Below are 44,479 nucleotides of genomic sequence, written 5' to 3'. Positions count from 1 at the left end.
AGTGTGGTGGCGATAGCCTGAAGGATACACCCGTTCCCATGCCGAACACGGAAGTTAAGCTTCAGCACGCCAATAGTAGTTGGGGGATCGCCCCCTGCGAGGATAGGACGTTGCCACGCGTATATGGAGGATTAGCTCAGTTGGGAGAGCGTCTGCCTTACAAGCAGAGGGTCACAGGTTCGAGCCCTGTATCCTCCATTGAGCCCTTAGCTCAGTTGGTAGAGCATCTGACTTTTAATCAGAGGGTCGACAGTTCGAGCCTGTCAGGGCTCATTCACCAAGTGGTGAGTGATATATATAGATTAGAAAGAATGATACTGACTATGCCGACTTAGCTCAGTTGGTAGAGCACCTGTCTTGTAAACAGGGGGTCGGAAGTTCGAATCTTCTAGTCGGCATTATTTTGCGGAAGTAGTTCAGTGGTAGAACATCACCTTGCCATGGTGGGGGTCGCGGGTTCGAATCCCGTCTTCCGCTTGATACCGAAAGGTATTAAGTCGTTACTGTTATTTTGCACCCATAGCGCAACTGGATAGAGTGTCTGACTACGAATCAGAAGGTTGTAGGTTCGACTCCTACTGGGTGCATTTTAACGGGAAGTAGCTCAGCTTGGTAGAGCACCTGGTTTGGGACCAGGGGGTCGCAGGTTCGAATCCTGTCTTCCCGATTAAATAAGAATATTTTATTTAACACTTCGCGGTGTAGCTCAGCTGGCTAGAGCGTTCGGTTCATACCCGAGAGGTCGAGGGTTCGATCCCCCCCGCCGCGATTTGGACTTGGACTGGACCTTTAGCTCAGTTGGTTAGAGCAAACGGCTCATAACCGTTCGGTCGTAGGTTCGAGTCCTACAAGGTCCATCAGGTGGACATTGTTACAGTGCGATATGGAGGATTACCCAAGTCTGGCTGAAGGGAACGGTCTTGAAAACCGTCAGGTGGGTAAAACCACGCGAGAGTTCGAATCTCTCATCCTCCTTTTTCTATTATCGCGGGATAGAGCAGTCTGGTAGCTCGTCGGGCTCATAACCCGGAGGTCGTTGGTTCAAATCCAGCTCCCGCAATTGGTCCGTTGGTCTAGTCGGTTTAGGACGCCTGCCTGTCACGCAGGAGATCGCGAGTTCGAGTCTCGTACGGACCGTTTTAAATGGCTCGGTAGCTCAGTCGGTAGAGCAATGGATTGAAGCTCCATGTGTCGGCGGTTCGATTCCGTCCCGCGCCATTGCTTGAAAACTCATATAAGTTTTGCGGGTATAGTTTAGTGGTAAAACCACAGCCTTCCAAGCTGTTGTCGCGAGTTCGATTCTCGTTACCCGCTTTTATATGGGCCTATAGCTCAGCTGGTTTAGAGCGCACGCCTGATAAGCGTGAGGTCGATGGTTCGAGTCCATTTAGGCCCATATGGAGAAGTACTCAAGTGGCTGAAGAGGTGCCCCTGCTAAGGGTATAGGTCGCGCAAGCGGCGCGAGAGTTCGAATCTCTCCTTCTCCGTTTATATGACCCGTTGGTCAAGTGGTTTAAGACACTGCCCTTTCACGGCAGTAACATGGGTTCGAATCCCGTACGGGTCATTGTGATGATTATCATCGCAATCTTAATTTCATATTTCTATTATCGCGGGATAGAGCAGTCTGGTAGCTCGTCGGGCTCATAACCCGGAGGTCGTTGGTTCAAATCCAGCTCCCGCAATAGTTGGTCCGTTGGTCTAGTCGGTTTAGGACGCCTGCCTGTCACGCAGGAGATCACGAGTTCGAGTCTCGTACGGACCGTCCGATAAAGTCTTCCCGTGAGTGGAAGGCTTTTTTGGTATGGTCTTTTTCGGTGTCTTGTCTTGTCAACCGGTGTTGATGAGGAGGGTTATTGGAATCCAATTCACTGGGGTTCCTTTTCTTGACTGATTTTGAATTCGATTTAAATAATGAATTGGTTTCCCCAGAAAACTCCTCAGCAACAGCCGTTGACAAAGAGTCTTTATTTTCTTCTATAGAAAAAGGGCAGTTTTTAGCCAAACTACTATCTAAGTATTATGGACGTGAAAGTCAATCCTAATCCTTGACTTACAGTCGACTCGAACCCTTATACTAAGGACGTAAAACGATAGGAGTGATTATGGATGGGCATGCAGTACGCCAAGTTAGGTCATACGGACATTAACGTGTCAAAGGTTTGTATCGGGGCGATGAGTTTTGGCAAACCCGGTACGATGCACAAGTGGAGCTTACCTTACGATGAAAGTGAACAGGTGATCCGCCACGCGTTAGATTTAGGCATCAACTTTTTTGATACCGCTAACGGCTATTCGAAGGGAATCAGTGAAGAGTATCTGGGGCGCGCGTTTAAAGCTAACCAGATTCCGCGTGATAAAGTTGTCATTTCTTCGAAGGTATACTTTAACCCGGGTCGGCTCTCTAAGGAAGCCATCCACCGCGAAATTGATGGGTCGTTGAAACGTTTGGGAACCGATTACTTGGATCTTTATATCATTCACCGATTCGATTACGAGACGCCGATTGAAGAAATCATGGAAGCACTAAACGACCTAGTTAAGGCCGGTAAAGTACGGGCCATTGGGGCTTCTGCAATGTACGGTTACCAATTCCAAAACATGCAACAAGTCGCTAAGGACCGCGGTTGGGCCCAGTTCCAGGCCATGGAGAACCATTACAATCTGTTGTACCGTGAAGATGAACGCGAACTGATTCCTATCTGTCAACAAATGGGCGTGTCGTTGATGCCTTATAGTCCCTTAGCGTCTGGTCACTTGAGCCACAAGGATTGGCAAGTCGATACGTTGCGGAGTCAGACCGACCGGGTCGCCATGGGTAAATACGACCGCGCCGAGCAACAAGACTTGGGTATCGTGGACCGGGTCGACGAATTGGCCCAGAAGTACCAAGTTTCAATGTCGCAGATTGCTTTGGCTTGGCAATGGGCTAAGGGTGTCGTGGCACCAATCGTTGGGTCCACGAAGACTCAACATCTGGATGATGCGGCCGCTGCGTTAGCCATTAAGCTGACGCCGGAAGATGTCAACTACCTGGAGGAACTCTACGTGCCGCACGAAATCGTGGGCGCCATCGACCATAATCCTGATACGGGCACTGTTTTGATTGATGAAAAAAAGTAAAGTTAACGATATTAAAAGAGCAGGTTTCCTAAAATCGATTTAGGAGCCTGCCTTTTTAGAGCTAAATTGAGTTTAAGCGCGCTGCGTTAGTAAAAATTGCCGCAATTGGGGGTCGTGAGCGTAAATATACAACCCTTTAACGCCACGTTTCATAAGCACATTGATAGAATTCAAGACTAACTGCTGTTTGGCGGCAGTCAAATCTTGTGGGGCAATGTCATCCCGATGTTTGAAGACCGCGGCGTCAGTTGTCTGGGACAAATCGATGGTGAGTTGTTGGTCGACCAGTTTGACCGGGGGACCTAAAATCACACCGACGTAGTTTAAGTCAAACCCTTGACAAGTGTAGATGGATCCGACTTCGTTGCGGGTCTCGGGCAGTTCTGCCCAGGGCGTTTGGGTATAATTATACTGGTCCCAGGGAAGCCGGAATCGGCCTTCCGTGACGTAGTGTTTGCCGCCGTCGAGAGTTGACGGGTAGCCCGAAGTCGAGACGATGCGGGACAACCCGACAGTTTGATCGCGGGCTACGATGGCTTGGCGCATGGCTTCGGCGTCGTCGAAGATCCGCAATTCGTAGTTGGCCCCGCCGTTCGCAGGTAACGGATGAAGCTGGTGGTGGGTGAACGCATTGATCCAGGCGACCAGTTGATCACTAGCTTGCATCCGAAATTGATGGGTCAGCCGATAACTCGTATGCGGGTAGGGCGCTAGTAAGCGTTCCAAGCGAGCTTCGGTCCAAAAGCTCTTGAACCGTAAGACCTGGGTCTCGTCAAAAACCAAGATGACGACCCGCGCCGATTGGAGTAGGGCCGACAACTGGTTATCGCCGTAGAAATTATTGTAGTGGTCCGCTTGGGACAACAGTAAGTGAGCTTCATCGATGACCAAAACGTCGGCCGTGGTCTGGTGCTTCGCCAGGCGATTAATCAACGTGGTCGGCCGCTGAAAATCCTTCTTGAACAGGTGTGGTTGTCGCCCCGCAATTTGGCGGTAGACCTTCAATAGTTCGGGATGATTGACCAAGAAATAATTGGTCGTTCCTGCCAAGGGGGAAGCTGTTGCGGTCCGGGCTTGGGTCTGTAGCTGGTCGAACAGATGCGCGAGAACGACGCTTTTGCCCGTGCCGGCGTCTCCGTAGAGGGTGAACACCGCGGGTCCGGGAGTCTGCAAGTGCGCCGTCGTGAACGCGAGCAACTGCTTGACCAGGCGGTCTTGGCCGGTAGTCAGGGGCAGCGTAGGTGAAATTTTAGTGGTGGCAGTGTTGGTCACAGCCATGAATGGCGCCTTCTTTCCTAAAATTCCATTGTAACGCAACCGGTTGCGGGACCCAAATCAGGTCAAAAAAGTCCCGGCAGACTGACGATTCAGCTTGCCGGGACCATTGTTCAGGTTGCACCCACCGGTTAGGTTACGATTTGGCCTTGAGGGCGATGCGTTGATAACCGGAGCTGTGGAAGTGGTTGGCACTGGTGGCGTAAATCCCCAGGGGGGCAAACGCTGCTGAGTGGCGCCACAAAGAATAGGCTTGCCCCTCGTCCCAAATGGTGAGGAGAATGTAGTTTCCTGGATCGTTAACCTTGGTTAACACGTAGAGGGCTTGCATGCCTTGCGGGAGCGGATTGGCCGCTAACCGGTTCATCTTCGCGTCGAAGACACTGGCGGTTTCGGCATCGAAACGGAAGTAACTAAAATTGAAGAAACCGTGCCAGGCGGTTGAGCCTTGGTGCAGATTGACCTGGTAGTCTAAGTGCGTAGTGAAAAGACTAGGTTGACCGGAGACATCAAGTAGTTGGAGTCCTTCATCATCGCCCGTCGAACTGCCCAAAAGGACCAGTTGCCGGTCGGGATTTGCGGTAATCAGATGCTTCAGAACGTCCCGGCTACCAAATGTTAATGAAATATTTTGTAACATGATGACTCCCTCCTCGTTGACGCCTTCATTATACCGCAGTCTTGGTGAAAGAATGAAACGTTTACACCTTTTCATTCGCGCGCTACACTGAAGAAAGAAACTTGAAAGGATGATTGGATGGATTTAACGGTTTTGGGGTGCTACGGGGGATACCCCTTTAATGGCATCGGAACCAGTAGTTACTTGATTTCGAGTGGAGATTACCGCTTGCTGCTGGACTGCGGGAGCGGGGCGCTTACGGCGTTACAGCGCTATTTAGACCCCTTACAACTTGATGCAGTCTTACTGACCCACTATCACCACGACCATATTGCGGATGTTGGGGTCCTGCAATACTTATGGCAATTAGCACCAGGAGAAAAGAAGGAAGCTGAACTACCAATCTATGGTCATACGGCTGACCAAACTCATTTTGAAAGCTTGACTTGGCCCCACGCCACGGTGGGCCGGCCCTATGATCCACAACAAACGTTGACCTTGGGGCCGTTGACGGTGACCTTTATGGCGACCCATCACCCAGTTCCGGCTTATGCGCCAATCATCACGGAAACGGCCACGGGCAAACGTTTGGCATTTACGGCCGATACGGCGGCCTTTCCGGAACTGACGACTTGGGCTCAGGGGGCCGATACCTTGTTAGCCGATACCAACTTTTATGCTGACCATCAGGGAACGGCTTGGCATCTCACATCGACACAAGCCGGCGAGTTAGCCCGGCAGGCTCAAGTTCGTCGATTATTACTGACCCATTTGCCACAAACTGGATCGTTGGCGCAGTTACAACGGGAAGCTCAAGCTGCGGCCGGTCCTGATATCCCGGTGGCTGTGGTTCAAGCCGGCGCAACTTATCGCCTTTGAAATTAGGGTTGAGGCTGGACTTTAATTAGAATGATGATATAATGGTTACCATAAAATATTAATTATAAAAGGGGAGGTCCTCAACATGACTGTGATTCTCTATACGACGCCGAGTTGTGCTTCTTGCCGCAAAGCGCGGCACTGGTTAGATACCCATCGCATTGCGTACCGTGAACGGAATATGGTGGCGACCCCCCTTACGGCGAGTGAACTCAAGGCGATTTTACGCTTGACAGAAACGGGGACCGATGAGATTATCTCGACACGGTCTAAGCCGTACCAGCAATTAAAGCTAGCGGTCGACGATTTACCGTTACGGGAGTTATACGCGCTGATTCAACAGAACCCCACCATTCTACGGCGGCCGATTATCCACGACGACCGGCGGCTCCAAGTCGGGTATAATGAAGATGAGATTCGTAGCTTCTTACCCCGGCAAGTACGGGTGTTAGCGCGTAATCAAGCCCAACAGCGGGTAAACTTGGTTAAGTAAGCTAAATTAGTTGCATCTAACTGGATTTGTGAGAGAATACTACTTGCAGTCCGGTTTTTTGGTGACCATTACTTTACAAGCCATTAAAAACGTTTAGAATGAGTATCAAGGACAATACCCAACCCATGAGAAAGGGGTGTTATTCATGGAAATGGAACGGATCAATGAAAATACGATTCGTGTGGTCATTGGGAACGATGACCTAAGCGAACGTGGGATTACCGTCCTGGATCTCTTAGGGAACCATAAGCAGATTGAAAGCTTCTTCTATAGTATTTTGGAGGAAGTGGATGTTGATCACCAATTCCAAGACAATGATGCGGTGACCTTTCAGGTTTTGCCAAATCGCAACGGTCTGGAATTATTCATCAGTAAAAATGTCGATCAAGACGCTGAGACGAACGACGACCAAGGGGATGCCGGTGTCTATACGGATCACCCCGACCAGATTTCGGACCAGCTTAAAGAACATTTACTTGAAAAGGACGAGCGAAAGGATGTCTTCTCGAGCTTGAAATCACGTGCAAGTGAAACGAATGATGTGGCCGATTATCTGAATGATGACGGGCAACCGACGATTTCTCAAGTGGTAAAGTTACACAGCTTTGAGGACATGGTTAGTTTGGCGCGGGTCCTGCACTTAGAAAGTGCCGCGTCGAATCTCTACCGTTATAACGGTGACTATTACTTAGAACTGATCTTCTTTACCAACGAGACGTCGCGGGAAACCATTAAGGATGACTTAGCTGTGGCGTATGAGTATGCTGACCGGTCCCGGTTAGCCGCGGATGTGTTAGCGGAACACGGGGAACTAGTGATGGAGCACAGTGCTTTGGAACTCACCCGATACTACTTCTTAGGGGCTAAATAAGCCAGGGCGATTGACCTTACTTGATTTGGTGTACTGAGGAACCTTAATTTAAAATTTAACCAGAATTTCTAAAGCGGCTGTATTCCATGAGTGATGGGGTACAGCTTTTAGGGTTCTATGATAGTTGGGTCTGGGGCTTATGTTCCAGACTCTTTTATTGTTGTAGAAGTCTATCGGAATGTGAAAAATACCGCCATGGCGGCGTTGACGAGATGAAATACATGGTGTTTTTCCAGCAGTGATGGGACTCCCGTATGGATACCAAAATGGACGCCTCGGTCAGTTGACTGAGACGCCCATTTTAAATGGTTGGCCTATTCTGCTTGGTGGATGTCACCTAAGATGTCGTCTTGGGTGAAGTCGTGGCCCATGTAAGCTGTGTTCGTGGTTGGTAAGTGTTGTTCTAACGTGTCGAACTGCTGAAAACTGACGTCACCGGTCACCTGGTCGAAACCCAGAATATGACCGCCAAAGTCGTGGTCATCGGCCAAGAAGTGACTGTGAAAGCCCGCTACGGCTGCCCCGTCGAAAACTTGCGGGGAATAGTAGCTTAGAAGCGTTCCGGTTACAGTCTCACGGATAAAGTGACTTTGGTTGGCCGCCGTCTTGGCTAGCGACTGATAGGGCTGACCGGATTTCGGTACGGCACGGGTCTCCATGTTGGTAAAGGTGCCCGTGATCTTTAACGAATAAAAGGTGTTGGCACTGGCCACCTTGCTCGTAATCCGGCGTTGAAGGGTGGGTCGCGTAATCTGATCTACGTGCATCAACGGGGTGTAGTCGGCAAAGTGACTATTGGCAAAGGGCATCATGAAATTAGCACTGACTAGGTTGACCCGGCCGTTGCTATCGATTTGATAGGGCGTTCCGTCTAAGATGATGAGTTCCCCATCGAGTCCCTCACCGGTACCAATGCCGGTGTCGCCGTGAGCCAAAAGGTCGGCCATCTTCAAAGTTCCGTCTAATAACCCAGGGACCAATAACGCTAAGGTACCATGTTGGTAAAGGGTTGTCTTGTTGTCTGCCATAAATTGCCTCCTGGAATTAGTTGAGCACGTCCTTGAGCAAGGTGGACGTGAATTTTGAATTGTCGCTGTAATCCACCGGAATATCGATTACGGTCGGTCCGGCGGTGGCAAAGGCCTGCTTCAAGGCCGCGGCGACTTGGTCGGGCGTATCGGCATGAAGCCCAGTTGCGCCAAAGCTTTCAGCGTATTTAGTAAAGTCAACGTGACCGATGTCGATGCCGGCATCGCGCCCGTATTTGGCCTGTTCTTGGAACTCGACCATGTTGTAGTGACCGTCGTTCCAGATGAGTTGAACGATTGGTAGTTGCAAGCGCACGGCCGTCTCGAGCTCCTGACCAGAGAAGAGAAAGCCCCCGTCACCGGAAACGGACACGACGGGTTGCCCCGGTCGTTCTAACGCCGCGGCGATGGCCCAGGGTAACGCGACGCCGAGTGTCTGCATCCCGTTACTGAAGAGCAAGTGGCGTGGTTCGTAACTCCGGAAGTGGCGGGCCATCCAGATGTAATGGCTACCGACGTCGACCGTGACGGTCGTGTCGTCTTGGACCTGGTCTTGGAGCGCCTTGATGATGGCCAGGGGATGTACCTCGCGATCCGACGAGGTGGTCGGAATAGCGTCTTGGGAGACGAAGTTGGTTTGCATGGTGTGCAGGTGGTCAGTCATGGTGTCACTCAACGTTAACTGTGGCAACTGGTCACTTAGGGCCTGCAACGTTTTGGCAATGTCAGCTTGGATGACCAGATCTGGTTGGTAATCGTTAGAAATTTCGGGTGCAATGCTGTCCAGGTTGATGATTTCGCCGGTCCGGTCGGGGTTCCACAAACGGCCTTCGTATTCGACGGGGTCGTAGCCGACCGCGATAACCAGGTCACTTTCCTTAAGAATGGCGTCCCCGATTTGGTTACGGAAGAGGCCTACACGACCAAAGTAGTTCTTTTCCAGGCCCCGTGAAATTACACCGGCGCCCTGGAAGGTTTCCACAACGGGAATTGAAAATTTGTGAAGTAGGGCGTGGATGGCGGCCGTGACGTCGGCACTTGATGACCGCATCCCGGCTAAAATAACGGGGAGCTTGGCCGTTTTTAATTTTGCGATGATTTGGTCCAGCACGTGAGCATCGGCGCTACCCTGTTCCACGGGCGCCAGGGGCTTGATATCCGGCGTGGTCACCGTGTCACCCAACACATCTTTAGGCAGAGAAATGAATGTAGCCCCCGCCTTAGGCGCCACCGCCGTTTGGTAAGCGTTGGCAAACGTTTCGGAGAGATTGTTAGCGTCTTGAACCTCGACGCTGTCTTTAGTGGCTGACGTCATCAGTTCCTTACTGGGGATGCTTTGGTGCGTCAAACGCGCCACATCGTTACGGGGCACCTGGCCGCCTAACGCGATGACGGGATCTCCTTCAGAGGTGGCAGTAATCAAGCCGGTCGCTAAGTTGGAGACCCCGGGACCAGACGTCGTGGCCACGACTCCCGGTTGACCGGTCAACCGACCGATGCCGGAGGCAATGAAGGCTGCGTTTTGTTCGTGATGGGTGATGATCAGGCGTGGCGTACGGGGATCCGTACTGTGTTCTAACAGGTCGAACAATTGGTCGACCTTGGCTCCGGGAAGACCAAAGACATATTTAATGCCCTGGTTGATCATTGCTTGTACTAATGCTTCGGCACCGTTCTTTTTCATCGAGTCGTCTCCTTGTTAAGTCTGAAGTTGCGTGGTATGGTTTAAAGATAAAACGGCTGTGTTGATTTGTCAACACACTTGACTCGAGGGAAATGATCGCATGAAAAATATCGGCTATTTGGCGCAGGATATTTCGATTCTGCACCGGCAATTCTACAAGGAAACCAAAAAACAATTCGAAACGCTAGGGTTGAATCAAACCGCAGCCTGTATCTTGCTGGTGATTGGTGACAACTCACAGCTTACACAAAACCAGGTAGCTCGCTTGCTGGTAATCGATAAGGCGCTTATCACCCGAGAAGTCACTAAAATGGCTGGGTTGGACTACCTCACGAAAACGGCGGGAACCGGCAAAAGCAAGCTCTTAACACTCACAGCGACCGGCATGACGGCCGTCCAAACGATTCAACAGATTCGCATTGCGTGGTGGGAAGAGAAATTTGCCGCGACAGGCATCACGGCAACTAGCCCGCTGGTCCCGGCTATCGAGGCCGTGGTCGAACACGTGGTGGCGGAAAAATCGGATCACTCGGCGTCATAGATGAGAAACGGTGATGACTCAAGATCCCGGTGGCGACAGCGTCCTGGGACTCGTCCACAGTAAAAAAGAAGTCGGTAGAAAGTTCTCAAGGATTGGGAACTTCTACCGGCTTCTTTGCCGCTACAAACGCCTAAATTGTGGTTAAAGTGGTTAGCGGCGTTCAATCGCCAGTAAGTATGGCGGGGTGTGGACCTGGTTGATGAAGCCGTACTGCAGGACTTGGTACGTTTTTTGCGGTAAGGCGGCACAAAAGTCGTGGACGGCCGTGGCCTCGGCTTGCCCGCCGGGATGGCCGGCATAAACCACCAGGATAATACGTCCCCCGCGTGGCAAATGGGGTAAAATGGCCTGAATGGCGGTCAACGTGGTGTTGGCCCGGGTAATCAGCGTTTTGTCACCGCCAGGCAGGTAGCCCAGGTTAAAAATGGCGCCGGCGACTTCGGTTTGGTCATCGAGATAAGTGGCCACGTGTTCGTGGCCCGTCAGGTGTAAGGTCACTCGTGGGGTCAACCCGGTCAGCGTCAACTGGGTACGGGTCTCCTGAAGTGCGGTCGCCTGGACGTCAAAGCCGATGACGTGGCCGGTAGGACCGACTTCTTGGGCCAAGAAGAGCGTGTCATGGCCGTTACCGACTGTAGCGTCGATGACTGTGGCGCCGGGATAGAGGCAGTCTTTGAGTAGGGTATGACTATAAGTTAAGGCGTTGGGTAAATTCATCATTCATTACTTCCTTAGGGTAAATAACCATTGGCTAAGCGTTAAACAACAAAAGCCGAGTAACCAGCCGGCCAAGACGTCGGTGGGGTAGTGCACGCCCACGAAGACGCGTGAGACGCCCATCACGATGATCCAGATGCTAGCCAGACCAATTAGCAGGCGGCGCCAGTGGGGATGGTGCGGTAAGGTCGTAGCCAACAAAATAATGACAGACCCCCACAAGACCATCACAGTGATGGCGTGACCGCTAGGAAAACTGTACGAGGTCTCGTGGACCAATTGATGCACGGCCGGGCGCGCCCGTTGGACCAAGTGTTTGACCAGCGGGTTGCCCAAAACGGCGAACACGACCACGTTGACCACCAAAAAACACGCGCCTTGGTAGCGCCGAAAGATGAGGAGTCCCGCGGCTAAGAGTACAGTGGTCCAGAAGGTGCCATGGGGGTTACCGGTCGTGGTAATGGCCGTCACTAATTTGGTGAGACTGGTCGAGACGGGTTGTCGAATCGCCTGGCTCACGGTCGTGTCGAGGGCGTGGACCCAGGCTTGGTGGGTCACGACGCCCCAGAGATCGAGGCCAAAGAGGAGCGCGGCTAGCCAGGTGAGTTGCCAGCGCAAACGCGAAATTTTGGGCACGGATGAATCGCTCCTTTGCGACAGATTTAGTCCTAGTATAGCATAGGTGGCGAAGAGATTTTTTAGCGAAAAGCCCCGGGGCGTCTTGCTTTTAACTAGGGGGTTTGCTAAGATTAGGACAATCACCGATAAAATAAACGTTGACGGGAAGTAGTAGGAACTTCAAGGCCACAAGAGAGCGGATGGGGCTGGAAATCCGTGACCGGAAGTTGTGAACTTATCTCCGAGTGTATTCTGCCGCAAGGTGGGCGTTTGGCGCCGTTATCCGCTAGTGAGTCCCGGTTACCGGGAAAACGTAGGTGGTACCGCGCTGAAACGCCCTACAGAATTGGTCAAGTGGCCGATTCTGGGGGCTTTTTTTACACACAATGTTTGATGACAGAAAGGAAGAGTTCAGTTTGGCATACAAACACCAAATTATCGAGCGCAAGTGGCAACATTACTGGCGTGTTAACGAGACTTTCAAGGCCGTTGACGAGTCACCGAAACCAAAATACTATGTCTTAGATATGTTCCCTTACCCGTCCGGTCAAGGCCTCCACGTGGGGCACCCGGAAGGTTATACCGCGACCGACATCATGGCCCGTTACAAGCGGATGCAAGGCTTTAACGTTTTACACCCAATGGGCTGGGATGCCTTTGGTCTACCGGCGGAACAGTACGCGTTGAAGACGGGACACAATCCTAAGGACTTTACCGCGCATAACATCAAGAACTTCAAGCGACAGATTCGCTCGTTAGGATTCTCTTACGACTGGAGCCGGGAGGTCAACACCACCGATGAGTCGTACTACAAGTGGACCCAATGGATCTTCGAACAACTCTACAAGAAGGGGTTAGCCTACGAAGACAAAATCATGGTCAACTGGGCGCCCGACTTCATGGGGGGAACTGTCGTGGCCAACGAAGAAGTCGTGGACGGCAAGACCGAACGGGGCGGTTACCCGGTTTACCGAGTGCCAATGCGGCAATGGGTCTTGCGGATCACGGCCTACGCTGACCGCTTGTTGAAAGACCTCGACGATTTGGACTGGCCAGAAAGCATCAAGGAACAACAGCGTCATTGGATTGGCCGTTCCGAAGGGGCCAGCATCTTCTTCCCGGTTGCGGGACAAGAAGACACCAAAATCGAAGTTTACTCGACGCGGCCGGACACCTTGTTTGGCGCGACTTACATGGTCTTAGCGCCCGAACACGAGTTAGTCGACCAAATCACGACGCCGGAACAACACGATGCCGTTCAGGCTTACAAGGACGCCATTGAAAGCAAGTCCGATTTGGAACGGACTGACCTCAATAAGGACAAGTCCGGGGTCTTCACCGGTGCTTACGGCATCAATCCGATCAACGGTAAGAAGTTACCTATTTGGATTGGGGATTACGTCCTCGCGTCTTACGGAACGGGGGCCATCATGGCCGTGCCCGCTCACGACGAACGGGACAACGATTTCGCTAAGAAGTTCAAGTTGCCAATCATCCAAGTCATTGCCCCCGAAGATGGTAGTGAGGTCGATGTTCAGACCGAAGCCTACACGGGCGATGGGCCTCACGTGAACTCTGATTTCTTAAACGGCATGAACAAGGCCGACGCGATGTCTGCTGCCACCGACTGGTTGGAAGCTCACGATGCGGGGCACAAGCAGGTCAACTTCCGGTTACGCGACTGGATCTTCTCCCGGCAACGTTACTGGGGTGAACCGATTCCAGTCATCCACTGGGAAGACGGCGAAACGACGCTGGTCCCAGAAGACGAATTACCATTACGCTTACCCGCGGCTAAGCAACTCGAACCGTCAGGAACTGGGGAAAGTCCTTTGGCCAACCTCGATGACTGGGTCAACGTGGTGGATAAGAACGGGCGCAAAGGAAAGCGCGAAACCAACACCATGCCACAATGGGCAGGGAGTTCGTGGTACTTCTTACGCTTCGTCGATCCCCACAACGACAAGATGATCGCCGATCCCGAGAAGTTGAAGTACTGGATGCCGGTCGACCTCTACATTGGTGGGGCGGAACACGCCGTCTTGCACCTGTTGTACGCCCGGTTCTGGCACAAGTTCCTTTACGACTTAGGCGTTGTGCCGACCAAGGAACCGTTCCAGAAGCTGGTCAACCAGGGGATGATCCTGGGGACCAACCACGAAAAGATGTCCAAGTCCAAGGGCAACGTGATCAACCCCGACGAAATCGTCGACCAATATGGGGCCGACACGTTACGGTTGTACGAAATGTTCATGGGACCGCTGGAAGCCTCGAAGCCGTGGAGTACCGAAGGCATCAACGGGTCACACCGCTGGTTGGATCGAGTCTGGCGTTTGTTGATTGATGAAAACAATCACTTACGCGACCGGGTCACTATGATCAACGACGGTCAGCTGGATAAAATTTACAACCAGACCGTCAAGGTGGTCACCGAAGACATCGAAGCGATGCACTTCAACGTGGCCATCTCGCAACTGATGGTCTTCATCAACGAGGCTTACAAAGCCGACAGCTTGCCATTATTGTACATGGAAGGCTTCGTCAAGTTGATTTCCCCAATCGTGCCGCACATTGCCGAAGAACTTTGGGCCTTGATGGGGCACGACCAGACGTTGGCTTACGCGAAGTGGCCGACGTATGATCCCAAGCAACTGGTCGAGGACGTCATCGAACTGGTCGTTCAGGTGAACGGTAAAGTTCGCGCGCACTTGAAGGTGGCTAAGGATGCGGACAAGGAAACTATCGAACAGGATGCTTTAGCCGATGACATGGTCAAGGCGCACATCGAAGGTAAAACGGTTCGTAAGGTCATCGTCGTACCAGGGAAACTGGTCAACATTGTCGCCAACTAAATTTTGACTCAAAAAGGGTCCTTGCCCACCGGTTAGCTACCGGTTGGGCAAGGACCCTTTTACTATGTAAGGCCAGCTGGGGCCATCACCGTCGCCGGTGCCGCACGTAGGTGAAGAAGTGTAGCAGGCAGGCCAGCAAGACAAAGAAGATGATGACGAAACTGACGTAGGTCAGCCAGAACTTTCCAGGGGCGAAAACCCCAAGCCACCAGGCCTGTAAGCCCATCGTGACGAGGGCCATAGCCGCAATCATAACAAACAGTAAGAGATAACGTTTCAAGGTATTATCATCCTTTCGAGTCCGGTTAGCGATTTTATGGCCCCACCGGGTACATTCGGCTAGCTTGGCCGGAGTTGGGGCGTCAGCACCCCAAGTCCCGGTCCCGACGAATTCGCCGACCTTGATCAGACCAGCCCCAGTTAGGACACGGTCAATGGTGACGAAGGTCTGGTCGGTGATGCCGGTCACGAAGTTTTCGAACGACCCGATGAAGCAGGTGGTCATGCTCAGGTAGTGTTTGTTTTTGTACTTACCAGGCAGAGTGTCGCCCGCCTTAGTCATCCGGACCAACCGAAACCGCATACAATCAAAGAATCGTTTCATCACCCCCGACAGAGTACCCCAATAAGTCGGGGCACAGATGATCCAAAAATCACTGGCGGCCATCTTAGCCTCTAAGGTGTCGAGTGCCGGGCACGGGTGGTCAGGACGGTCCGGATAGATGTCGTAATCCTGCAAAAAGGCGGTTTCGATTTTGGCGTCAGTTGGTAGCGCCTTCAAGACCGCTTGCAAATAGTCGGCGGTAATCCCGGATCGTTCGTGACTCCCGAGTAATGCTAAGTAACGCATGGCAATTCCCCCATTCGTTAAAACTAGTCCTAGTATACTGCAAAAATGCCCGGTTAAGCAATGTTGAAAAGGCCGTGTAAGCCCGTTATCATGCGATTACTGAGCGGTGGATGCCCCTAAATGACTATTGATCCGTTAAATGACCACGACACAAAATGGATGACGCGATGAAATATGGAGGCAACCTAAAAGTCGCGCCGAGGGGAGTCCCTCGCCGCGACACAATCAACATTCATTAAGTTAAATTTATTGAAAAAGATCCGTAATGATGGCGAAGAATCGTTGCCGAACGGCGTCGTCTTCACCCGCCCTTGAGAATTCGTAATGTAGTAAATGGCGATCGAACTCCTGGAAAAAGACCTTTGCCATGGTGTGATAGTCACTATCACTGGTTTGGTCGATTCGTTTGAAGCTCCGCCAAATCGCGTAAAGTAGTCGTTCGTCAGAAAAGGTTTTCAACTCAGGAAAGCTGTGTCGAACCCGTTTCGCCATCTGGATGACCTCTTGCGCACGCTCCGGGGACATTTGCATCTTCGAAGTGGCAGTCGCTCCAGCCGCTGTGTGTGCCATACTGGCCTGCCTCCTTAAAAACAGTAACTCCTTAATTCTTAACAACTCACTACTCTCTAGGATACCACTCTTAGAGTCGTTCGGTAAGCTAAGCGCAGGGGAGACGTCCCGCTGAGAAGGGTAAGAAGTGGATAATTAACCTAAATCCTCGTTGGATAAGTAAGTCGCTGTGGTATAATATTGGTTTGATTACCGGGCACAACCTGGTGGGAATTTAATTAATTTAATGATGTGAAAGTAGGGTGTCAAATGGCGACAAGGTCTGGTAACGTGGGCAGTGAGCAAACAAATGCACAGGAACAGATGGTGGCGGGATCCGCCTGGATGACGGCGGGAAGTATTTTCTCGCGGATTCTAGGGGCCGTGTACATTATTCCCTGGAGCATTTGGTTTGGCACCTTTTTCTTACAAGGAAACGCCCTGTACGGGAAAGGCTACAATATTTACAGTTTTTTCCTGATTGCGGCGATTGCCGGGGTTCCCTCGGCGATTGCTAAGCAGGTGGCCCACTATAACGCACTAAACGAATACGGCATCAGTCGTAAACTTTACGGCCGGGGGTTAGTCATTGCCATCGGGACGGGGATCGTTATCGCCGCCTTGCTCTTCTTTGGGGCTCCGCTCTTTACCGGGGGCGATCCGCACTTGGTGCCCGTCTTGCACTCGCTGGCATGGGCGATTCTGATCATTCCGACCATGAGTCTTACGCGGGGGTACTTTCAGGGGTTCCAACAGATGGCCCCCTCGGCAATTTCGCAATTCGTCGAACAGTTAGCGCGGGTCATCTACATGCTGGTAACGGCCTTTCTGATCATGCGTGTCTGGAAGGGCAGTTGGGTCACGGCCGTCTCCCAGTCGACGCTGGCCGCGGCAATCGGGGCGTTATGCGGGCTCTTGATTCTAGGGGTCTACTATTGGCGGCGCCGACGGTACTTCCACTCTCTGGTACGTCAGAGCGATAACGCCTTAGTCGTACCGGCCAAGCAACTCTATAAAGAAATTATCGCCCAAGCGGTGCCTTTCGTGGTCCTCGGGGCCGGTATCACGATCTTTCAATTGATTGACCAATACACCTTCGCGCCCATCATGCATGCCGCTGGCAATTATTCGGCAGCTTACTTGAATGACTTGTTCGCGTTGTTTGGGGTCAATGCCAATAAAATCATTATGATTACGATTTCGTTGGCGTCGGCACTGGCAATCACCGTGGTACCATTACTATCAGAAGCTTATACGCGTGGCAACCAACAAGAAATCTCGGGTCAATTGACGAACGCTTTTTTGATGTTTGAATTCATCATGTTACCGAGTGCCTTGGGAATGTCGGCGGTCGCCCGACCGTTGAACATCGTCTTTTACGGGCACGCCCAAGAAGCGTTGGGCGCCTCGGTACTGGCTTTTTCGTCGTATTTGTCGATTATCTTAGGGCTGTACACGGTGGTATCAGCGTTGATGCAGGGGATTTCGCAAAACCGACGTGCCGTTAAGTACTTCTTGGTGGGGACCGTGGTCAAATTCGTGGTTCAGTGGCCGTTAGTCTACTTCTTAGGGACTTTTGGCCCGCTAGTTGCGACCGGACTCGGATTCTTGGTGACTTGTTACTTGATTATCCATTCGTTGAATTACCAATTTGGCATCAACTATGTGACGATTGCCAAGCGGACTAATGGCATCTTACTTGCTTCATTGATTACCTTTGGTTTGGCTCGTATCGTCGTCGTATTAGGGGGCACGTTCTTGGGAGATAGCCGGGTCATGAGCTTTATCGTGGTGGCCGTGGCGGCCCTTGTGGGCGGATACTTCTATGTCTACACGACGCTGCGTAGCCGGTTGGCCGATGAAGTCTTGGGTCACCGGGCGGCAGTTATTCGCCACCTGTTACGAATTCGTTAGGGGGAATATGGCATGAATTTGGAACGTTACTTGACTGAGCACCATCAGGGAACTCGACGCCAGATTTTTCGGTTACTGCGCCAAGAACGGGTGACCGTCAACGATGCTGTGGCCGTGGCTGGGCATACGACCGTTCAACCACAAGACCGTATCTGTGTGGATGGTTTGGCGGTGACCGGGCGGCAACCCCAATACTTGATTTTCAACCGGCCGTTGGGCTTTCAAAACGACTTGACGCCCACCGTACCGCGCAGTCTTGGTAGCCTGCTCAATGACTTTGACCGGCAGTGGCAGTTAACGGCCTTGGCCGACTTACCTAAGACCGCTACGGGGTTAGTCCTCGCCAGTGACGACTCCCGGTTTGTGAGTGACCTGCAATCGTTGGGCTGGCCCAGTCAGGTGACCGCGCATTTATCCGCGCCCCTCACAGATCTCACGGCGTTACGGTCGGCGGTGGCGTGGCAGAGCTTGACGGCCGAGGTCAAGGCCGTTCAACAGACCACCACCTTAGTGGGGGTGACCCATGATTTGACTGGGGCGTTGACGCAATTCGCGCAACTACCAGGCCTGGTGGGCCCCGTCGCTCGCACGGCGTTTGGTCCGGTCAGCTTACCTGGTGATCTGCCTATGGGGACTTACCGGGGCCTGTTTCCCGCAGAAATCGATGCGTTAGTGGCACCGCTAGACGACGCTGATGCGCCACGTTAACTTAAAGCTAAAACTAAAGCCCGAGTCCATCGCTTGTATACGGTGAATTCGGGCTTTTTATCGGGTGAATCGGTGGTTATTTGGCGGCGTGTTGTTTCATAAACGTTGGTAGCGCGGTTGCAATCTGGTGGGGAAGCACCACGTACTGTGTTTGGGCCAATTCTTCAGCAATTGCGCTGTGGCTGTAGACCGCCGCGAGCACTGCTTGGTCGGTCGGTTTGAACTGGGCGATAAAGCCCCCGACCATGCCGGCCAGCGTATCACCCATACCACCGGTCGCTTGTGCCGGAGTCCCTAGTGGGTTCTCGTAGGTCGCGTTAGCCGTGTAGATTTGGGTGTGATGGGATTTGAGGACCACCGTAGCTTTGAGCTGGTCCACGACGGTCCGGTTAGCGGCTTCGGTCTGGTCGGCAATTTTAACGCCGCTCACGCGTTGCCACTCCATTTGGTGCGGCGTCAGGACCAAGGGAACGTCAGGAAAGTTTAGGTCGTGAGTCGCTACCATGGTCAAGGCTGAACCGTCGACGACGAGCGTTTGCTGAGCTGTAACGAGGCCAAAAACGCGTTTTAAAACGCCAAGTGCCGTGGCGTCGGTCCCCAGACCAGGACCGATGACTACCACATTAGCCCCCTGTACTAATGACGTGAGCAAGTCGCTGTCGTGGTAGTCAGCAAACATGGCTTCTGGCAAGCGGGCATGCAGGCTACCTTGATTGCTGGGGTCGGTGAGGGTCGTTACCAGACCAGCTCCGGCGTAAACGGCGGCGGTGCTAGCCATGATGATGGCGCCACCAAAGTTTTGGTTGCCCCCGATTAAGACGATGTGGCCATAAGTCCCCTTATAACTGTCGGCGGGCCGTTGCCGAATGGTCTGTGGGAGAATATCTGCGGTTAGGGTTTGCATACAAAAAACTCCTTTCAAGTTGAGTCGTGTTTAGTATAGCATGCTAAAAAGTGGAAGTGAAAACGGTCCCTTGGTATGCTAGAATTAACCCTAAAGAGTACGACGATGATGAGCACCAGCAGTTGAGGTGACACCCACAAGGAGGTTTCATTGATGGCAATTGATTGGCAAAATTTAGCACAACAGTATCGTGACGATTACGTGGCCGACTTGAAAACGTTGGTTGGCATCGACAGTTCCCGGGATGATAGTCAGGCGACAGCCGATGCCCCGTTAGGTCCCGGTCCCGCTAAGGCGTTGAACGCCTTTTTAGCTCTAGCTCAACGTGACGGGTTCAAGGTCAAGAATCTCGATAACTTAGCCGGTTACGTGGAATACGGGGAGGGTCCCGAGACGTTGGCCGTTTTGGCCCACGCCGACGTGATGCCGGCCGGCAAGGGTTGGGACACCGACCCGTTTGAATTGACGGCCAAAGACGGTAACCTGTACGGTCGGGGGACTTCCGACGACAAGGGGCCCGCTTTGGCGGCTTACTATGGCTTGAAGATGTTAAAGGACCAAGGCATCAAACCGAAGATGACGATTCGCTTCATCATTGGGACCGACGAGGAAAGTGACTGGACCGGGATGACCCATTATCTAGATAAGGAACCTGCCCCAACCTTGGGCTTCTCTCCCGATGCCGAATTCCCACTGATCAACGGGGAAAAAGGCAACGTGACCTTTGAAACGCACTTCGGCGGCCAAAACGCCGGTGACTTTACGTTACGCGACTTCGAATCAGGTTTGCGGCCCAACATGGTACCGCGAGATGCTCAGGCGACAGTGATCGTTCCGGACCAAGACAAGCTGAAGACCAGTTTTGACATGTTTCTCGCCCACGCGCCGGTCACTGGAGAAGTGACGGCCTTAGCCGACGGGGCCTTACAACTTAACGTCGTCGGTAAGGCCGCTCACGGCATGGAACCGAAAAACGGGATCAATGCCGGGACTTATTTGGCGACCTTTTTGGGTCAGTTCGAGTTCGGCGCCGATTCGGCGGACTTTCTGCATTTATTAGCTAACCAGCTCCATGACGATTCGCGGGCTCACCGGTTAGGGCTGAACTACACGGATAAAGTCATGGGCGATTTGACCATGAATGTTGGGATCATGACCTTTACGGCGGGGGATGCGGGTTTGATCAATACTAACTTCCGCTACCCGACTGGAACTGGGGCCGCGCAAATCTTGGCCGGCCTCAAGCAAGCCACGGCTGACATGACCGTGACCATCGATCAGGGCCGCGAGATGGTGCCGCACTATGTCGACCCAAGCGACCCGCTGGTGACCACGCTGATGGCGGTCTACCGGGAACAGACCGGCGATACCACGGCGCAACCCGAAGTCGTCGGTGGCGGGACCTATGGTCGGTTGATGACTCGTGGTGTGGCTTTTGGGGCTTTATTCCCGGGTACGGCCGACACCATGCACCAGGCCAACGAATTTCAACCGGAAGCCGATTTGTTGAAGGCCATGGCAATCTATGGCCAGGCCATGGCGGAGTTGACCAAATAGCAAGGAGGAAGGACTTATGCCGCAGCAGTATCAACGTATCTTAGTGGGGGTGGACGGCTCGCGGTCGTCACGCCGGGCCGTTGATAAGGCCATTGCGGTGGCCGCCAGAAACCAGGCCCAACTGGTGATTGTGACGGTCATGAGTGGCGGACGATACGTCGGTTTAGGGACCACGGAGGTCGGGTTTGGCTACGTGGACCAACAGGTGATGGACGAATCGCGCCAAAAGTTTAACGAGTTAGTCGAGCACTACCGGCAACGAGCAGAAGATGCCGGCGTGACGGACGTGGTGACTTCTGTATACTACGGGCACGCCAAGGTCGATTTGGCCAAGACTTTACCGCGAGAGTATCAGATCAACTTGATTATGGTCGGCGCCACTGGAGCGAACGTGGTGGAACGCATGATGCTAGGCTCGACGGCTAGCTATATCGTGGCCAACGCAGCTTGTGACGTCTTAGTGGTCCGAACAGATAACCATAACCGCGCGGCAAAATTGAAGCCAGCGGCGTCTGGTCCCCGCAAATAATGAGAATACGTTAAAGTAGGCGCCTTAGCTGGACAACTCGTTCAGCTAAGGCGCCTTTAAGTGGTTTCGACACGAAAAAAGCCTGAGTAACCAGCCCAGACTCGTGAATAAATGACTTTATTAAATTAGAGGCGGTGGATATCCAGGACACTTCCCGTCTTGGCGTCCGCAATAAATTGATACTGAACCAGCTGATCATCTTCGTAGCGGGTGATGCCCCCGTAGTAGACCCGGGTCTTCACGGCAAACTTTTGGAAAGGAACAGTTTGATGTTCAATCCAAGCCCCTTCGATGGGAGATTCTTGACGAAATTGATGTTTAACCTGTTCCAAAATAGTGTCGGGATCCAACCGGGTAAGACCGTTGAACATGCGGGTGATGAAAATGCCCATGATGCCGCCCAGGACTCCGCCGAGACTTAATTGATAAAGTTGACCATTTCTAGCAGTCATACGACCGCCTCCTTAAACGATTGTTTATTGGGCAATGTTACCACCACTTCTACCCTTAGTATAGCAAGGATTGGTCGGAACTGCCCGTAAAAAGTCGAGGTTTTGCGAAAAAATCGCGTTTGTTTTTTTTGAGGTTGAACATAAATGTAATCGGTTACTTTTTATGCTAAGCTTAGTGCGCATAAGTAGCTATTCACACGCTCAACTGAAAGGATGAGATAGTGATGAGACGTTGGGGGACACTATTATTGGTGGGGATGCTTTTGGGAAGCGGTGGTTACGTTCTCGCAACGGGACATAAGGAACCTTGCGTGGCGCAGGCCGTCACGACAACCACAGAGAAACAGGTGACCATTAGTCGTTATGAATTGCCCTATACCCAGCTAGTCGGAACGACGGGAACGCAGAAACTCTATATTTTTCCTGACTCGCCTCAAGTCTTGACGGCCGCTGAAATGGCCGATGACAAGTATCTGGCAGGATTCTCGTATCCGGAAGGCCTCTCCTGGGAAGAGTTGCAAGACATCTATGATCCTTTTTTAGAAGATGATAACGTTCTGAAATATGCTAATGACGAAAACCTGGGCCAATTTTTTTACCGTTATAATTATAACGGTAATGAAGATGAAAGGGAACCTGAATTAACGGAAGAAACCTTAATCAAAGCCTTGCCGTTGCAAGCGTACGAGACGGCCTGGGGGATTAGTCGCGGAACCGAGTATGACCAGGGGACGCTCAGTTTTGCGGACCTACAAGCATATTATCGTCAAAATTTACGCCCCATCATTGAAGAAGTTTTCCGCATCATTCAACCAGATGGGACGTCGCTTGACACAATATTGGGGACGTATGATTGGATATTTTCCACGCCAGAGCGTTTTGAAACACACTTCTTGCCGATTTATTACACAGGGCAGTTAGTGACACCGCAAGGCACCACACCGGAAGTATTGGCGACCCTCGATCCGGAGAAAACGCGGGACCTCACGGCGGCAATTTTAGCGACACCGATGCGTGACTATTTGCATCAACAAAGCAACGGAACCTACCAGTTGGATGGGTTGGCCACTTACGTTGTCATATATGGACTAAACGCAACTGAGACCCCTCAGCCGCCCGTCGTTCCACCGATAGTCCCGGCCAGCCAACCCGTCACGGTGCGGTATCATGATTCAAAGGGAAAATCACTCGCACCTGACCAACACCTAACGGGGGCCTTAGGGACGACTTATCGGACGACGCCAAAGAAAATTGCAGGTTATACACTGAAAAAGACCACGGGCCCCACGACCGGGACCTTTACCACGACCGCTCAAACTGTGACGTACCAGTATACCGCCGCGTCAACGGGGAATACGGGAGACCAAGTGGCTGTTCGTGGCGAGGTGGTTTCGGCCATCCGCCGTATTGGCCTTTACCAGCACCCGACCTTTAAGGCCAGTCAGCGTCGACAGTGGTATGCCAAGAAGCCGCGGCTGCAACGCCCAATGTTTGTGGTTACGGGGTATGCGCGCTCGAACGCTGGCCGGTTGCGGTACCATGTTCGAGACGTGAACCATCATAGTCAAACGGCAGGGCAGACCGGGTACGTGACGGCTAAGGCGACGTATTTGACCCCAACCTACCTGCAGAAACGGCCTAAAGAAGTCACTGTGATCAACCCCCGTGGGGTCAATGGGTATCGCCAACGCAATTTGACGCGCAAGGTGACCCATTACCGTCAGGGCCAAGTTCTACGGGTCAAACGGTTAGTCCAGCACCGGTTGACAACGCGCTTATTATTGACGAATGGGCAGTACGTCACAGCGAACAAGCGCTTGGTCCAAACCAAACGGGTTTCAATGCCGCGTTACCTGCGGATCAAAACGGGTCTCAATCGGTATCAAGATGTGAACTTAACTCGGCGTAACCGACACGTTAAAGCGGGAACCCGGCTAAAAGTTTTGGGTTGGGATTACAGCCATGCGGCGGACTTTAGCCGCGGCAGTACCCTACGTTACCGGGTCAGTGGCGGCTACGTCACGGCCAACCTGAAATGGGTTCAACGGATTGACCGCTAAGGCGGGCGTCAGGGTGCTGACGAAAAGTAAGCAGAATAGTCGACAAGCCGGTTAAAAATGCTATAATGGTTGGCGTATAATTTAAACCTAAACTTAAAAGGAGTGTTGTGTCATGGAACAATTACCTAAGATGTCAGCTGCAGAGTTAAAAGATGTTGTGAAGTCTGGCAAAACCATGCTGTTCTTCTCAGCAACTTGGTGCCCAGATTGCACGTTTATCAAGCCAGCGATGCCAGCGATTGAAGCAGAATACCCCGATTTTAAGTTTGTGGCGGTCGACCGCGATGAAAATATCGATTTGGCTGCTGAATTAAATGTCTTTGGGATTCCCAGCTTCATTGCTTATGCCGATGGGGAAGAAATCGGTCGGTTAGTGAACAAGGATCGCAAGACTAAGGCGGAAGTTGAAACGTTTATCAACGGGTTATCAACTCCCACCGACTAAAAAACCGTTTGAAAGGATCCCGACATGTTAATTGCGAGTTACAATCCCCGTGAGTTAGGGGACACATTGATTGTCATCGTTGCACCAGACGCCGCCGAACAAGCCCATACGGTTCGTGACGGTATTGCGCGGATTTATGATTCTGCCACCGAAAAGACTTTGGGGTACAATTTCTTAGCTGTTTCTAAGATTTTACCGAATTTGACGGGTAACGGCCAAGTCACTTTAACCAGTGACGACGTGGCTGCGTTGAACCAAGCCTTAGAGGACGCCGGGTTTGCTGGCGAATTAGTGGCTGAGACGGATTCCCGCTTCGTGGTGGGGTACGTCAAGACCGCTAAGCCACATCCAGATTCCGATCATTTATTAGTGACCGAAACGGTGGTCGATCATGACCAGACCGTCCAAATCGTGAGTGGCTCACCGAACATGCAGGCCGACATTAAAGTTGTCGTGGCCAAGGTCGGTGCCATGATGCCCAACGGCGCTATCATTTGGCCAGGTGAGTTACGCGGTGTGGCCAGTGACGGAATGATCTGTTCCGGCCGGGAATTAGGGTTAGCTAACGCGCCCCAACGTCCTGGTGCCCTGATTTTACCGGACGATTACCAAGTCGGGGAGGCGTTTGACTTCGACCGGGGTCAAACGATTTTCACCACCGCCACAACTAACTAATCTTGTGGTGGCCAACCATCTAAGAAAAGGTTGCGAAAGCGGGTCAGGCCTTGTCGCCGACCCGCTTTTTTGTGTACAATAGGGAAGATTAGCAACCTAATGAGTTTGCCAATGATCGAGGGATTGGGGGGTTTTAGCCCGCGGTCCCCGTAGAAATCAAATTTAACGTCTCGTTTAACGTTGAGGAGGCAATGTAATATGGATCACTATGATGGGCCGGCGTTTTACCGTAAATTTCCGGTGACACCGAACTCTAAAGCACCCGTAGATCCGCTAAGTGACCGGGCGGCGGCACAGGTCGAACGCCGCCAAAAACAAAATGCGCGGACCCAGCGCGAAGCCGAGGCGGCCCACGCGGCGGTTAAAAGTCTGCGAACGACCACGACACCAGCACAGCCAAAGAAGACTGGCAACGGTACCATGTCCAGCGGTAATTATCGCCCGTTTCAGGTGACGGAATTGCCCCGGCAACTCCATTGGCTGGCCCAACCCGGGGTCACCCGACAGCAACATTATCAAAAATTAATTCAACAGTTACATAAACCCTTAGAGACTTTCTTTCGCTTTGCCCGTCCGGGTGAGGTCGTAACGCCTAGTTCGGCAGCGGCCACGGTGGTCTTTACACCGCAAAAGGCGCCAGCATCTACCGCCAAGTCACCGGCGACCCCAGCGTCAAGCTCGGCTAGTCAAGGTCAGGTGGCGGAAACGCCGGCAGTCAGTGACATGAGCAGTGCAGCGAGTTCAGCCGTGACACCAAGCGACTCATCTGAAGCGTCTCAAGTGCCAAGTTCGGCCCAACCGGCGTCCCAAGCGGTAGCAGAGCCAGCGCCGACCGAGATCTTCTATCCCGAAGCGGCAAGTGTCGCTTCGGCGCCAGAGCAGACGACTCCTAGTGAAACTGCGTCGACAAGCACCGCTACTAGTCAAGTCGCCAGTCGGCCAGTCGATTCCGGAGATTATTTACCCGTTGGTACGCCGAAGAGTGTCCCCACCACGCCGGCCGTAGCCGCTACGACGTCCCAAACTAGTACGGCAACTTTGGCGGACGCCAAGCGGGTCACGTCCCAAACGGTTGACGCGCCCGCTACAGCAGCATCACCTTCGACGGAAGATACTGACGTGAACCGCCTCCTGGACCGTGCAACGACACCGATGACTTCTGGCGTTGCCTCCGAGAAAGTTACTTCTCAGGTGGCTATGTCATCGCATGCGGCGAGTCAGGTGACCCCGGCAACGACCACATCGGTTGAGTCAGCAACGGCTGCTCAACCACAATCGCAAGCAGCGCCTCAACCGAAACCCAAACCCAAGGCCAAGCCGAGTCGAGGCCTTGGGCACTCCTTAGGGGATATCATGCAAGAGGAAGGCAATGAACAACGCAACTTGGCGTTGTTCACCGATACGCCCACACCACAACCCCAAACTGATGTCGAGACCAGTGACCGGGGGTACCATTTCCCCGATTTGAAGCTGTTGCCGAAACCAGTGGTGCCTGATGAGCAAGCCCTCGACGATTGGATTCAGCACCAGGGTGAGGTCTTAGACGCGACTTTGGCGGCTTTCCACGTCGACGCGCACGTGACCGACTGGACAATTGGGCCCACGGTCACGCAATTTCAGATTAGTCTGGCGCTGGGGGTCAAAGTCAATAAAATCACGAATTTAAACGATGACTTGAAACGAGCGTTAGCAGCCAAGGATATCCGGATTGAAGCCCCAATTCCGGGGAAGACCACGGTCGGCATCGAGATTCCGAACCTGAAGTCGCGCCCGGTCATGCTATCAGAAATCTTAAATGCACCAGCCTTCAAACAAAGCGAGTCACCATTGACGGTTGCCTTGGGGGTCGACCTCTTCGGCAAGCCGCAAGTGACCGATTTGCGTAAGATGCCCCACGGTTTGATTGCCGGGGCGACTGGTTCCGGGAAAAGTGTCTTCATCAACTCGCTTCTGGTCTCGATTCTCTACAAGGCCACGCCGCAACAGGTCAAGCTATTGTTGATTGACCCTAAGGCCGTCGAAATGGCCCCGTATGACGGGTTACCGCATTTGCTGTCTCCCGTTATCTCGGACCCGAAAGCTGCTGCGGCGGCTTTGAAGTGGGTCGTCACGGAAATGGATCAACGTTACGAGAAGCTGGCTGCGGCTGGGGTCCGCAACATCGAGCAGTTCAATGACCGGGCGGACGCCAACGACGAACCCAGCTTGAAGATGCCGTACATCGTCATCGTGATCGATGAATTAGCCGACTTGATGATGGCGGCCAGTGAGGTCCAAGACTATATCGTCCGCATTACTCAAAAGGCCCGGGCGGCGGGGATTCACCTGTTAGTAGCCACCCAACGACCGAGTGTCGATATTGTCACGGGGACCATCAAGAACAACATTCCCACTCGGATTGCTTTCACGGTCTCCAGTCAGGTCGATTCCCGCACGATTTTGGATACCACTGGTGCCGAAAGCCTACTTGGCCGCGGAGATATGCTGTACCTGGGCAACGGGGCCAGCCAACCAATGCGCTTACAAGGCGCTTACGTGGAGGCCGAAGTCGATCGGGTCACCGATTTCGTTCGAACCCAAGGGACGCCGCACTATGCCTTTGAACCTAACGGCTTGTTGAAAAAAGAAACGACTGAAGAGAACCAAGACGAGTTGTTGCCCAAGGTCTTGGACTATATCGCCAAGGAGAAGACGGTCTCAACGTCGAAACTCCAGCGGGTCTTTTCCATTGGGTACAACCGGGCCGCCAATCTGATTGACGACTTGGAGCAACACCATTATGTGTCTCCCCAACATGGATCTAAACCCCGGGAAGTGTACTTGACCCCGGATGACTTAGGCAAGCAGTTACCTGAGCCGCATGACCAGAGTGCGCCATATTCATCTTAAAATGAATAGTCCTCATTACCATTCCAGTATGAGTTCTTTTATGGGGGTAGGGGATATGCTAAAATGGAGACAGAGCGACTCGTCATGGAGCTTTAGGGATTAGAGTTAAACCGAGTTGAGTAGAAAAGAGGATCATTTAATGGATAAAGCAACGGTGTACCATTTTGTCGGAATTAAAGGATCAGGGATGAGTGCCCTTGCCCTGATTTTACATGATAAGGGCTTCAAGGTTCAGGGGTCGGACATCACGCAATACACGTTCACCCAGCGAGGCTTGGAACAGGCTAAAATCAAGGTGTTACCGTTTGATGAAGCTAACATCCATGAGGGGTTGACGGTCATTGCCGGGAACTCCTTCACGGATGACCATCCTGAAATCAAAAAGGCCCGGGCGATGGGGTTACCCGTCTATCGCTACCACGAATTCTTGGGTCACTTAATTGAAGGTTATACCAGTATCGGTGTTGCCGGGGCCCACGGAAAGACCAGCACCACGGGGCTTTTATCCCACGTTTTGAGTGGCGTGGCCCCAACGTCTTATCTGATTGGTGATGGGACCGGGAAGGGGACGCCCAACGCGCGCTTCTTTGTTTACGAAGCCGATGAATACCGGCGCCACTTCCTGGCAACGAAGCCGGATTACGCCATCATGACCAATATCGACTTTGACCACCCGGACTACTACAAGGGAATCGATGACGTCTACAACGCTTTCGAAACTTGGGCGAACCAGGTCAAGAAGGGCATCTTTGCTTGGGGCGATGATCCCGAGCTGCGGAAGTTAAAGACCGACGTGCCAGTCTATTACTATGGAACTAACGACCGGGACGATTTCCAGGCTAAAAACATCAAGCGCTCCACGACTGGGTCGAATTTCGACGTTTACCATGACGGTGAGTTGCTGGGGAACTTCGAGATTCACTTGTTCGGGGAACACAACGTGCTGAACAGTCTGGCGGTCATTGCCGTGGCGTACTTCGAAAAGGTCAACATGGACGAAATCAAGCATGAATTGGCCGACTTCAAGGGCGTTAAACGCCGGTTCACGGAACGTAAAGTCGCTGATATGACCATCATTGATGACTATGCGCACCACCCGTCCGAAATCAAGGCGACGTTGGACGCCGCCCGGCAAAAGTATCCGGATAAAGAGATTATCGCGGTCTTCCAGCCGCACACCTTTAGCCGGACCATTGCGCTGATGGACGACTTCGCTAAGAGTCTGAACTTAGCTGACAAGGTCTATTTGACCAACATCTTTAGTTCGGCCCGGGAAACCAAGGGCGCCGTCTCCAGCAAGGACTTGGCCGCTAAGATTTCTAAGGGTGGTGAGATCCTCACGGTCGACAACATGTCGCCATTATTGGATTACCACGATGCCGTGGCCGTCTTCATGGGCGCCGGGGATGTTCAGAAGTACGAACGGGCTTATGAAGAGTTATTGAGTCATCTTTCCTTAAAGAATAATTAAGTTCTGACGCGTTCAAGGTAATCGTCGTTGGAAACAAACCGGCAAGAGCCGGGACCAAAGGGCTTGGGCGTGATGTCGAAGTCCTTTTGGGGTCTGTCAATCGAAGGACCTGGTCTAGATAGATTATTGGCTCTTTGTGATTAGATTTGGTAAAATAGATTCTAGTAAACTAAACAAGTAGTTACTTAAAGTTAGTAACTAAGTCGGGAATTGATTTGAAAGAAGGAGCGTTATATGAATAATTTTCAACAACAGCCCCAGGAAACGATTAATACCCAGGTCGGCCTGAACGCCTTTTTGACCCGGATGTTCGGCTGGATGGGGGCTTCAGTGTTAGTTTCAGCGTTGACTGCCTACCTGATGGTGGCCAACCAGGTTCAATTAGGTAACGGGGGCATGTTAGTGGCCCTCATCGTCTGGTTCATCTTGCCGTTCGTCATCACGGGACAATCCCTGAAGCGGCCGACGACCGCGATTGTCGGCTTAATGGTCTACGCGGTCTTGACCGGGGCGGTTGTGTCCATGTACGCTTACGTCTACACCGGTCAGGCTATCGGGGGCGCCTTTGTTTCCAGTGCGGCTGTCTTCCTCACGATGGCCACCATCGGGTTGACCACCAAGAAGGACCTCTCCCGTATCGGGACGCAAGCGACGGCGGCCTTGATTGGGTTGCTGGTCGCCATGGTCATCAACCTCTTCTTGAAGAGTAGTGGCTTGGCCTTGATCTTCTCGTTCATCGCCGTGATTATCTTCTCGGCCTTGACCGCTTGGGACACCCAAAAGATGCAAAAGCTCTACTTGCACTACGGAGACCAGGTTTCCATGACGGGACTCGCGATTAACGGGGCCTTACAATTGTACCTGGACTTCGTCAACTTATTCTTACAACTCTTACAAATCTTTGGCATGTTTGGTGGCAGTCGCGACTAACACCGCCAATGCTAAACTTGGGAGTCTGAGCGTAATGCTTGGACTCCTTTTATTTGCACCGATGTGGTACTTGATGATAGAAACGCAGCTTTGGTTTCAGTACCGGCGGATTTTTGGTAAAATAGACCCAGATTAGACGAACGCGGTGGGCGGTTTAGCCGCGTGAAAGGAGCCCATTATGGCGGAAAAACGATTATTATTGATCGACGGGAACAGTGTTGCCTTTAAGGCCTTTTTTGCCCTGTACAATTCTTTAGGCCGATTCACGAACGGTGAGGGGTTGCATACCAACGCCATTTACGGCTTTAACACGATGCTCGAAACGATGCTGAAAAACGTGGACCCGACCCACGTGCTGGTGGCATTTGACGCCGGTAAAGTCACGTTTCGGACTAAAATGTACGATGATTATAAGGGGGGCCGGGCCAAGACGGCACCGGAACTCTCCGAACAATTTCCTTACCTGAAAAAATTATTGGCGGCTCGCGGCATCAAGACTTATGAGCTGAAAAATTACGAAGCCGATGACATTATCGGCACCACGGCCAAGCGGGCGGAAGACGCCGGTTTTGCCACCACCATCGTTACGGGGGACCGGGATCTGACCCAGTTGGCCAACGACCAAACCACGGTCGCCGTCTCCAAAAAAGGCGTTAGCGAGGTCGAACGCTATACCCCAGCCTACGTGACCGAAAAGATGGGCGTGACCCCCGAACAGATTATCGATATCAAGGGTCTGCAAGGCGATAACTCGGATAATTATCCGGGCGTGACCGGTGTGGGACCCAAGCGGGCGGTCGACTTGATCGATAAGTACGGCAGTGTCGAGGGCGTTTACGAGCACATCGACGACATCACCGCTAAAAAACTCAAGGAACACCTGATTGCGGATCACGACAACGCCTTATTGTCCAAGAAATTGGCGACGATTGACCGGAATGCGCCGGTCGAACTGACGCTGGATGATTTGGTCTATCAGGGCCCGGATACGGATGCGTTAGTGGCCTTTTACCAGGAGATGGGGTTTCGGACCTTCCTCAAGAAACTCTCCGTCGACGGGGAGACGCCCAGTGCAGTGACTGGCTTACAGCCGATTGACTACACCGAATTAACGGCGGACAACTTGGACCAGATCAACCTCGGCGATAGTTGTGCCTTTTATTTGGAACTCGATGGCGACAACTACCACTTGGTCGACTTTGCTGGGTTCGTGATTGGCACGGACGACCAATGGTGGGTCAGCCGCGATGTCCACTTGCTAGAGCAGGCGCCATTAAAAGCGGCTTTGGAAGACACTAAGGTCTCTAAACAGGTCTTTGATGCCAAGCGGACTTATGTGGGGTTGAATCGGTTAGGCATTACCTTACGCGGCGTTGACGGTGACCTCCTGTTAGCCTCGTATCTGTTGAACACCTACGATAACAGTAACGACTTGGGCCGAGTGGCGGCTGAACACGGCTACGATCAGGTTGAGACCGACGAGGACGTGTACGGCCGTGGCGCCAAACGGACGATTCCAACGGATGATACGGTCTTCTTCACCCATTTGGCCCGCAAAGCCCGGGCTATCGAGCATTTACGGACGCAATTGTTCAACGATCTCGAGGAAAATGATCAGGTCAAGCTTTACCGTGAAATCGAGCTCCCGATGACCTTCGTGCTAGCCCGGATGGAGATTGCCGGCATCACGGTCGATGCCGATGAATTGCGGGCGATGGGCAGTAAATTCAGTGAACAACTAGCTGAAATCGAACAAACGATTTATAACGAGGCCGGCGAAGAATTCAACATTGGGTCTCCTAAGCAGTTGGGCAAGATTTTGTTCGAAAAAATGGGCTTACCCGTCATCAAGAAGACCAAGACCGGTTATTCGACGGCCGTGGGCGTGTTGGAGAAGTTGGCGGCGGAAGCCCCAATCGCCGAAAACATTTTGAAGTACCGGAAGATTTCGAAGATTCAGTCGACCTACGTGGAAGGCCTCTTGAAGGTTATCCATCCCGACGATCACAAGGTTCACACTCGTTATTTACAGACGTTGACCCAAACGGGCCGGTTGTCGTCCGTGGACCCGAATTTGCAAAACATTCCGGTCCGCAGTGCGGAAGGTAAGGCGATTCGCAAGGCCTTCGTCCCCCGGCATAAGGGCTGGCAGATCTTTTCGTCCGATTACTCGCAGATTGAACTGCGGGTCCTAGCTCACATGAGTCATGACGAGAATATGCAAGAGGCCTTTCGTGAGGGCCAGGATATCCACGCGGCAACGGCCCGACGGATCTTTAAGCTAGGCCCCGACGAAGAAGTGACGCCCAACATTCGGCGACAGGCCAAGGCCGTTAACTTTGGAATCGTCTACGGCATCAGTGATTTTGGGTTGTCACAAAACATTGGCATTTCGCGCCAACAGGCGAAACGCTTTATCGACACCTATTTCCAGGAGTATCCGGGCGTCAAGGCTTACACGGAACGAATGGTCCAATTAGCCCACGACCAGGGGTATGTGGAGACCATCGCCCATCGGCGCCGGTATTTACCAGACATCAACTCACGCAACTTCAACCAGCGCTCGTTTGCCGAGCGCACGGCGATGAACACACCGATTCAAGGAAGTGCCGCGGACATCATCAAGATTGCGATGATTCGGATGGAAGATGCCATCAAAGACCTGCAGGCGACCATGTTGCTCCAAGTCCACGATGAGTTGATTTTCGAAGCACCGGCTGAAGAAATGGCGACCTTGGAAAAGTTGGTCCCGAAGATTATGGATTCAGCTGTGGATTTGGAAATCCCGTTGAATGTCGAAAGCCATTACGGCCCGACCTGGTTTGATTTGAAATAGGCGGAAGGGAGTAAACGAGATGCCAGAATTACCAGAAGTTGAAACGGTCCGCCGGGGGTTGACCGAACTGGTCGGCGGCGCGCAGATTGACCACGTGGCGGTCTTTTACCCCAAGATGGTCACCCCCGACGCCGAAGTTTTTACGGCCGAACTGATTGGCCGTAAGATCGAAAAAATCGACCGGCGGGGCAAGTATTTGCTCTTCCGCTTTAGCGGGGATTTGACCATGGTGTCGCATTTGCGGATGGAAGGCAAATACGACGTGCAACCTGAAGGGAGCCCCGTGACCAAGCACACCCACGTGATCTTTTATTTGCAGGATCACCGGGAGTTGCGTTACACGGATACCCGTAAGTTTGGCCGGATGCGGCTGGTCAAGACCGGCACGGAAGCCGAGGCGATGCCGTCGCTAGCTAAGATGGGCCCCGAACCCACGGCCGACACGTTGACGCTCGACTACATGCGCCAGATTTTTAGCAAATCGCGCAAGGTCATCAAGCCGTTTTTGCTGGACCAATCCCGGATTGCCGGTTTGGGCAACATTTACGCCGATGAGGTCTTGTGGTTATCAAAAATCAACCCGTTGACGCCGGTCAATACGGTCAGTGATGCGCAATTGGCCACCTTACGAGAGGCTATCATTGCCGAAATCAAGAAGGCCATCGCCGGGCATGGCACCACCGTGCATTCCTTTTCGACGGCCTTTGGCGAGGCCGGGCAATTCCAAAACGACTTGCACGTCTATGGTCGAGAGGGCGAACCCTGTGACCGGTGTGGGACCGCCATTGTCAAGATTAAAGTGGCCCAACGGGGAACGCACTATTGTCCGCACTGCCAACCATTGCCTCCGGGCGCTGAGGAGCTGATCGCCGATGACTAAGGTCTGGGGGTTGACTGGAGGCATCGCGACCGGGAAGTCGACCGTGAGTGCGTGGCTTAAGGCGGATGGCATTCCCATCATCGATGCCGATGTCATTGCTCGAATCGTAGTGGCGCCGGGGACTTCCGGGTTACGCCAAATCGTGGCGACCTTTGGTTCGGATTATCTGCAAGCTGACCAGACGTTGAACCGGCACAAACTTGGACAATTGGTGTTTCATGACCCGGCCGAATTAGCCCGATTGACCACCATTACGACCCCGTTGATTCAAAGAGAAATCAAGCGGCAGTTAGCCGCGTATCGAGCGCAGCGGGCCCCATTGGTGGTCATCGATGCCCCCACTTTTTTTGAGGTGGGTTACCTACAGTCGTTGGTCGACGGGGTTCTGGTCGTGACCACGACTTTGCCCCGGCAACGTGAGCGGTTGATGGCCAGAGACCACTTGTCAATCGCTGACGCGCAGGCGCGCATCGACCGGCAGTGGCCGCTTGCCCGTAAGGTGGCGTTGGCCGATGTGGTCATCGACAATGACGGTGACATTACCCAAACGCGTCAACAAGTGGTAAAATGGCTTGACGCAACTAAAAAGTAAACCGCGTTGTGTCGGCACCTGGCTCGACCGACGTGACTATTAACCAGTGAAAGTAAAAATGAGGTGACCAATTATGCAGTGTCCGCACTGTCATCACAATGGCTCCCGGGTCGTGGATAGTCGTCCGACCGACGATGGCCGCGTGATTCGACGTCGTCGGGAGTGCGAGAGCTGCGGCTTTCGGTTCACGACGTTTGAACGCGTGGAAGTGACCCCGTTACTCGTCATCAAGAAAAACGGGACACGCGAAGAATTTAACCGGGAGAAAATCTTACGGGGAATCATCCGTTCGGCCGAAAAACGGCCGGTGGGGATGGACGCCATGGCTAAGATTGTCGACGAGGTCGAAAATAAGGTTCGGGGGTTGGGGGTCAACGAGATCTCCAGCCAAGTGATTGGCGAATACGTGATGAACCGCCTAGTCGATGTCGACGAAATTGCCTATATCCGCTTTGCCAGTGTTTACCGGCAATTCAAGGATACTGGCGTTTTCTTCAACGAACTTAAAGATATTTTGGATAAGGATAAGTTAAAAAAAGATCAGCAAGATCAAAATCACCACTCAAAGGGGCAAAGTGAGGCGAAATAGGCATGGAGGATTCTTGGCATCAACTGAGTCCGAAAACGGGTTTTATCGTCCGGTTGGCCGATCGTTTAACGGAGCAGAGCTGGCAGACGTTGAGCCAACTCTATCAGCCCGTGATCGGGCCGCTAGCCGCTGCGGCGTTTAGCGGCCTCTTTTGGTTACCCAAACGGACGCACTTGCACCGGCACGCGGTGTTACTCGCGACGCTTGGGGTGGACCTGGCGCATTTTTATGCGGCCCGAATTCGTTTGGAAGCGACCGGACTACTGACGACCACGGTCGAAACGACCAACGACCTCCAAACGTTTAACTACACGTTGCACGCACCGTTGGCACCGGTGGACTTCTTAAAAGATGACCTGCTGAGTGTGCAGTTGTTGGACGCCGTTGGGGATGATTTCTATCAGGAATTGGTCAACCAAAATAAACCGGCTGCCCCGGTCAAAGGACAAGACATCACCAAGACCTTCTTGGACGTCTTTCAAGTGGTTGGTGGGGAACTCAAGCAACTGCCCAACACCATCACCAGTAGTCGGGACCGCTTGACTACGGCCAAGTCGACGGCGCCGGAAATTGGAACGAATGCCGCGGACTTCGACCTGCAACTCTTAGGGGAAATCTTGGCGCACTCCTACGTTGACCCGCAGTCCGTGCAGGCGCACCGGCAGTTATTCTTAACGGAGCACGCTACCTACGGCATGGATGAACCGACCATGGCGCGCTTCATTGGGGAAGCCACCAATCTGGCTACCAATCAGTTCGACCCAGAGCAGTTCAAACGCCTAATCGTGAAGCAATTTGGACAACAACACCGCGGGCAATTGGCGCCAACCGCGGCGACTAGTGCGGCCACCAGTGCCGCACCGGCCCAAGCGGCTGATACTACGGCGGAAGCGAAAAACAACCAACACCTGTTGAAAGCGGCGACGTCCAAGACACCCACTGACTTCTTAGCTTCAATCAAGGAGCAGACCGGTGGTTTTGTGACCAATGGCGAGCAACGAATCGTTCAGGATTTGACGAGTCGGCACCTGTTTTCGCAGGGCGTTTTAAACCTGATGATTTACCATGTATTGGTCGATGAAGATCGCCCCACGCTGAACAAGAATTTGTTGGACACGATTGCCAACGACTGGAGTAAAGCCGCTATTCAGACACCTGAACAGGCGGTGGTCAAGATTCAGACGCGCAAACAAACGACCCAACAAGCCAAGACCCGACGCCGGAACAGTTACCGGCAGGGGACCGGGGTGACCGAGACCCTACCGGATTGGGCCCAAAACCCCGAAATTACGAAAAAGGCGGCGTCTACCAAGCTAACCGCTAAACAACAGGCGGACTTAAAAGCGCGGATTGCCCGCTTTAAGCAACGACCCCACGGAAAGGAGGAGTCCTAAATGGAAGATGTGAGTAAGAGCCTCCAGGACCTGATGAACCAACGGAATTTGACTAAAAACTATCAACAGTTGATGGCGAAGGTTGCCAAAGATCCTGAAGTCACGGCTTTCATTCAGACGCACCAAGCTGACTTGGCCCCCGACGTGTTGACCCGTTCGGCGGCGAAAATTTACGAGTTCGTAACGGAACGTGATAAGGTCAAAGCCGGCAAAGATATCTTTGCAACGGGGTATGAACCCCGGTTGATTGTGGCTGACCATTTGTTAGACGTGGCGTACGTGCCGACCCAGGGCACCCAAGAAAAGCAGGCGGCTCAACAGTTGCGGCAACGTGTCCGCTCAATTGCCATGCCTAAAAGTATTCGGGCGGCGCGCCTGGATAATTTCGACAATGATGGCCCCCGAATGGAAGCCTTTTTGGGGGCGATGGACTTTATTGAAAGTTACGAAGACCACCCCCACCAACGCCACCAAGCCCTGTATTTGACGGGGAACTTTGGTGTCGGTAAGACCTACTTGTTGGCCGCCGTGGCGCACCAACTGGCGACGGATGGCTACTCCACCACTTTGGTGCACTTTCCCAGTTTTGCAGTTGAGATGAAAAACGCCATTGGGAAGGATGGTGTTGGTGATAAACTGGACGCCATTAAAAAAGCGCCGGTGCTGATGATTGACGATATTGGGGCCGACGCCATGTCGGCCTGGATTCGCGACGACGTGTTGGGCGTCATCTTGGAATACCGGATGCAAGAGGAGTTACCGACCTTTTTCAGTTCGAATTTCTCGATGGCCCAACTCGAAAAAGACCACCTGCGCATCTCGACGCGTGGGGACGACGAACCCTTGAAGGCCCAACGATTGATGCAGCGGATTCGCTTTTTAGCGCGGGAAGTAACGATGTTAGGCACCAACCGCCGGCCACAATAAATTTACGACTTCTCCTTGACAATCGTCAGGGGCGAGTGGTTCAATAGACGTATTGAAAGAGGAAATGCTTAACAAGAGACACGACATGACCGCGTTTGTTTCCAGGAAGAGGATGCCTTGATTGGAAGCGTCCTTAAACAACCGGTGAGGTTACCGCTCTTGATGCAGCCGAAAGGAAATTTTCGGTCGGGCCGTCCCGTTATCGACGATTAGAGTTCACGGGGCGGAGTCTCGTGAAAAAGATCGGGTGGAACCACGTTATTGACGTCCCCAGTGTCCTTATTGGATACTGGGGACTTTTTTTATGGGCCACCCTAAAAACAAAGGGAGATCTGATAGTATGGCAGATGTTTCAATTAAATTCCCAGACGGCAAGGTACAGGCTTTTGCTGAAGGGACAACGCCAGCTGACGTTGCCAAGTCAATTTCAATCAGTTTAGCTAAGAAAGCCGTTGCGGCGAAGTACAACGGTGAATTGGTGGACTACCTGACCCCATTAAAGGGCGATGGTGCGATCGAAATCGTGACCAAGAGTGACGCTGATGGTTTAAAGGTCTTACGGAACACCGCGGCCGCTTTACTGCGGATTGCCTTGAAAAAGGACTTCCCCGCAATTCGGTTAGGTGTTGCGAGTGCCGAAGATGATGGCTTTTACGTCGACACCGATAAGGATGACCAACAAGTCAGCGCCGACGAACTGGATGCTTTGGCCGTGGTTATCGAAAAGTTAGCCAAGGACAAGCTGGATATCGAACGGATCTCCGTCAGCAAGGCCGACGCCTTAGCCCAAGTTAAGGACGACCCATTCAGCACGGCCTTAGTCAACGCCGTTTCCGGTGACGAAGTGCCCTTCTTAAAGATTGGCGATTACCAAGTCTTAAGTGACGGGGCCCAACTGGCTAACACCGGTGACGTCAAGCACTTCAAGCTCTTGTCCGTTGCCGGGGCTTACTGGCAAGGCAAGTCTTCTAACCCAATGCTGCAACGGATTTACGGGACGGTCTTCTTCAAGGATGCCGACTTAAAGGCCGACTTAGAGAAGCGCCAAGAAGCGCGTGAACGCGACCACCGGGTCATTGGGAACCAACTCGACTTGTTCTTCGTGGATCCCAAGGTCGGTGCCGGCTTACCTTACTGGATGCCCAACGGAGCCACGATTCGGCGGACCATCGAACGTTACATCATCGACAAGGAAGTCGCCAACGGGTACCAACACGTGTACACGCCAGTCTTAGCTAACCTGGATCTTTACAAGCAATCCGGTCACTGGGCCCACTACCGCGACGACATGTTCCCACCAATGGACATGGGTGATGGCGAAATGTTGGAATTACGGCCAATGAACTGCCCAAGCCACATTCAGATTTACAACCACCACATCCGTTCCTACCGTGAGTTGCCATTGCGAATTGCTGAATTAGGGATGATGCACCGGTACGAAAAATCTGGTGCTTTGAGTGGTCTGCAACGGGTTCGGGAAATGACGTTGAACGACGGCCACACCTTCGTGGCGCCAGACCAAATCCAAGACGAATTCAAGAAGATCTTGAACTTAATGGTTAAGGTTTACGATGATTTCGACATCAAGGATTACACGTTCCGGTTAAGCTACCGTGATCCAAAGAACACGGAAAAGTACTTTGACGATGATGAGATGTGGAACAAGGCACAGACCATGTTGAAGGGTGCCATGGATGACCTGCACTTGGACTACGTTGAAGCCGAAGGGGAAGCCGCCTTCTACGGTCCGAAATTAGACGTTCAGACCAAGACGGCGATGTGCAACGAAGAAACGTTGTCGACCATCCAGTTAGATTTCATGTTGCCAGAACGCTTCGATTTGCACTACGTCGGCGCCGATGGTGAAGAGCACCGGCCGGTCATGATTCACCGGGGCTTGGTCTCCACCATGGAACGCTTCACGGCTTACCTGACGGAAATCTACAAGGGGGCCTTCCCAACCTGGTTGGCGCCGAAGCAAGTCACCATCATTCCGGTTTCCGAAGAAAAGCACGGCGCTTACGCCGATAAGTTAGCCGCTCAACTCCGGGCAGCTGATATCCGGGTCAACGTCGACAAGCGGGGCGAAAAGATGGGTTACCTGATTCGTGACGCACAGACGCACAAGATCCCGTACACGTTAGTTGTTGGGGAACAAGAAATGGCTAACAACAGCGTGTCTGTACGGAAGTACGGGGAAGACGATGCAACGGCGATGGCCAGTGATGCCTTTATGAAGGAAATTCTCGCTGATATTGCTTCATATAGCCGTGAAGAGTAGGAACGATTTAACACTTTGGCCGTAAGTGCGGTCCATGCCAGGCAACCAAGGTGAGGGCCAGGGAGTCGTCGTTTCGACTGATAAACTTAATTGCCAAGAGACGGTTGACAGAACCAACTTGTCTTGATATGATGGTTAAGTTGAGAAATTAAGCAGAGGCTGCCGCTTCTCGCCTAGTGATAATGACATTGCTGGGCTGGATACGTACGTTAATCCCATTTTTGATGGGATTCCTTGCGGGAGCCGTTTGATTATCATCAAAGGTTCCCGCATTTTTTGTCTCATGTCATTCTCAAGAATTATTTTGGAGGTGGATTACCATAGCAAACGACACGATTGTCAACGAGGGAATTCGCGCACGCGAAGTTCGGTTGATTGCCGGCAACGGTGACCAATTGGGTATCAAATCCAAGCGAGACGCTTTGCGGATCGCCGAAGACGCGAACCTCGATTTAGTTTTGGTTGCACCGAAAGCTAAGCCACCGGTAGCTCGCATTATGGACTACGGGAAGTATCGTTTCGAGCTGCAAAAGAAGCAACGTGAAGCTCGAAAGAAGCAAAAAGTGGTCAGTGTGAAGGAAGTGCGACTCAGTCCAACCATTGATACGAACGACTTTAACTTCAAGCTCAAGAACGCTAAGAAATTCTTAGCGAAGGGTGAGAAGGTCCGGGTTTCGATCCGCTTTAAAGGGCGGGCCATTACCCATAAGGATATTGGTCGTGAAGTATTAAACCGAATGGCTAAGGAAACTGCTGACGTGGCCACGATTGAACAACGGCCAAAGATGGATGGCCGGAGCATGTTTCTCATGCTCGCTCCCATCACAGAGAAAAAGTAAGAATTGATGCGGTAATCCTGGTGGTTACCGACACAAGGAGGAAATTTCGTACTATGCCAAAGATGAAGACCAACCGTGCCGCAGCTAAGCGTTTCAAGGTAACTGCTAAGGGCGGAATCAAGAGTGCCAACGCGTACACGTCTCACCGTTTCCACGGTAAGACCAAGAAGCAACGCCGGAACCTTCGTGGGACCCGGATGATGGACCAAACGACGATCAAGACTTACCGGAGTTTATTACAAAAGTAAGCGGTCGTTAAAAATTTCGGGTTGACGAATTATCGTCGCCATAATGTTTGAATTGATTTAGGAGGAAAAGATTATGCCACGAGTTAAAGGCGGTACTGTTACACGCGCACGGCGCAAAAAGGTTTTAAAATTAGCTAAGGGTTACCGGGGCTCCAAGCACCGTTTATTCAAGGTTGCTAAGGACCAAGTTCGCAAAGGTTACCAATACGCATTCCGTGATCGGAAGGCCACGAAGCGTAACTTCCGTAAGCTTTGGATTGCCCGGATCAACGCCGCAGCCCGGATGAACGGTCTGAGCTACAGCAAGTTGATGCACGGTTTGAAGTTAGCCAACATTGACGTTAACCGGAAAATGTTAGCCGACTTGGCAGTGAACGATGCTGCTGCTTTCACGGCCTTGGCTGATCAAGCTAAGGATGCATTGGCTGCTTAATTCAGCTGATGGAAAAGACTTCGCTGACTGTCAGCGGGGTCTTTTTTACTAATGCGAGAGAAACAGTTCCAACCAATTATCGTTCTGATCAAAACTGGTCGAAAAGTCCAAAGGGGTCAGAGTAGCCAAAACGCAGGAGAATGCGTATAATGTAGTGCTAGATATTGGTGGAACGAAGGGAGGCACACCCGCATGGTTGTTGGATTAAAACCAACGTGGATGGTCACGAATATTTACGATTTGACCCCCAAAGATTTACGGGCACATGGTATCAGAGCGGTGCTGACCGATTTAGACAATACACTGATTGCGTGGAATAACCCGGACGGCACGCCTGAGTTACGCCACTGGCTCAATTTACTGGAATTAGCCGGTATCAAAGTCATCGTGGTGTCGAACAATAGTCGCCGGCGGGTAGACCGGGCGGTGGCCCCGTTCAACTTACCTTACGTTCACCGCGCGTTAAAACCGCTGACCGTGGGGATGCATCGGGCGTTACGCCGGTGGCATTTACGTCGCGACGAAGTCATTATGGTTGGTGACCAATTGATGACCGATATCTGGGCAGCCAACCGTAGCGGGATTCGCAGCGTGTTGGTCAAGCCGATTCTGAAATCGGACGCCTGGGTGACCAAGGGCAACCGCCTAATGGAAAAGTTCGTGATGTGGCGGTTGCGGCATCGTTATCCGAAATTAACTTGGCAGGAGGATCTGCATGAACGAAAAACACATTGAACCCGTTCTCGTTGACGGGGAACCGTTGCGCTGCATTGGCTGTGGCGCAGTGATCCAAACAACGGATAAGACGGCGCCGGGCTATACCCCGCAGTCGGCTTTGGCGAAGGGCATTGACAACCAAGAAGTTTATTGTCAACGCTGCTTTCGCTTGCGGCACTATAACGAGATTGTCCCGGTCGGTCTGACCGATGACGATTTTCTGCGCCTTTTAACTCAAATTCAAGACGCCAACGCCCTGATTGTTTATGTGGTGGATATTTTCGACTTTAACGGGAGCTTGATTCCGGGACTCCACCGGTTCGTGGGGGATAACCCCATCCTACTGGTCGGGAACAAGGAAGACTTGTTGCCGAGTTCGCTGCGGCGCTCGAAGTTACGCGACTGGCTGCGCCAACGGGCAAATGAAGCGGGATTACGACCCCTGGACGTTACGCTACTTAGTGCCAAGACCAATCAATCCGTCGACCACTTGTTAGAGCTGATCGATAAGTACCGGGGCGACCGGGACGTGTACGTGGTCGGGGTCACCAATGTGGGGAAATCTACGCTGATCAACCAGATCATCCGACAGAATACTGGGAAACGCGATTTGATTACCACGTCGCGCTTCCCGGGCACCACGTTGGATAAGATTGAACTGCCCTTAGACGACGACCACGTCTTAGTCGATACGCCGGGAATCATTCAAAATCAGCAGATGGCTCACTTCTTAACGGGCAAGGATTTGAAGATTGTGACGCCACAAAAGCAAATTAAGCCGAAGGTCTACCAGTTGAACGACCAGCAGACGCTCTTCTTAGGGGGCGTGGGGCGGTTCGATTATAATCAGGGCCCTAAGGCTGGGTTTACCGCCTACTTTGAAAATAATCTGTACATTCACCGCACCAAGTTAGAAAACGCGGCCGACTTCTATGACCGGCAGTTAGGCCAACTTCTGACGCCTCCCGAAGCAGACAACACCGACTTTCCACCGTTGACGGCCCACCAGTTCAAGACTACGGTCAAAAGTGACCTGGTTTTTGAAGGGTTGGGTTGGATTACGGTTCCGGCCGGGGTCAACGTGACGGGTTGGGCACCTGAAGGGGTTGCCGTGTTGTTACGCCGCGCAATGATTTAATATAATGGAGGAAAATAATTTGTTACGAGGGAAGCAGAAACGCTACTTACGGGCGCAAGCTCATAGTTTACGGCCTATCTTTTCGGTCGGGAAGAACGGGTTAACACAGGTTTGGCTCGACCAACTGACCGGGGCACTCGAAAAACGGGAATTGATCAAAATCAACCTGCAACAAAGTGCTGAAGCTACGGTGGCCGAGACCAAGACCTTCATTGAAACCAACACCGATATCCAAGTCGTCCAAACGATTGGACGGGTCTTGGTGTTGTACCGGCCCGCAACGGCGGCCGAGAACCAACGCTTTTCACCGGTTGTCGAAGAAATGTAAGGGAGGCTGAGCAGCGTGGTTAAGATTTCAGAGCGCACGAGCACCCAGGTCGTCACCCAAATGACCGCTACCGCCAAAAAACGGCGTATCGGCATTTTGGGTGGGACGTTCAATCCACCACACCTGGGGCACCTCGTGATTGCTGATCAAGTGGCGACGCAACTCGGCTTGGATCAGGTCTTATTTATGCCCGACGCTGAGCCGCCGCACGTGGACCGCAAGTTGACCATCCCGGCAACTGACCGGGTGGCCATGGTCCGTGCGGCGATTGCGGATAACCCCCAGTTCAACTTGGAATTGACCGAGGTGAACCGTGGTGGTCGCAGTTACAGCTACGATACCATGCGCCAGCTGACGCAACAGCACCCCGAAAACCAATATTACTTCATTATTGGGGGCGACATGGTCGCTTATTTGCCGAAGTGGTACCGGATTGACGACTTAGTCAAGCTGGTCCAGTTTGTCGGCGTTTGCCGGCAGGGGTACGCCCACGAATCGCCGTACCCGGTTTTATGGGTCGATGTGCCTAATATTGGGATTAGTTCGACCATGATTCGACAACGGGTGCGCAATAATCAATCGATTCGATATCTGGTTCCCACCATGGTGGACTTATATATAAAGGAGCATCTGTTATATCGTGA

Annotated in this window: 42 protein-coding genes, 18 tRNA genes and 1 rRNA gene (2 of these 61 only partly in view); 51 read left to right on the top strand and 10 right to left on the bottom strand. The window is 52.4% G+C overall.

Annotated elements, in window-relative coordinates; all coding sequences use genetic code 11:
- Positions 1-2: 2 nt before the first annotated feature.
- From rrf to DXH47_RS03655, 21 genes are all read left to right on the top strand, one after another.
- Positions 3-119 (top strand): 5S ribosomal RNA (rrf, locus tag DXH47_RS03750).
- Positions 120-125: 6 nt separating this feature from the next.
- Positions 126-198 (top strand) — tRNA-Val (locus tag DXH47_RS03745).
- A gap of 2 nt (positions 199-200) precedes the next feature.
- Positions 201-273: transfer RNA gene (locus tag DXH47_RS03740), tRNA-Lys, on the top strand.
- 52 nt (positions 274-325) lie between these two features.
- Positions 326-398 (top strand) — tRNA-Thr (locus DXH47_RS03735).
- Between the two features lie 7 nt (positions 399-405).
- Positions 406-477, top strand: a tRNA-Gly gene (locus DXH47_RS03730).
- Positions 478-513: 36 nt separating this feature from the next.
- A tRNA-Arg gene (locus DXH47_RS03725) sits at positions 514-587 on the top strand.
- Positions 588-593: 6 nt separating this feature from the next.
- Positions 594-667: transfer RNA gene (locus DXH47_RS03720), tRNA-Pro, on the top strand.
- 28 nt (positions 668-695) lie between these two features.
- Positions 696-769: transfer RNA gene (locus DXH47_RS03715), tRNA-Met, on the top strand.
- Positions 770-783: 14 nt separating this feature from the next.
- Positions 784-857 (top strand) — tRNA-Ile (locus tag DXH47_RS03710).
- A 28-nt stretch (positions 858-885) separates the two neighbouring features.
- Positions 886-975, top strand: a tRNA-Ser gene (locus DXH47_RS03705).
- An 11-nt stretch (positions 976-986) separates the two neighbouring features.
- Positions 987-1,060, top strand: a tRNA-Met gene (locus DXH47_RS03700).
- Positions 1,061-1,062: 2 nt separating this feature from the next.
- Positions 1,063-1,137 (top strand) — tRNA-Asp (locus tag DXH47_RS03695).
- Positions 1,138-1,145: 8 nt separating this feature from the next.
- Positions 1,146-1,218, top strand: a tRNA-Phe gene (locus DXH47_RS03690).
- 25 nt (positions 1,219-1,243) lie between these two features.
- Positions 1,244-1,314, top strand: a tRNA-Gly gene (locus DXH47_RS03685).
- 7 nt (positions 1,315-1,321) lie between these two features.
- Positions 1,322-1,396, top strand: a tRNA-Ile gene (locus tag DXH47_RS03680).
- A 3-nt stretch (positions 1,397-1,399) separates the two neighbouring features.
- A tRNA-Ser gene (locus tag DXH47_RS03675) sits at positions 1,400-1,487 on the top strand.
- Between the two features lie 7 nt (positions 1,488-1,494).
- Positions 1,495-1,567: transfer RNA gene (locus tag DXH47_RS03670), tRNA-Glu, on the top strand.
- A 44-nt stretch (positions 1,568-1,611) separates the two neighbouring features.
- A tRNA-Met gene (locus DXH47_RS03665) sits at positions 1,612-1,685 on the top strand.
- Positions 1,686-1,690: 5 nt separating this feature from the next.
- A tRNA-Asp gene (locus DXH47_RS03660) sits at positions 1,691-1,765 on the top strand.
- Positions 1,766-1,886: 121 nt separating this feature from the next.
- Entirely contained in the window at positions 1,887-2,045 is a 159-nt protein-coding gene (locus DXH47_RS11615; RefSeq protein ID WP_170954940.1) for a hypothetical protein, read from the top strand.
- A 70-nt stretch (positions 2,046-2,115) separates the two neighbouring features.
- Positions 2,116-3,123, top strand: coding sequence for an aldo/keto reductase (locus DXH47_RS03655; RefSeq protein ID WP_129031733.1), 1,008 nt, complete (start codon positions 2,116-2,118; stop codon positions 3,121-3,123).
- Positions 3,124-3,195: 72 nt separating this feature from the next.
- Here the strand turns inward: DXH47_RS03655 and DXH47_RS03650 are convergent, their stop codons facing one another.
- Positions 3,196-4,401, bottom strand: coding sequence for a DUF2075 domain-containing protein (locus tag DXH47_RS03650; RefSeq protein WP_170954939.1), 1,206 nt, complete (start codon positions 4,399-4,401; stop codon positions 3,196-3,198).
- A 133-nt stretch (positions 4,402-4,534) separates the two neighbouring features.
- Positions 4,535-5,038 (bottom strand): monooxygenase, encoded by a 504-nt coding sequence (locus DXH47_RS03645; protein ID WP_129031728.1) that lies wholly within the window; start codon positions 5,036-5,038, stop codon positions 4,535-4,537.
- Positions 5,039-5,155: 117 nt separating this feature from the next.
- On the opposite strand from DXH47_RS03645, the gene DXH47_RS03640 reads away from it, so the two are divergent.
- From DXH47_RS03640 to DXH47_RS03630, 3 genes are all read left to right on the top strand, one after another.
- Entirely contained in the window at positions 5,156-5,896 is a 741-nt protein-coding gene (locus DXH47_RS03640) for an MBL fold metallo-hydrolase (protein WP_129031727.1), read from the top strand.
- Positions 5,897-5,981: 85 nt separating this feature from the next.
- On the top strand, positions 5,982-6,389 hold the full coding sequence (gene spxA / locus DXH47_RS03635) for a transcriptional regulator SpxA (protein ID WP_129031726.1): 408 nt from the start codon (positions 5,982-5,984) through the stop codon (positions 6,387-6,389).
- Positions 6,390-6,534: 145 nt separating this feature from the next.
- The gene (locus DXH47_RS03630; RefSeq protein WP_129031725.1) at positions 6,535-7,260 is read left to right on the top strand and encodes an adaptor protein MecA; all 726 of its coding nucleotides are present in this window, start codon (positions 6,535-6,537) and stop codon (positions 7,258-7,260) included.
- Between the two features lie 314 nt (positions 7,261-7,574).
- Here the strand turns inward: DXH47_RS03630 and budA are convergent, their stop codons facing one another.
- Together budA and alsS are read right to left on the bottom strand one after the other, a co-directional pair.
- Positions 7,575-8,288 carry an acetolactate decarboxylase gene (budA, locus tag DXH47_RS03625; RefSeq protein ID WP_129031724.1) on the bottom strand — a complete coding sequence of 238 codons (714 nt, stop codon included), beginning with the start codon at positions 8,286-8,288 and terminating at the stop codon, positions 7,575-7,577.
- A 16-nt stretch (positions 8,289-8,304) separates the two neighbouring features.
- The gene (alsS, locus tag DXH47_RS03620; protein WP_129031723.1) at positions 8,305-9,972 is read right to left on the bottom strand and encodes an acetolactate synthase AlsS; all 1,668 of its coding nucleotides are present in this window, start codon (positions 9,970-9,972) and stop codon (positions 8,305-8,307) included.
- A gap of 100 nt (positions 9,973-10,072) precedes the next feature.
- Between alsS and DXH47_RS03615 the strand changes: the two genes are divergently transcribed.
- A complete protein-coding gene (locus DXH47_RS03615; protein WP_129031722.1) occupies positions 10,073-10,513 on the top strand; it encodes a MarR family winged helix-turn-helix transcriptional regulator in 441 nt (146 codons plus the stop codon).
- A 150-nt stretch (positions 10,514-10,663) separates the two neighbouring features.
- Here the strand turns inward: DXH47_RS03615 and DXH47_RS03610 are convergent, their stop codons facing one another.
- Together DXH47_RS03610 and DXH47_RS03605 are read right to left on the bottom strand one after the other, a co-directional pair.
- Entirely contained in the window at positions 10,664-11,230 is a 567-nt protein-coding gene (locus DXH47_RS03610; RefSeq protein ID WP_129031721.1) for a tRNA (mnm(5)s(2)U34)-methyltransferase, read from the bottom strand.
- Between the two features lie 6 nt (positions 11,231-11,236).
- Positions 11,237-11,866: a phosphatase PAP2 family protein gene (locus DXH47_RS03605; protein WP_129031720.1), complete on the bottom strand. Its 630-nt coding sequence runs from the start codon at positions 11,864-11,866 to the stop codon at positions 11,237-11,239.
- Between the two features lie 398 nt (positions 11,867-12,264).
- Between DXH47_RS03605 and leuS the strand changes: the two genes are divergently transcribed.
- Positions 12,265-14,700 carry a leucine--tRNA ligase gene (gene leuS, locus DXH47_RS03600; protein WP_129031719.1) on the top strand — a complete coding sequence of 812 codons (2,436 nt, stop codon included), beginning with the start codon at positions 12,265-12,267 and terminating at the stop codon, positions 14,698-14,700.
- A gap of 85 nt (positions 14,701-14,785) precedes the next feature.
- Here leuS and DXH47_RS03595 read toward each other — a convergent pair whose 3' ends face one another.
- Together DXH47_RS03595 and DXH47_RS03590 are read right to left on the bottom strand one after the other, a co-directional pair.
- Positions 14,786-15,550 (bottom strand): flavodoxin family protein, encoded by a 765-nt coding sequence (locus tag DXH47_RS03595; protein ID WP_129031718.1) that lies wholly within the window; start codon positions 15,548-15,550, stop codon positions 14,786-14,788.
- Between the two features lie 246 nt (positions 15,551-15,796).
- The gene (locus DXH47_RS03590) at positions 15,797-16,120 is read right to left on the bottom strand and encodes a hypothetical protein (protein WP_129031717.1); all 324 of its coding nucleotides are present in this window, start codon (positions 16,118-16,120) and stop codon (positions 15,797-15,799) included.
- Positions 16,121-16,369: 249 nt separating this feature from the next.
- Between DXH47_RS03590 and DXH47_RS03585 the strand changes: the two genes are divergently transcribed.
- Entirely contained in the window at positions 16,370-18,013 is a 1,644-nt protein-coding gene (locus DXH47_RS03585) for a putative polysaccharide biosynthesis protein (RefSeq protein WP_129031716.1), read from the top strand.
- 12 nt (positions 18,014-18,025) lie between these two features.
- A complete protein-coding gene (locus DXH47_RS03580) occupies positions 18,026-18,721 on the top strand; it encodes a pseudouridine synthase domain-containing protein (RefSeq protein WP_129031715.1) in 696 nt (231 codons plus the stop codon).
- A gap of 76 nt (positions 18,722-18,797) precedes the next feature.
- On the opposite strand, the gene DXH47_RS03575 is transcribed toward DXH47_RS03580, so the two are convergent.
- Positions 18,798-19,625 (bottom strand): NAD(P)H-hydrate dehydratase, encoded by an 828-nt coding sequence (locus DXH47_RS03575; protein ID WP_129031714.1) that lies wholly within the window; start codon positions 19,623-19,625, stop codon positions 18,798-18,800.
- Positions 19,626-19,778: 153 nt separating this feature from the next.
- Between DXH47_RS03575 and pepV the strand changes: the two genes are divergently transcribed.
- A complete protein-coding gene (gene pepV / locus DXH47_RS03570; RefSeq protein ID WP_129031713.1) occupies positions 19,779-21,182 on the top strand; it encodes a dipeptidase PepV in 1,404 nt (467 codons plus the stop codon).
- A gap of 16 nt (positions 21,183-21,198) precedes the next feature.
- Positions 21,199-21,711, top strand: a complete 513-nt coding sequence (locus tag DXH47_RS03565; protein ID WP_129031712.1) for a universal stress protein — start codon at positions 21,199-21,201, stop codon at positions 21,709-21,711.
- Positions 21,712-21,836: 125 nt separating this feature from the next.
- On the opposite strand, the gene DXH47_RS03560 is transcribed toward DXH47_RS03565, so the two are convergent.
- The gene (locus DXH47_RS03560) at positions 21,837-22,163 is read right to left on the bottom strand and encodes a PepSY domain-containing protein (protein ID WP_129031711.1); all 327 of its coding nucleotides are present in this window, start codon (positions 22,161-22,163) and stop codon (positions 21,837-21,839) included.
- Positions 22,164-22,387: 224 nt separating this feature from the next.
- Between DXH47_RS03560 and DXH47_RS03555 the strand changes: the two genes are divergently transcribed.
- Positions 22,388-24,223, top strand: a complete 1,836-nt coding sequence (locus tag DXH47_RS03555; RefSeq protein WP_129031710.1) for a DUF5776 domain-containing protein — start codon at positions 22,388-22,390, stop codon at positions 24,221-24,223.
- Positions 24,224-24,335: 112 nt separating this feature from the next.
- A complete protein-coding gene (locus DXH47_RS03550) occupies positions 24,336-24,668 on the top strand; it encodes a thioredoxin family protein (protein ID WP_129031709.1) in 333 nt (110 codons plus the stop codon).
- Between the two features lie 24 nt (positions 24,669-24,692).
- Complete coding sequence (gene ytpR / locus DXH47_RS03545) at positions 24,693-25,343, top strand: YtpR family tRNA-binding protein (protein WP_129031708.1); 651 nt, start codon at positions 24,693-24,695, stop codon at positions 25,341-25,343.
- A 198-nt stretch (positions 25,344-25,541) separates the two neighbouring features.
- A complete protein-coding gene (locus tag DXH47_RS03540; protein ID WP_129031707.1) occupies positions 25,542-28,232 on the top strand; it encodes a DNA translocase FtsK in 2,691 nt (896 codons plus the stop codon).
- A gap of 139 nt (positions 28,233-28,371) precedes the next feature.
- Positions 28,372-29,703, top strand: coding sequence for a UDP-N-acetylmuramate--L-alanine ligase (murC, locus tag DXH47_RS03535; protein WP_129031706.1), 1,332 nt, complete (start codon positions 28,372-28,374; stop codon positions 29,701-29,703).
- Between the two features lie 234 nt (positions 29,704-29,937).
- Entirely contained in the window at positions 29,938-30,633 is a 696-nt protein-coding gene (locus DXH47_RS03530) for a Bax inhibitor-1/YccA family protein (RefSeq protein ID WP_129031705.1), read from the top strand.
- A gap of 178 nt (positions 30,634-30,811) precedes the next feature.
- A complete protein-coding gene (gene polA / locus DXH47_RS03525; RefSeq protein WP_129031704.1) occupies positions 30,812-33,469 on the top strand; it encodes a DNA polymerase I in 2,658 nt (885 codons plus the stop codon).
- 19 nt (positions 33,470-33,488) lie between these two features.
- Positions 33,489-34,349, top strand: coding sequence for a bifunctional DNA-formamidopyrimidine glycosylase/DNA-(apurinic or apyrimidinic site) lyase (gene mutM / locus DXH47_RS03520; RefSeq protein WP_129031703.1), 861 nt, complete (start codon positions 33,489-33,491; stop codon positions 34,347-34,349).
- A complete protein-coding gene (coaE, locus tag DXH47_RS03515) occupies positions 34,342-34,941 on the top strand; it encodes a dephospho-CoA kinase (RefSeq protein ID WP_129031702.1) in 600 nt (199 codons plus the stop codon). Before mutM ends, coaE begins: the two co-directional genes overlap by 8 nt.
- 73 nt (positions 34,942-35,014) lie before the next feature.
- Entirely contained in the window at positions 35,015-35,530 is a 516-nt protein-coding gene (gene nrdR / locus DXH47_RS03510; RefSeq protein ID WP_129031701.1) for a transcriptional regulator NrdR, read from the top strand.
- Positions 35,531-35,532: 2 nt separating this feature from the next.
- Positions 35,533-36,924: a replication initiation and membrane attachment family protein gene (locus DXH47_RS03505; RefSeq protein ID WP_129031700.1), complete on the top strand. Its 1,392-nt coding sequence runs from the start codon at positions 35,533-35,535 to the stop codon at positions 36,922-36,924.
- A complete protein-coding gene (dnaI, locus tag DXH47_RS03500) occupies positions 36,925-37,851 on the top strand; it encodes a primosomal protein DnaI (RefSeq protein ID WP_129031699.1) in 927 nt (308 codons plus the stop codon). It begins immediately after the preceding gene.
- 340 nt (positions 37,852-38,191) lie between these two features.
- Entirely contained in the window at positions 38,192-40,132 is a 1,941-nt protein-coding gene (gene thrS / locus DXH47_RS03495) for a threonine--tRNA ligase (protein WP_129031698.1), read from the top strand.
- Between the two features lie 335 nt (positions 40,133-40,467).
- Positions 40,468-40,971, top strand: a complete 504-nt coding sequence (infC, locus tag DXH47_RS03490; RefSeq protein WP_225423485.1) for a translation initiation factor IF-3 — start codon at positions 40,468-40,470, stop codon at positions 40,969-40,971.
- Between the two features lie 53 nt (positions 40,972-41,024).
- Positions 41,025-41,219 (top strand): 50S ribosomal protein L35, encoded by a 195-nt coding sequence (gene rpmI / locus DXH47_RS03485; RefSeq protein WP_024746525.1) that lies wholly within the window; start codon positions 41,025-41,027, stop codon positions 41,217-41,219.
- Between the two features lie 73 nt (positions 41,220-41,292).
- A complete protein-coding gene (gene rplT / locus DXH47_RS03480) occupies positions 41,293-41,652 on the top strand; it encodes a 50S ribosomal protein L20 (RefSeq protein WP_129031696.1) in 360 nt (119 codons plus the stop codon).
- Positions 41,653-41,844: 192 nt separating this feature from the next.
- A complete protein-coding gene (locus tag DXH47_RS03475; RefSeq protein ID WP_129031695.1) occupies positions 41,845-42,387 on the top strand; it encodes a YqeG family HAD IIIA-type phosphatase in 543 nt (180 codons plus the stop codon).
- The gene (yqeH, locus tag DXH47_RS03470; protein WP_129031694.1) at positions 42,368-43,507 is read left to right on the top strand and encodes a ribosome biogenesis GTPase YqeH; all 1,140 of its coding nucleotides are present in this window, start codon (positions 42,368-42,370) and stop codon (positions 43,505-43,507) included. Before DXH47_RS03475 ends, yqeH begins: the two co-directional genes overlap by 20 nt.
- Positions 43,508-43,511: 4 nt before the next feature.
- Entirely contained in the window at positions 43,512-43,835 is a 324-nt protein-coding gene (yhbY, locus tag DXH47_RS03465; protein WP_129031693.1) for a ribosome assembly RNA-binding protein YhbY, read from the top strand.
- Positions 43,836-43,850: 15 nt separating this feature from the next.
- A protein-coding gene (locus DXH47_RS03460; protein WP_129031692.1) for a nicotinate-nucleotide adenylyltransferase crosses the window boundary here: on the top strand, positions 43,851-44,479 show its 5' portion. Its footprint extends 4 nt past the window's final position; 629 of the gene's 633 nt are visible here — the first part of the coding sequence; its start codon is at positions 43,851-43,853; the stop codon falls past the right edge of the window.
- Positions 44,473-44,479, top strand: partial view of a bis(5'-nucleosyl)-tetraphosphatase (symmetrical) YqeK gene (yqeK, locus tag DXH47_RS03455; RefSeq protein WP_129031691.1) — the start only. The gene runs 602 nt beyond the window's last position; only the first 7 of its 609 coding nucleotides appear in the window; its start codon is at positions 44,473-44,475; the stop codon falls past the right edge of the window. The genes DXH47_RS03460 and yqeK overlap by 11 nt, the downstream gene beginning before the upstream one ends.

Origin of the sequence: Levilactobacillus suantsaii, assembly GCF_004115745.1 — a bacterium.
Classification (GTDB): domain Bacteria; phylum Bacillota; class Bacilli; order Lactobacillales; family Lactobacillaceae; genus Levilactobacillus; species Levilactobacillus suantsaii.
The sequence above is the reverse complement of the archived record's forward strand: the minus strand, read 5'-3'. Positions and strand labels throughout refer to the sequence as shown.

Coding starts and splice junctions, on each gene's coding strand:
- mutM (WP_129031703.1), top strand. CDS start 33,489: ATGCCAGAATTACCAGAAGTTGAAACGGTCCGCCGGGGGTTGACCGAA.
- DXH47_RS03580 (WP_129031715.1), top strand. CDS start 18,026: ATGAATTTGGAACGTTACTTGACTGAGCACCATCAGGGAACTCGACGC.
- DXH47_RS03555 (WP_129031710.1), top strand. CDS start 22,388: ATGAGACGTTGGGGGACACTATTATTGGTGGGGATGCTTTTGGGAAGC.
- rplT (WP_129031696.1), top strand. CDS start 41,293: ATGCCACGAGTTAAAGGCGGTACTGTTACACGCGCACGGCGCAAAAAG.
- DXH47_RS03650 (WP_170954939.1), bottom strand. CDS start 4,401: ATGGCTGTGACCAACACTGCCACCACTAAAATTTCACCTACGCTGCCC.
- DXH47_RS03595 (WP_129031718.1), bottom strand. CDS start 15,550: ATGCGTTACTTAGCATTACTCGGGAGTCACGAACGATCCGGGATTACC.
- ytpR (WP_129031708.1), top strand. CDS start 24,693: ATGTTAATTGCGAGTTACAATCCCCGTGAGTTAGGGGACACATTGATT.
- DXH47_RS03630 (WP_129031725.1), top strand. CDS start 6,535: ATGGAAATGGAACGGATCAATGAAAATACGATTCGTGTGGTCATTGGG.
- nrdR (WP_129031701.1), top strand. CDS start 35,015: ATGCAGTGTCCGCACTGTCATCACAATGGCTCCCGGGTCGTGGATAGT.
- DXH47_RS03640 (WP_129031727.1), top strand. CDS start 5,156: ATGGATTTAACGGTTTTGGGGTGCTACGGGGGATACCCCTTTAATGGC.
- DXH47_RS03550 (WP_129031709.1), top strand. CDS start 24,336: ATGGAACAATTACCTAAGATGTCAGCTGCAGAGTTAAAAGATGTTGTG.
- murC (WP_129031706.1), top strand. CDS start 28,372: ATGGATAAAGCAACGGTGTACCATTTTGTCGGAATTAAAGGATCAGGG.
- DXH47_RS03615 (WP_129031722.1), top strand. CDS start 10,073: ATGAAAAATATCGGCTATTTGGCGCAGGATATTTCGATTCTGCACCGG.
- yqeH (WP_129031694.1), top strand. CDS start 42,368: ATGAACGAAAAACACATTGAACCCGTTCTCGTTGACGGGGAACCGTTG.
- DXH47_RS03505 (WP_129031700.1), top strand. CDS start 35,533: ATGGAGGATTCTTGGCATCAACTGAGTCCGAAAACGGGTTTTATCGTC.
- DXH47_RS03655 (WP_129031733.1), top strand. CDS start 2,116: ATGCAGTACGCCAAGTTAGGTCATACGGACATTAACGTGTCAAAGGTT.
- DXH47_RS03575 (WP_129031714.1), bottom strand. CDS start 19,625: ATGCAAACCCTAACCGCAGATATTCTCCCACAGACCATTCGGCAACGG.
- DXH47_RS03540 (WP_129031707.1), top strand. CDS start 25,542: ATGGATCACTATGATGGGCCGGCGTTTTACCGTAAATTTCCGGTGACA.
- DXH47_RS03645 (WP_129031728.1), bottom strand. CDS start 5,038: ATGTTACAAAATATTTCATTAACATTTGGTAGCCGGGACGTTCTGAAG.
- spxA (WP_129031726.1), top strand. CDS start 5,982: ATGACTGTGATTCTCTATACGACGCCGAGTTGTGCTTCTTGCCGCAAA.
- alsS (WP_129031723.1), bottom strand. CDS start 9,972: ATGAAAAAGAACGGTGCCGAAGCATTAGTACAAGCAATGATCAACCAG.
- DXH47_RS03610 (WP_129031721.1), bottom strand. CDS start 11,230: ATGAATTTACCCAACGCCTTAACTTATAGTCATACCCTACTCAAAGAC.
- DXH47_RS03530 (WP_129031705.1), top strand. CDS start 29,938: ATGAATAATTTTCAACAACAGCCCCAGGAAACGATTAATACCCAGGTC.
- DXH47_RS03565 (WP_129031712.1), top strand. CDS start 21,199: ATGCCGCAGCAGTATCAACGTATCTTAGTGGGGGTGGACGGCTCGCGG.
- DXH47_RS03560 (WP_129031711.1), bottom strand. CDS start 22,163: ATGACTGCTAGAAATGGTCAACTTTATCAATTAAGTCTCGGCGGAGTC.
- DXH47_RS03475 (WP_129031695.1), top strand. CDS start 41,845: ATGGTTGTTGGATTAAAACCAACGTGGATGGTCACGAATATTTACGAT.
- DXH47_RS03590 (WP_129031717.1), bottom strand. CDS start 16,120: ATGGCACACACAGCGGCTGGAGCGACTGCCACTTCGAAGATGCAAATG.
- yhbY (WP_129031693.1), top strand. CDS start 43,512: ATGGAGGAAAATAATTTGTTACGAGGGAAGCAGAAACGCTACTTACGG.
- DXH47_RS03585 (WP_129031716.1), top strand. CDS start 16,370: ATGGCGACAAGGTCTGGTAACGTGGGCAGTGAGCAAACAAATGCACAG.
- pepV (WP_129031713.1), top strand. CDS start 19,779: ATGGCAATTGATTGGCAAAATTTAGCACAACAGTATCGTGACGATTAC.
- rpmI (WP_024746525.1), top strand. CDS start 41,025: ATGCCAAAGATGAAGACCAACCGTGCCGCAGCTAAGCGTTTCAAGGTA.
- polA (WP_129031704.1), top strand. CDS start 30,812: ATGGCGGAAAAACGATTATTATTGATCGACGGGAACAGTGTTGCCTTT.
- thrS (WP_129031698.1), top strand. CDS start 38,192: ATGGCAGATGTTTCAATTAAATTCCCAGACGGCAAGGTACAGGCTTTT.
- dnaI (WP_129031699.1), top strand. CDS start 36,925: ATGGAAGATGTGAGTAAGAGCCTCCAGGACCTGATGAACCAACGGAAT.
- coaE (WP_129031702.1), top strand. CDS start 34,342: ATGACTAAGGTCTGGGGGTTGACTGGAGGCATCGCGACCGGGAAGTCG.
- budA (WP_129031724.1), bottom strand. CDS start 8,288: ATGGCAGACAACAAGACAACCCTTTACCAACATGGTACCTTAGCGTTA.